Raw genomic sequence first — 53,529 nt, 5'->3', positions numbered from 1 at the left:
TCACGGCTTCCGCTCTACGGCGTCGACGCTACTGAACGAGCACGGCTGGCGTGGAGATCTCATCGAGAAGCAGCTGGCGCACGTGCCGGGTGACAAGGTGCGAGCTGCGTATAACCACGCCGACTATTTGAAAGAGCGGCGCGAAATGCTCCAGTGGTATAGCGACTATATCGACGCGATCATGCAAGGTGCAGCCGCGCCGCCGGTGCCTGCTCGAATGCTCGCATGATCCAGGCGTCGACCTCGGTGTCGAGCCATCGCACGCCGCCGGTCGACAGTTTGCGCCCCGCCGGGAATTCTCCCTCGCGAATCAGTGAGTACAGTTTGCTTTCGCTGTAGCCGACCTTTTGAGAAACGGCTTTCATCGGTAGTAGCTGTGCCATGATCAATCTCCCGTATATCGTTGGCCACCATGGCCATGCCCAGGCTTGCCGCGCCATTCCTGTTCCTGTTGTGCGATACCGTCGTCGATGCGCTTCTGGCGCTCACGCTCTGCCCATTCGCGTACGCCCGGATAGTCGGCGATCGCCCTCAGCTGCTCGAGCTCGGCGCGCTGGCGCCGGATGATGTCGGCGGCTATGTCAGACAAACTCCAAAGGTCACTGGCAGGCTCGCCGGTGGCCGTCACTTTTCCGAGCCCATAGCAGTGGCCGCAGGGCTTGTACTTGTTGCCCTTGATCGGGTCGGTGCCGGTGCCCATGCACAGCGGACAGTCGTCTTTCTCGAGTAGGCGCCACTGTTCGAGCCAGTCGCTCTGAGTGGTCGCCGACTGAATCCCTTTATCGAGATCCTCGTAGATCACCAGCCAGTGCCCCTCGAGCGCGCCGGCGCCCTGGTGCTGTGCGAGCTCGGCGTATTTGCCGGCGAGCGTGCGGTGAGTGTGGGTGGGCTGGGTCATGCCACCTCCTGTTTGCTATTGCGACTGGCAAGAAACCGCTCGGCCAGTGCCTGGATGCGGGTCTTATCAGAATGCCGGTTTGCGAGCTGGCGCCCGGGGTCAACGATCGCGCTGGATTGCGACGCCTTCACGCCCAACACCTCGACCATCGGCGGGTCTGAGCCCTCGTCGGTGTTCAGGTAGATCGCCGTTACCTGCTCTTGCTGGCCTTCACGATCCAGGCGCCCGATGATTTGCTCGTGCACCTTGGGCGACCAGTCGAGCTCGCCAAAGATGACGGTCGAGCAACGGTGCTGCAGGCCGTCGAGGCCGGCGCCGCTGCGTAGTGACATGATGAACAGGTTGGTCTCGCCTTCGACCAGCCTTCGCACGGATTCCCGCTTCTGCTTGTCGGTCTCGCTGCCGGTGTACATTGCTGGGGCGTACTCGGCGAGATCGTCCAGCCATATGTCGTACACGTCTCGGTGCCAGCCCATTAGCAGTACGGGCATGTCGGCCTCGAGCAGGATGCGGGCGTAGCGCGCCACGTTCTTGGCCTTGGCCACACCGGTGGCGTGCCGTACCAGCAAGTCGAGCTCGCGCCCGGCGCGCCCGCGCTCCATGAATGTGCCGGTGGTAGTCTTGAGGGCGAGCTGGCGCGCGAGGTCATCGATAGAGGCCAGTGCCTCGTCGTCACTGTCGATGTGCTCGACGATGGTGTTTATCGGCGGCATTTGCTGGCCTACGTCTCGCTTGGTACGGCGAAGCATGATGTTCTGGTCGCGCAGGTAAGAGCCCAGCGCTTCGGGGTCGTTGACCTGCCGGTGATCCTTGAGCCACTCGCGCTGGAAGTCACCCCAGTTGCCCAGCACCATATCGTCGAGAAACTGCATCACGTTCCAGATCTCGGCGCCGTAGTTGTAGATCGGCGTGGCCGACAGGCCGAGCTTGAATTGCGCCGCATCGGCGAGCTTCTTGGCGGCTTCGCCCTTGCCACTTTCTGTGCCACGGCGCAGCTCCTGAATTTCGTCGAACGCGACCGCTTTGAAAAAGCCATCGTCGAACGTGTCTATCCAGCCCAGCAGTTGGCTGTAGCGGAACAGGTAGACGTCCGCTGGCGGCAGGTCGTAGGGCTTGGTGCCCTTGATCTTATGCGTCGTCAGCGTAGTGAACGCCTCGATCTTTTCGCGCCACTGGTCTTGCAGGTGGGTTTGCATGACCACGGCCGCGGGTAGCGTGGCTGAGTCCAGCAACATCGCGGCGGTGGTGTAGGTTTTGCCCAGACCGACGTCATCGCCCAACAGTAGCGAGCCCCGCGAAAGGCACAGGTCGACCGCCTGCCCCTGATAGGGCCGCAACACTTGGCCCTCGCGTAGCCCGCTGCGCTCACCGGGCCGGTAGTCTGGTCGCAGGATGGCTTCCATATCGGCCTGGTTCTGCTCGAACTGATCGCGCCCACCCTCGAGCGAAAGCTGGTCGTCGAGCGTCATGGCCATCGGGTAGCGCTGCAGGAACCAGGCGAGATCCGCGCAGTGTGGTTTGTCGTCCGGAAACAGGAACGTGTCGGTCTGCGCTTTCGGTACGCGGGGAAACAGCTGCTTGAGACGGATGGCCACGTGTGGCGGAATGCCTGTTAGGTGCCAGGCACCGTTGCGTAGGGTCAGGGAGCCGTAGGTTTTCATAGCCACCCCGCGCCCATTGATGCCACCCGCGCCGGCTTGCCGCTGATCTCGCTGGGCAGCTGCATGGCGGTACCGGTTAGCAATACGACGGCGTCCACCTGGTTGTGCTGGGCGTAGCGTTCGAGCTGTCGATAGATGCGCTTGCGTTGGGCGCGCGTTTTGAGCTCGATCACGATGACGGTCTCGTTCACACGGACTACAAAATCCGGAATATCGCGATCGCTTAACCGCCACTCGCGTTGGAATATCCAGCCGGTTTCGGCGAGGGCCTGTTCGAGGTCGGCCTGCGCCTGTTTCTCGGTGGCACTGTTGAGGCGAACGCCGGCGAGAAAGTCGAGCAGGGCGCCCAAGTCGGGCGCAATGGCTTCGTTTTTGAGCGTCATTATCTCGGCGCGGCTGCGCTCGCTCGAGACGCTGGTTTTTTCTGCGTAGCGGGTCATGCGGCCACCTCCCCAAGCGGCATAAACCGCCGTTCGTGTGTGAAATTCGCTTCGACGATGGCGCGGGCCAGCGGCGGGCAAACGCTGTTGCCGATCAATCGAACCTGTTTGCTCTTCGCCAGCGGCTGACCGTCGATCTCGGCGAAGCGGTAGGTGTCCGGAAAGCCTTGAGCGGCAGCGAGCTCGTGGGGCTGGAGCATGCGCATGCCGATGTCGACGATGATGTACTGCTCCCCGTCGATCATGACCATGGGCAACTGGTGGCCACCGGCATACGGTGCTAGAAAAGCGGCGGTCAGGTAGGCGTGCGTGGTGCTGGCGCAGATGGTGTTGAGCGGCTGGCGCGCATCGATCGCGCTGCGCTGGCTGCCCTTCATGTTGATCATAAAGGCGCTCACCACGGCGTTGTGGTCGGTGGTCGTGACCGTCGGCAGGGGCTGGCGCAGATCGACGCCGACCACGCCGGTGTAGTGCTTGGCCAGAAACGCCGCCACCAGCGCATGCTTGGAGCCACCAGCCACGACCGTGCCCAGCGGCTTTTGCAGGTCGAGGCAGCGGGGCGCTTGACCGTCGCGCTCGCCGTAGCCGGTTTGAACGAGGGTAGGGGCGACGATGGCATACCCGGGGGCCGTGGTGATCGTCTGTAGCGGCTGTTCGAGCGACTGCCCTCGGAAGGGTGTGTAGTTCGCCGCAGTGTGGTTGAGCTTGACCAAATAGGGCGTCACGATGCCGTGCGCATCATGCGCCGCGGTGATCGTCTTCATCGGCTCCTGCATGCCTTGGCCGCGAAAGCCAGCGCCGCCGTGGTTGCAGGTCACGATGAACGGCTGCTGGTGCTCGAGCACGTAGCGCTGAACGCCCTTCCGGATCCTGTTGAGCGTTGCCTCGGCCAGCGGCTTCTTGCGCCCGAAAATTGAGGGGCAGGGCAGCGACCAGTCGATGCACTCCGCCGCGGTGCGCCAGGGCTTGAGCTTGCGGCGCTGGACGGCCGGTACGCGCGGGTCGGCGTGCGTGGGCTTCGGCCATACGATCGGCAGGCCGTCGCGCCGGGCAATCAGGAACAGGCGCCGGCGGATGGTGGGCGTGCCGTAGTCGCAGGCGCGCAGGGTCTGCCAATCGACCTGGTAGCCGTGACGTTTCAGGCAGCTGACAAAGCCTCGGAAGGTCTGGCCTTTACGTGCCGGATCCGGACGCACTTTCCCATCGGCACCTTTGATCAACGGGCCCCAATCCAGAAACTCCTCGACGTTCTCCAGGATGATCACGCGCGGCTTGACCTTCGCGGCCCAGCGCGCGGCGACCCAGGCCAGCCCACGCACGGCTTTCGACACCGGGCGACCGCCTTTCGCTTTCGAGTGGTGCCGGCAGTCCGGCGAGAACCACGCCAGCCCGACCGGGCGACCGTTCACGGCCTGCTCGGGGTCGATGTCCCACACGTCGGCAACGGCGTGCCCGCTGCCCGGGTGGTTCGCGGTGTGCACGGCGATGGCTGTGGCGTCGTGATTGATAGCGAGGTCGACCGGCCGGCCCAGCGCCTGCTCGATGCCTTCGCTGGCGCCACCGCCCCCGGCGAAGTTATCCACTACCAGCTCGGGTCCGAAAAGGTTCAGGTTGCTCATTGAAAGCTCTCCCCACGGCTCACGACATCACCCAGCCGCTTCAACGGGCACGCCAGCCCCCTGGTATTTACCCAAAACGCTCGATCAATGCGCGCTTCACGCGCGCTGAGCTGCTGGCGCTGTTGCTCGGCTTCGAGGCGGCGGTCATAGCGCTCGATCAGCGCCGCGCCTTGCTTGCCATCGTGATACCGCTTGTTCACCAGGCTGGTGCTGAGGCCATGGCGTTTGGCCAGTGCACTCAGCGAGGTTTTCTCGCCGTTCGTGGGGTCGATGACGTAGATCGCGTGTTTGCGGAATGCAGGTTTAGGCATGGCAACCGGCCTCCTGGGTGAGTGTTGCCAGTAAGGAGTCGAACTGGACTACCTCGATGCCGACGCGGTGCGCGACGTGCAGCTCAAGCTGCGCGCCCTTTGAGCTTTCCCAGCCCGGGAGCAGGGCGACGGTGTCGCACTTCAGCATGTCGATTAGATCCAGGCGCAGGTACTCTTCCCAGCTCAAGAGCTCGCCAGCATCTTCGTTTTCTGCTGGATTGGAGACCTGGTGACCCAGCGTGCGGAGTGTTTTGGCGGCGCGGTTGAAGCTCTCGAAGTTGAGGCCGGGCAGGCCGGTCATGGGGCCGCTGATGTAGATTCTCTTCACTGGCTGACCCCCGCTTTACTGTTCTCCCGCACGGCCTCGCCCCCCATCCATTCGAGGATTCGCTCGATGCTGGCGCGCAAACACCCGGCCATCAGCACGAAGTCGGTTTCCAGCCGTACCAGGGCGTCGTCGCCGTCATCGGCGTGGTCGGCCTCTTCGATCAGCGCGTCGCCGAAGCGCAGCGACTTGATGGCCAGATCGTCGTGCAGTACGAACGAGAGCTGACCCTCGATGCCCAGGGCGAGCTGGCTGGCCTGTCGGCCACTTTCCAGTAGCTGCTGGATCTCGTCACTGTCGAGGTCGAGCTGGCGCGCACGCACCACGCCGTCGTCGCCCTTGGCCTTGAGCACGACCTGGTCACCGAGCTGCATGTCGGCGGGGCGGGTCGCGGGGTTGCCGAGCCAGCCGGTCATGGCGCGCACCGGTAGCGTTTGCGTCGCCAGCGGCGTCACTTTCAGCGAGCCGAGCGTCTCGCGCAGCAGGTCGAGCACTTCCTCGGCGCGGGTGCGGCTGGACGTGTTGACGCCGATCAGCTGGCGCTCGGTGTCCCACCAGAGGTCAATCTTCTGGCTACGCACGAACGCGCGGGGCAAGAGTTCCTCGGTGATCTGTTCCTTGAGCGCGGTCTTTTCCTTGCGAGTGACCTTGCACGCCTCGGCGGCCTCGATGTCGGCGACGCGCTCGGTGAGCTCTTCGGCGATGACGCTGGTGGGGAGCAGGCGCTCTTGCCGTAGTGCGCTCAGCAGGCGGTGGCCGTCGTTCGCCACGGCGTGCAGCAGCTGGCTGCTACCGAGTCGGCCAGCGGGGGCGGTCCAGCCGAGACGCCGGGCGTCGGCGCTGCCCAGCGGCTTGATGGCGTGCTCTTCCAATAACTCGCTCATTTGAGCGGGGCTGAGCAATTCAGTGCCATGCAGGCGGTAAAGGTGAAGGTGTTTGAACCACATGTTATTGGTCCTCTTCTTCCGGATCCCAGCCTTTAACTTCAAGCGCGAAGGCTGACCACTTGGCGCGCTGCTCTTCGTCCATTTCGCCCCAACCAGGAGAGGTTTCGGAGTCGAAAACCTCACCCGCTTTCAGCTTAAATTTGCCGCAGTTGCTGCCGATGTCTTCGTCAGCAAAAATCACTTCTATTACGTCATCCGGAAAGCGCTTGGATACTTCTATCAGCACTCCATTCGGGCAAGCCCAAGCCGTATCAAATCGCGCTAAGCCTTCTTTCGGGCTCGATTGGCTTTCACAGGCGTTCCATTTGGTGCCCCATATCTCTCTTGCAAAGCACATGCTGTGCAGATAACCACAGGCGCGATAGTTCTCAACCATGCCTACAAACTGTTTAAAAGATTCTTCGGATAGCGTTCTTATGTCGAACCTGCTGCGGTTACCTTCCTGCAGGGCTCGAAGCCCCGGGTGATTGCTCAGCGGAGTGGCACAAACGATTTCAGCGGCTTGTTCTGCATCGCCAATAATTCCGTTCCACTCGTTGTTGGGTCCTGGAAATGGCGCAGCCAGTCTGAAATCGATACGGCCTTCGCTATTGGTCATGGCTTCAATAACGTGCTTTGGAGCGTTTACTTGATTTGTTACCCAGTTAGGCATGATGTTCTCCGTTCGCTCGATGATTCGGTAGATTGGTTTTGTCAGTGTCTTTAACTGGCGCGGGCTGTTTGAAGATGCGGTCGAAGTCGTCCTGGTTGAACACGGTGCCTCCTAAACGATGCGGCCGATGGCGGCGTAGATAAGTCGGTCGCACAGCTCGAGTGCTCGGGCGTCGTTACCGTTACGGCGGGCTTCGTAGAGCGCATCGGCGAGCTGGGCGGTACTCCTTCCTTCAACCGGGTCATATCCGTCAGGTAGCCCTATTGTCTCGAGCTTTGCCCCGCGCTCCTTGAGCTCCTCGAGCAAGTCGTCGGTATCAAAATCTTCCAGCGAAACATTAACTTCTACCGTGGCTTCAATGAGCGGCATGACAGCCTCCTAAAACTGAACCATTTGAACAGGGCGGCCGGCGGTCTCCGGCACCGTAAACCGGGCGGGCGCTTGCCGATCGGCAGCGAGCGCGGGGCCGGCCGGGCGCATGCCCGGGCAGCTCTCGGCGGCGATGCCGCGATAGTCCGGCGCGCCGGTGCGCTGGTTGAGCGGCACGCCGCGCGCCTCTTCGGCCTGCCACACGGCGGCGTCGGTGCAGTAGCTGGTTAGCCAGTCCTGCCGGCGTTCGGCGTCGTCCTGGCTGAGCTGGCCCAGCACGAGGGCGGCGACGATGGCGCCACCGGCGAGCACGGCGTGTCGAATGCGAGTGGTCATTGGGCGGCGCCTCCGGTATTGGCGCTATCGAGCAGTAAGGCGCGCAGGTGATCGCGAACCAAGCGAATGTCGGCGAGGTCGGTGCCGGTCATGAACCACCGAAAGGCGGGGTTGTTTTTGGGCGCAGTACCTTCTGGCCACGAGGAGCACTCAACGCCCAGCGGGCCGGTCGTAAGTGCAACGCGGTATTTCTTCTGCAGCGTGACGGCCAGCGCCAGCTCCTGGCATTCGAGAAGCACGCACACTTGGCCGGACATGAGGCCGTGAGCGGCGAACACTTCGGTGACGGTTTTGGGGGCGTCGAGGCTCATGGCTATACGCCCTCCGAGCCGCGTTGACTGGCAATCAGTCGGCTGGCGCTGTAGGGCGTACGGGTGCGCGTCGGCTGGCGGTGGCGCAGGGCCGGCGCGTCCGGTGTGATACTGCTGATCATCAGCGCCAGCAGCAGCGGGGCGATCCAGCCGCGCCGCATCGCTTCGGCCACGGCGGCCGCCGCACGGTGCGCGTTCAGGTAGTAGAGCAGCGCGGACGCGGTGGCGCTGACGGTGCGGGGCGAGCAGCCGCGCAGCTTGGCGATCTCTTTATGCGTGAGACCGGCGGCGATGCAGGCGATCACCTGCGCTTGTACGCGGCTGGGCCATTCGCTGTTGCGCGGGCCGAATCGGCAGGTGAAGCCCTGGCATTCGAATTCTTGGGGTTCGATGGTGTGCACGGTTTAGCTCCTGAGTCACGTTGTCTAAACTCAGAGTATAAATAACTAAACCTATCGTCAAGCCTAAAATTCAGGCGGCTAAACTTTTCTCATAAAAAAAGACCCGCTACGTGCGGGCCCTGTGTTGGCGGATGATGGTTCAGCGGTTGCGCATTCTCATATCGGCTATGACGACGCCGATAATATGGCAGCTCCCATTGATTTGAAGGTATGGGTTTTGCCAAGCGGGGTTGAGGGCTTTGAGCATGCGAGGGCTGCCGGGCTCCTCGATCAATCGCTTGAACGTGGCCTCGTTGGTTTCAGTCATCACGGCAATCACGTCATCGCCGCTATCAGCAGCTTTTTCAGGGTCAACGAAAATGAATCGCCCTGGCGGATAGTCGGGCAGCATGCTTTCACCAACTACGCGGAGCACGAACGTCTGATCGCTTGCGCCGGGCGGCTTTGGAAACCAGTTTGTGGTTTCAGGGTCGTGGTTGATGTCGCACACTTCTGACCACTGCCCCGCTTGAACCCAGCTTATTTCAGGGCAGCACCCCTGTAGGCGTGGAGCAAAGCCAATAGACTGCTCGTTGACGGTTAGTAATTCGCTGTCACTTTCTCGCTTTGGATAAGAGCTCGTGCTCTCCTTTCCCGTCATAAGCCATGATTGCGAGCACTTAAGCGCACTCTCCAGCTTGATTAGCGAGTCCCGATCCGGCTTGACCTGACCGCTCTCCCACTGGCTAACCGCGCCTTTGGTTCTACCGACGAGCTTGCCAAGCTCTGGCTGGTTATAGCCAAGCTCTTTGCGCCTTTCCCTGATTCGGTCACCGATATGTTTTTCCATATTTAGAAATCTAAACCTTATAGAGTAAAGGTGCTTGAACTATTTGGGTGCAGGCGTCTAAACTGTCGCAATACACAGGAGGCCTCTGCCATGAATAAGCAGGATGTTCTGAATTTCTATGGCGGCACCGTTCGTGCGGCCAAAGCGCTAAATCGAACCAAGGGCGCGGTTAGCCAGTGGAGCGACGATCTTCCTCTCAACCTGCAGTACGAAATCGAGGGACGTACCCGCGGCAAGCTCAAGGCTGATGTAGCAAAGCATACTGCCCCGGGCGAGGCCCAAGCATCGGTACCGCAACCGTGATTTTGCATACAGGTATTTTTGAGGTGTGCGTATGAGCATAACCGCCGCCATGCTCCCCGCGCTACTGGGCCGGCCGGTGGCCTATCAGGCCGTGTTCACGCGCCTGCCGGGTGTCACTGTGCAGGGCGCCATCTTCCTGAGCCAGGCGCTTTTCCTGACGAACACGCCCACCGCCGCTACGCGTGATGGCTGGTTCTGGAAAGAGCAGCAGGGCGACCACGATAGCTGGGAATCTGAAACCGGCATGAGCGCCAAGCAGCAGGTCACCGCCCGTAAGCAGTTGGGCCAGATCGGCGTGCTCGAGGAAGTGCGCAAGGGCGTACCGGCCAAGACCTGGTACCGGGTCAATACCGAGGCACTGGCCCAGCAACTGGCGCTGGCGCTGACCCCGGAAGCGGAGGAAAAAACGCCGGAAGCCCCCGCCGCTGCCCAGACTCTCCCAACCGGAGAATCTGAAAACGCCCAACCGGAGAATCAAGACTCGCCAGAAGGGAGTGCACAGAATCTCCCAAACGGCGTTTTCTTACAGAGACTACAACAGAGAGTAACCCCTCTCTCTCTGAGCGCGCTTGAGCCGAGCGTGTTCGAACGTGCCGCCCAGCAGGCCGACGACGGCGAGCCCGCCGCCGACCCGGTAACTGACCGCAAAACCGCGATGACCCTCGACTGGGAACCCGAGCCCGAAACCTACCAAGTGGCGTGCCTGCAACGCGGGCTGGCGCCGGACGCCAACGTGTTCGACGCGCTGATGGATTTCCGCGAGCACTTCGTCGCCCAGGCCCACCGCACTATGACCCACGCCGAATGGACCCGCCGCTTTGCCAAGTGGATCCACGAGAACACCAAACGCCAGCAAGCCCAACAGAACCAGCCCGCCACCACCGGAGGCAATGCCCATGCAAACCGCCGCGACCGTACTCCCAAACGCCGTCTCACAGCTCAGGAAGCCCGTGCAGCCGCCGAAGGCCGAGCGCCCGACTCCGGCACAGGGCAAACCCTCGACGGGGAATGCCGCGCCCACGGTGGCGGCTGGTGACATCGACGAGCTGTTCAACGTGATGGGCGAGCTGTTTGGTGCCCGGTTCACTAGTGACTGGGGCGCGTATGACCAGACCGGCGCGTGGTGGGCCGAGCTCAATACGCTGGCGCCGGCACAGCTGGCCGTGGGCCTGCGCCGGGTACGCCAACGCGTACAGGACGCCGCCCGCGCCAGCGACACCGCCTGGCCACCGATGCCCGCCGAGTTCGCCGCGCTGTGCCAGCCCCGCCCGGAGGACATGGGCCTGCCGACCGAGGCCGACGCCTGGCGCGAGGTGTGCGCCCACGCCCACCAGCCCGGCCAGCACCAGTGGAGCCATGAAGCGGTGCGCATGGCCGGCGCGGCAGTGGGCTGGTGGGAGCTGACCCACGGCGGCGGCGAGACACGCGCCGGACGCCTCGAGCGCCAGTTTCGCCGCGAGTACGCCGCGCTGATCAATCGCGTCATGGCCGGCGAGCAGCTGAGCGCCCGGGGCTTGATCGGCCACGACAGCACCATGACCCGCGCCGAGCGAGCCGAGCGCGCCAGCCGGGAAGCCGCGCAGGCACAAAGCGCCGCCGCGGGCATGCCCGATCGGATGAATTCAGAACAGGGGCTGCGCTCACTGCGTGCCGCCCTGGGGAGCCGATAACGATGATGACCAACCCTGTAATGCAACCCACCGGGCGGGAGGTTTCCGCCGAAGCGTTTCGCGAGATTCGCAAAAGCGGACGCGCCAACGCCTACCAGCGCCGCATCCTCGAGGAGCTCGCTGCAGGGCCGATGACGCGCAACCAGCTCGCCGCCCGCATCCAGCGCCCGCTATCGAGCATTTGCGGCCGCTGCTCCGAGCTGCTCGATGCTGATCTGGTGACCGTGAGCGGCACGACCAACGACAAACCGCCGCGGCAACTGCTGGCGTTGACCGATAAGGGTCGCGTGCTGGCGCATAGCGAGGAGGTGGATGATGCAAAAGCCGATTGAGCCTGGGTGTTTAGTAGTCGTGCTGCGCGGAGAGGTCGCCAACCAGGTGGGGGTGGCTGTTGAGTTTATCCCTGCTGGTCAGTCGTTCACGATTCACCCCGATGGAGCGCTGGATAGCGAGCAGTTAGCCAGATTCAAGGGGGGCGGTTGGGAAGTTGATTTTGCATCTGACGCCGAGCTCGCGTGGACGATTCCTGCAAAAGACTTGATGTGCATCGACGGCGGCGACGCCACCACCCACGAAACCGAGCAGGAGGAGCGCTACGATGCCCCGGCCCATGCTTAAACCCGTCGATCACCAAAACATCGTGCTGCGCCTGCTGTTGCTCACCGGCCCGGCGGCGCCGGAGTACCTGAGGCAGCTGGCGCACGACCACGGCCTACCTGTCTCGCTGCATCAGATCCGGGTGGCGTGTGACGCACTGGTCGCCGAGGAGTACGCCGCTCACGAGGGTGTGGGCTACCGGTTAACCCAGTGTGGTGTGCGCGAGACGCTGGCCGTACCGCTGCTGGGGAGCTATCACCTCGAGGCGAACGCTGGGGGTGAGCATGTCGAATAGCGTACAGGGGCGCCGGGTGTGCCCCGAATGCCACTACCCCAGGGGCGTGGGCGAGTTCAAGGAGCCGGGCACGTGGCTGGCGCTGCCGGCGTGTAAATCGTGTCTGCGCAAGATCCAACGCGGGAGGGCCCGGGCATGACCGAGTTCATGTTTGGCGCGTTCACCATGTTCTGCGCCATCGCGCTCGCCGCGGTGTTTGCCGCGCTATTTTACCTATGCCGCTGCCCGGAGAGCGGTATCGAGGATGCCAATGACTGACAAGCCAAAGGGCGGCCAGCAGGCCCGTCGTGCCGCCGTGCTGTGCGAAAACCCGCGTTTCGGGCTCTACCTGGACTACCGCCGCCGCCAGAAAGGCAATCTGAACATCGAGCACCTGCCGGACGGTACCCACTCGCCCGAGGACTGTGCCGACTGGTTGCGCGGTGTGTGCGGCGTAGCGAGCCGTGCGGAGATTGATCATAACGACGATGCGCGGGGAATGCTCGATCGAATCGTCGCGGACTACAGCAACTGGGAGCGCGGTCAGCGCCAGCGGGGTGGGGCATGACGACTAAAGGCGAGCGGCGTTGGAGCCGCTCCGTAACGATGGCGGGTACAGCAGCAATCTGGCTATATCCGGTCACCCAGGGTGGTCTAGGGAACATCGTTTCGTTCGTGGCATGGCCGTATGCGTTCATGCTCCTTATGGGTGCGTTCTTGTGCCACTCCCAAGGATTCGGTGACGTGAGCAGGCTATGGCCACGGCCCATAAGCATGCTGTTTCGGGTCGCACGCTGGGCTGGCGTCTTCTGGCTGATTTATCACGGCGCTCTGGTAATGCCGGTGATACTGGTCGCTGCCAGCGTCGTTTACTGGTCGGCGGAGAAGACGCATAAGCGCCAGCGGGGTGAGGCATGACGACAACACGCAAACCCCGCCGCATACTCGGCCCCGCTGGCGCCAGCACTGCGCCACGCAAACGGCCGGTCGACTGGGAGGGGCAGGAGCAGGCGGTGCTGATCCGCTGGCTACTCGGCGAGTGCCAGCGCGGCACCCGGGTAGGCGCGCTCTACGATGTCACATATCACGTGCCCAACGGTGGCCAGCGCTCGAAAGCTACCGGCGCCGCGATGAAGCGGCAGGGTGTGAAAAGTGGCGTGAGCGATCTGGTGGTGATGGACGCCCGGGGTGGTTGGCATGGCCTCTATCTGGAATTCAAAGCCAGCGCCCCGCACACCGCCGCGCTGGCGCCGAGCCAGCGGGAGTGGCTGGCGCTGGCTGACGAACGTGGTTATTGCGCTGTGTTGGCAGTAGGCCTGGAAGAAGCCAAGGCCGTGCTGAGGGAATACGCCGAGCTGGGGCGGACTACGCACCAAGACACAGCGGGCGTGCATTTGAATAGCGGTACCGAATGGAGAAAGGGCGAATGAGCGCGGCACTACAACTGAACACAGGGGGCGCAATGCGCGATTATCGGAACATGGGCATTCAGCGACTGCGGGAGCTGGCGCGCGCGGCACACCCCGACCACGACCTGGAGGCGACCCGCGCGTTCGTCGACAGGGTGCTCGACATGGAGGCCGAGCGTGTGACGTGGCACATGCACCAGAACGAGGGATTCCAGCCGTTCAGCCCGGCGGCGACGCTGGGGCAGCAGCCCGGCGGCGGTACCGCGGCGGCTGAGCCGTTGGCGATCGCGTATGAGCGGGGTAGCCGGGTAAGCGCGGCGCATGAGTTCGCCCGGGCGTGGCTCGAGTCGGCCCGCCTGCGTCCGCGCGCACGGCTGGCCGTGCTGATCCGCGCGGCGAAGCTGCACCCAATGCCGACCCAGCAAGCGGCGCCGTGGGCTGAGTCCTACGATTTCATCGCCAAGCACCTGCCGATGTACTCGCGCATGCTGCAGATGGGGTCGCTGTCAGTGATGGGAGATATTGTGCCGACGGTGGTGGAGACCGATAAGCAGGGAGTGAGGCATCTGGTGCCGAATAAGAATCGGGGGGAAGCGATCTTTAAGAACGGAATGGCGGTGAAGGATGCTGCCCGGTTTGCCCGCGCCGAGCTGTTGGCACTGGCGCAGGTTTAGGTGTCACTGGAAGCCCTGTCCGCCGCAGGGCTTTCGCTCGCTAATTGCTCAAGCATGATTTGCATTCCATAGCTCATCGTTTTGTCGGCGCGCAGGATGGCGTTAATGTACTGGCGAGTCATGCCAAGGCGCCGCGCCAGCTCAGGCTTTGTCTTGCAAACTTCTAGGGCTTTATTGATCAGCTCTGCCGCTTGCTCGGGTCTGTGATACTTTTCGGCGTCGATCATGCTTTCACCAGCTCTGATTCGCGACCCATCATACTGACCATGAAGGCTGCACCCTGCTCGTCTTCAACTTCGACCGCGCGGAATCCAAGGATTTGGGCGGCTCGAGCGGTGAATATCTGAACATCCCAGCTGGCATCGGCCATATCTTCGGGCTCGATGTCGAGATCCAGATCGAAAATGCTTTTGCTTTCGTCGATCAGCGCCTCGGCGTCGTCTTCATCAATGCTGAGCTTTGCTGCTAGCTCGGCAACCAAGTCAGAGAGCTTTTCCGCATCGGCGTGGTAGAACAACTGGCTAGCTTCGATGATGTCATCTTCGTTAATCTCGATGCTGTATGTCAGATGGTCGCCAGCTGTCATCGTATAGGCTTCATCGGCAAAGAACAGGAACTCTCCAAAGCGTCCGAAAGAGTTTATTTCGGTGATTTCGCTAGGGCTGGTGTGAAGTAGTTTCATGGCTGTTCTCCTTGGGTGATGTATTTATTATATGGAAACATAGTTTCCATTGCAAGGTTTTTAGATGTCATGCTTGCTCGCGCATGTTGTATCTACTCCACGACCAGTCTATGATGTTTCTAGGCTGGCGCTAACTGACGCTGGCCGCCACACATCAAAGAGCCCTGCCGGTCACCCGGCGGGGCTTTTTGCTTTCCGCTGTTCCCATTGCGTGCCACTGGTACGCCTTGCCCTGGTCGTGCAGGGCCTTTCTATTCGAGGCATCCATGCGCTACATCACCATCCACTGTGCGGCCACCACGGCCAGCATGGACATCGGCGTGTCTGAAATTCGTGAGTGGCACCTGGCGCGTGGGTGGCGTGATGTGGGCTATCACTATGTGATCCGCCGTGATGGCACGCTCGAGTGCGGGCGGCCCGAGAATCAGACCGGCGCCCACGTTGGCGGCTACAACACCGGCAATATTGGCGTGTGTATGGCCGGCGGCGTAAAGGATGACGGCAAGACGCCGGAAGACAACTTCACGGCTGAGCAGTGGGCGGCGCTGGATGCGGTACTGACCGATCTACATGAGCGCTACCCCGAGGCGCTGATCATGGGGCACAACGGATTTCCCGGGCATGAATCGCGCGGCTGCCCCTGCTTTGATTGGCGCACCTATCGCGATGGCTTGCACGACATGTGGGCCGATACCCCTGAAGAGTGGCACGGCCAATGGATTGAAGAAGTCGACGCCGTTAGCCAGCTCGAGATCGCAGGAGGTGGATGATGATTCACTGGGTATCTGATCTGCTGGCCATAGCTCACGTGCCGATCGGTATCTATATCGTTTACCGCTGCATCTCAGCGCTGCGCACCACGCGCAATAGTCAATCCCGGTTCGCGATCGAGTGTGTGCTGGGCATTGCCGCGGCGGTGATCGCGCTGCGCTTGACGGACTACACGATGCCGCTCGAGGTCGAGACGCGCTATGTGACATGGCGCGTACTGGTCTCATTGGCCATGTTGTCGTTTATTCCCCTCATCAACGCTCTGGCGAGGTCAGACCGGCGACAGAACAACTGAGGTGAGCCATGCCAGAGATGTTGCTTATGGCTTGGCTGGCATTTCGGGCGTTCATCGCTGAGCCGCCGGTTAGCGCTGCAATCGCCGCAATGATCATGGCGGGTCTCAAGATACTGGGCTCGCTGCCACCGCGTCCGCCGCGCAAGTGGCTGGAGGTGCCGATGGTAGGGCTGGCCTCTTACGGCATGGTGCCTATCTCTATCACCCTGGGCGCCGACCCATCGTGGGCGGCCGGTATCGGTGCCGGCATTGGTTACGTGGGCATGGTGAAACTCGAAAGCAGGCTCGACCGGTGGTTGGGCGTGAAGGGTGACAAGTGATGACAGCGAGCGATTACAAGGCGGCGATGGCGAGCGCGCGGAAATACCGGCGGCTCTATCGCGGCTTCCTCTGGTCGTTCGTGCTCGCGTCGGTGTTCGCCGTGGTTCAGACGTTCGACAAGGCGGCGATCCGCGAGGACTTCGCCAGCACTGTGACCGCGTACCGCGCGGCGGTCTATGGGCTGACCTATGCGCTAAGTGAAGAGCAGGCCAAGGCGGGCAGCTTTGAGGCGCAGGCCAGCGATAACGAACAGCAGTTGGGTGACGAGCAGGGCTACACGAGCAACCTGCGCCGTCGCATTTCGACGCTGGAGCGCGAAGTGCAACAGTGCCGCGCGACTCAGCAGATGATGTCGGATCCAGGCTGGACGGGCAGCGCCGCGATCATACCGGAGAGTAACCAATGAAGAAGCCTCAACTGGCAGATGATGCCCATGTGTGGCACCGGCTGTGGTCCAACCACGCCGCCATACTGAGCGCGGTCACGACGGCGCAAGCGCTGCTCCCTTTCTGGGATGGCATCATTGCCGACCGCTATTTCGTGCTGGCGGGCGCCATGCTATCCAGCGCCGCGGTCATCCTTCGAAGCCTCAAGCAATCTGTCACCGATAGGCCGCGCCATGCTGGCAAAGCTACAGAGTAAAGCGCTGGCCTTAGCGATCGCTGCGCTCATGCTGTTGGCTGCTTGGTGGTACTGGCAGCACGTGACGGGGCAGCGCGACGCCTACCAGGCCGAAGCCGAGCGCCAGCGAACGCGGGCCGATGTGCTGCAGGAGCACCAGCAATGGCAGCGCCAGCAGATCGAAACGCTGAATGAAGCAATGGCAGCACGAGACCGTGCGCTGGATCGTATAGCTCTGGACATGAGCGCCAGCCGTACCGCGCTCGAGCAACTGGGAGAGACCGATGCGCAAGCACGTGACTGGATGGATGGCGATGTGCCTGGCGGTATTGCTGACTGGGTGCGCCAACTCCAGACCGGCGACGCCCGCGACGATGGATCAGTGCCCGATCGTGCCCGCCCACCTGACCAGCGAGCTGCCGGCACCCCAGTTGATACTGCAAGGTAACAAGGGGCTGCTCGAGCTGCTCGCTCAATACGAAGCGCTGCGCCGGCGGGTAAATGCTGATCGGGCGGCGACGGTCGAGATATTGGCAAACGATGCGAGTGATGATTAATGCCTAGTTCTCCGCCGCGTCCATGTCGTGCCCCCATGTGCAGCGGCAAGACGACCAATACACACGGCTACTGCGGTAAGCACGCCGACCAGGCAAGAGACTGGAAGAAGTCACCGAACCGAAAGCAGGATCGCGGTGGTAGGCCATGGCGCCGCAAGCGTCAGCGCATACTCCGGCGAGATAAATGCCTATGCCAGCCCTGCCTAAAGCGGGGCTTTTTCACGCCCGCTGTTGAGGTCGACCACATCGTCAATATCGCCTCAGGCGGCACTGACAGCGACGACAACCTGCAGGCGATATGCGGGCCGTGCCACAAGGCGAAGACGCAGAGCGAGGCCCGGCGAGGCCGTGGCGACGACGCCTGATGGGGAGGGGGGATCCAATCCCTACAGGCTGGCGCAAGCGGACACCGCAGCCTCCATTAAATTTTTATAACCGCGAAATTGAAAAATCAGGTCGGCGCGAGGAATTGCCAAATGACACGAGGTCGCAAACCCAAGCCGAGCCACCTGAAAGCGGTGCAGGGCAACGCTGGCAAGCGGGCAGTGAACCACGATGAGCCCCAGGGCGAAGAGCTGCTTGAAGTGCCGCTGCCGCCCGAGTGGCTCTCGCCGATCGGTATCGAAATGTGGGAGCGGGTCGCGCCCTGGTTGATTGGTAGCAAAATTCTGACTGGCTCTGATCTGCATAACCTCGAGGCGTTCTGTGCGGCGTACTCGCGCTGGCGACTTGCTGAACAGGATATAGCCAAGAACGGCATCGTGGTGGCCGGAATGAACTCGGACATCAAGAACCCGGCATGTACAGAGGCCAATGCCGCGCTCAAGCAAATGTCGCTGTACGGCAGTGCCCTGGGGCTCGATCCGGCCAGCCGTTCGCGGTTGGCGGTGCCGGGCGCCAAGGAAGCCGGCAACCCATTCAAAGACCTTCTAGGTAAAAAGCGATGAAGCACTATGGCCACGTACCCGCACGTCAACGCAGCGAACAAGTACGCTCGGGACGTGGTGGCCAAGAGGATTCCCGCGTGCAAGGAGGTCCGGCAGGCTTGCCAGCGCCATCTGGACGATCTCAAGGCGTCGAAGTCCCGGTCCTTTCCTTACCGGTTCGATAAAGAAGAAGCCGAGCGCGTCTGCGCGTTCATCCAACTGCTACCGCACACGAAAGGGAAGTGGGCGCGCGAGCGGCGGTTGATCACGCTAGAGCCATGGCAACTGTTCATCGTCGCCAGCATTTTTGGCTGGTTGAAGAAGAAAACCGGGCTACGTCGCTTCAGCGAGGCCTACATCGAGGTCGAGCGGAAAAACGGCAAGTCGGTACTGGCGGCAGCGATCGCCAATATCATGCTCTGCGCGGATGGCGAGTACGGCGCTGAGGTTTACTGCGGCGCGACGACCGAAAAACAAGCGTGGGAGGTATTTCGCCCGGCCCGCTTGATGCTCATGAAGTCGCCGGCGTTGGTCAGCGCCGCGGGCATCGAGATCATGGCGAAGAACATCTCGATTCCTGAAGACGGCAGCCGCTTGGAGCCGCTGATCGGTAACCCGGGCGACGGTAGTTCGCCTTCCTGCGCGCTGGTCGACGAGTTCCACGAACACCAGACGCCGAACCTCTATGAAACCATGCTGACCGGCATGGGCGCCCGCGACCAGCCGCTGATGTTCATCATCACCACCGCGGGCTTCAACCTGGCCGGCCCTTGCTACGACAAGCGGCGTCAGGCTCAACAGATGCTCGACGGGGCGCTGCCCAACGATGAGCTCTTCGCCATCATCTACACCATCGACGATGGTGACGATTGGAAAGATCCGGCGGTACTACGCAAGGCCAACCCGAACTTTGGCGTCTCGGTCAGCGAAGAGTTTTTGCTCAAGGCGCAGCGTGACGCCATTCGGTACCCAAGCCGCCAGAACTCGTTTCTGACGAAGCACCTGAACGTCTGGGTAAGCGCGCGCACGGCCTGGCTCAACATGGCAAGTTGGCACGCCTTGGGTGATCCCTCGCTCAAGCTCGAGGACTTCATCGGCCAGCCGTGCTGGATGGGTGTCGACCTTGCCAGCAAGACCGACATCGCGAGCATCGCACTACTGTTCCGCGATGAAGTGCCTGACAAGAAGGGCCGGTTGAAAACGCGCTGGACGGTGTTCGTTCGCAACTACCTGCCTGAAGGGGCGGTCGAGCGGGCGAGCACGAACAAGGCCGCCTATGAGGCCTGGCAGAACAACGGCGATCTGGTAATCACCGATGGCGAGGAACTCGACTTCGATCTGATCCGCGAAGAGATCAAGGATCTGGCCGGTATGTTCGAGATCACCGAAATCGCCTACGACCCGTGGCGTGCCACACAGCTCGCCCACCAGTTGATGGCCGATGGCGCTAGCATCGTCGAGTACCGCAACACGGTTCAGAACATGAGCCCGGCAATGCGGGAGCTTGAGGCGGCGATCACAGGCGGGCGCTTCCGGCACGCCAAGTGCCCGGTGCTTACTTGGATGGCCAGCAACGTGGTGGCCAAGGCCGATGCCAAGGACAACATCTACCCGCGCAAGGAAAAGCCTGAGAACAAGATCGACGGCATCATCGCCATCTTGATGGCGTTGGGGCGGGCCGTGCTCACCGAAAACGACGAGCCGGAAGAATCCATTTACGACACCTCGGACGTGACATGCTGATTAACCTCATCACTCTTACTGTAGGCCTGCTGGGTGTCGGGCTGGTGGCCTTTGGCGCATGGCTGATACTCCCCGCCGCTGGCTACATGGTCGCCGGCGGTTTCTGCCTACTCTGGTCCTGGCTCGCCTCACGGGCGGCCGCTCGGAACGCGCTACCGGCAGCAGTGGCCGACGATGAAGAGGATTGCTGATGTTCGTGCCAAGCCTCTTCAGATCATCCGCATCATCTTCTAGCCGAAAGCGAAGCGTGCAGGACTGGTCTGGCAACTGGGTAAGCTCTCGTTCAGGCCGTCAGAGTGCCGCTGGCACCATGGTGAACACCGAGAACGCTTTGGGCGTCAGCGCGTTGCGCGCCTGCGTTACGTTGCTGGCCGAGTCGGTAGCGCAGCTGCCCTGCGAGCTCTACCGCCGCGACAGCGACGGTGGCCGCGAGCGCGCCACTGACCATCCGCTTTATGACGTGATCCACAACCAGCCCAACAAGAAAGACACCAGCTTCGAATACTACGAGCAGGGCATGGGCAGCCTGACGCTCGAAGGCAACGAGTTCTCGCTGATCGAACGCGATGGCGCGGGCTACCCGACCGAGTTGATCCCGGTACACCCCAAAAAGATGCGTGTGCTGAAAGGCCCGGACGGGCTTCCGTATTACCAGCTCGTCGATTATGCCGATCAGATCCTGCCGATGCGCTCAGTGCATCACGTCAAAGGGTTTTCGCTCGACGGCTACTTGGGCATTTCGCCGATCGCCACCAACGCCGACACCATCGGCTTGGCCATGGCGACCGAGCAGCACGCCTCGGCGGTGTTCCAGCGCGGTGCCACGATGGCCGGCGTGATCGAGCGGCCGCGGGAAGCCACCGCCATCGCAGACCAGGCAAACGTTGACCGTTTACTCGACAAGTTTACCGAGCGTCACGGTGGCGGTTTGCGCAATGCCTTCTCGGTGGCGCTGCTTCAGGAGGGCATGCAGTACAAGCAGTTGGCGATGGATAACGAAAAGGCGCAGCTGCTCGAGTCGCGAAACTTTGGCGTGGTCGAGGTCTGCCGCCTGTATCGCGTCGCGCCCAACATGATTCAGCATTTGGACAAGGCCACGTTCAACAACATCGAGCACCTGGGGCTTCAGTTCGTCATCTACACCCTGATGCCGTGGATCAAGCGCAAAGAGGCCGCCATGATGCGCGACCTGCTGCTTCCCGAAGAGCGCAAGAACCTCTACATCGAGTTCAACGTCTCCGGGCTGCTGCGCGGCGATCAGAAATCGCGCTTCGAGGCCTACGCCATTGCTCGCCAATGGGGCTGGCTCAGCGTCAACGACATCCGTCGGCTCGAGAACATGCCGCCGATCGCTGGCGGCGACCGCTACCTGACGCCCATGAACATGGTCGACTCGCAGAAGATGGGGCAGTCGCTCAATGCCACACCCCAACAAATGAAAGAGATCGAGGGAATACTTGCATGCACGCAATGATCAACTACCCGCACATCGCGTCGATGGTGTTCAACACACCGTTGTTCGCCACCCCCACGCTGGTGCAGGCCGTACGTAGCGTGCTCGAACCCCGCTTGCTCGGCCGGGCCCACGATATGCCTCAGACTCTCGGTATGGATGCCGGTCACGATGGCGACCGCGAACTGCAGCGCCTCAATGTCACCGGACGTATTGCCATTATCCCGGTGCAGGGCGTATTGGTCGCGCGCCGCGGGCAGATCAACGCCGCCTGCGAAGAGCTGGTTTCTTACGAGAAGCTGCGCAGCCAGATCAACGCCGCGCTCAAGCACGAGTTGGTCGAAGAGATCTTCCTCGATTTCCACACCGGCGGCGGCCAGGCCATGGGCTGTAAGGAACTGGCCGATTTCATCCGGGCTAGCACCGCCATCAAGCCGATCACCGCGCTGGTCAATTTCGCTGCGTATTCCGCTGGTTACTACCTGGCCGCCGCGTGCACTCGCATCATCGCCAGCCCCACGGCGGGCGTCGGCTCCATCGGCGTGATCATCGAAACCTACGAGGTCAGCCGCATGGAGTCCGAGATGGGGATCACGTTTAACACCTACTACCGCGGCGACCATAAGAACAACATGTCGCCGCACGAGCCGATCACCGATCAGGCCGTGCAGGAGATCAACGCCATGCTCGATGGCAGCTACGCCGAGTTCACCGAATCGGTGGCGAGCTATCGCGGACTCGAGGTGGGTGCCGTGATCGACACACAAGCGCGGCTTTATCGGCCACGCGACGCGCTGGCGGCCAACCTGATCGACGAAGTGGCCACGGCACAGGATGCGATCAACGCCGCCGCCGAGCGTTATACAAGCAACACCGGCTCCACCCCCCGAAACACTCGCAGCATTCGCGCCCAGGCGCGGGCGCTGGATACCAGCAGTCAGCTCTAGCCACGCGGCGGAGCCTCACCATGGCGGCCACGAGCCGCCTTTTTTGTACCTAAACGAAGAGGAATACCCCATGGGCATTGAAGAACTCCGCCGCAAGCGTGCCGAGATCAACGCGCAGGTGCAGGCCCTGGCCGAGATCGAAGCCGAAGCCGGTGAACTCAACGAAGAGCAACTGGCTGAATTCGATAAGCTTGCCGCCGAATTCGATCAAGTCAGCACCAAGCTGGCCCGCGCCGAAAGCGTCGAGCGCATGAACGCCGCAGCCTCAACCGCGGTACCGAGCTTTGGCAGTGGTCAAGCGCCTGCGGTGCACACCAAGCCCGAACTCAAGCAGTACACCGGCGCAAAGGTGGCGCGCATGGCGATGGCCGTCGCTGCGGGCAAGGGTGACCTGCAGTTGGCCTCCAAGTTCGCCAGCGGCGAGATCGGTGATGCCGATGTCGCCATGGCGATCGATACCAGTGCCAATTCCGGCGGTTCACTGGTACCCGAGAACCTGCACGACGAGGTAATCGAACTACTGCGCCCGAAGACCATCGTGCGCAGCTTGGGCGCGCGCTCCATGCCGCTGCCCAACGGCAACCTCAGTATCCCGCGCATGGCATCTGGCGCTACGTCCGGCTACGTGGGCGAGGGCGCTGACGTGCTCGCATCCGAGGCCAGCACTGACGACGTGAAGCTGACCGCCAAGACCATGATTACGCTGGTGCCGATGAGCAACCAGTTGATCGGGCGCGCGGGGTTTCAGGTCGAGCAGATTTTTCTGAATGACATGCTTGCCAGCATGGCGGTACGCGAGGACAAGGGCTTTCTGCGTGACGATGGTACTAACGACACGCCGACCGGTTTCCGTGCAGTGTGTCAGCGCGAGGGCCGCGTTGTGCCGTGGGAAGGCACCGCTGATCTGCAGACCATCGATGCCTACCTCGACGGACTGATGCTCAAGCTGATGGAAAGCGACAGCCTGCTGATCACCCCGGGGTGGGGCCTGTCACCGCGAACCTACATGAAGCTCTTCGGCCTGCGCGACGGCAACGGCAACAAGGTCTATCCGGAAATGGCCCAGGGCCAGCTCAAGGGGTACCCGATTCGCCACACCACAACGATCCCGGTGAATCTGGATACCTCCGAGCTGGGTAACAACAACGAGTCGGAGATCTACTTTGCCGACTTCAACGATGTGGTGATCGGCGACAGCGACACCATGACCATCGATTTCAGCCGCGAAGCTACCTACAAGGATGCCCAGGGTAATCTGGTATCCGCGTTCGCCCGCAACCAGTCGCTGCTGCGCGTGGTCAGCGAGCATGACATTGCTTTCCGCCATCCTGAAGGTCTGGTGCTGGGTACCGGCGTCACTTGGTAACCGGCTTGCCCATGTCTTGCCATGCTGCCCGCGCCATGCGGGCGGTCGTTCTTACCCCATAATCTTGAGGTGCCTCCCATGGCCATCGTTTCCAAGTCAGCGCCTCAGCTGACCACCGTGCTGTTTCTCAAACCCTACGGCCGTTACGCCAAGGGCGACCGCGCCGGCTTCCCGGCGGACAAGGTCGCGCAGATGAAAGAGCGCAAGATTGCCGTGCCGGTACAAGAAGCCGCGGCGGCGGCCAAGGCCGAAGCCAACAAGACGCCCGCCGCCAAGCCGGTGAAGGGCACAGAGGGCGCGGACAAGGTTTAAGCCGCTCCCTTCACTGCCTCAACGCTGCCGCCTTTGGGCGGCAGCCCCGTTACGTCTGCTCGAGAGTCCCTGAATGCTCACGCTCACCCGCGCCAAACTACACCTCCGGCTGGCCACGACCGAAGAAGAGGCCGAGGCGTACACCGATGAAGACGTGATCATTCAAGGCCTCATCGACGCTGCCTATCAGTATGCCGAACACCACACCCAAGCGGGACTGGTCACGCGAACCAAAACCCTGGTGCTCGACGGCTTCCCGGCCGGCGCCGGCAAGATCGAGCTACCCTGGGCGCCGGTCACGGCCATCGAGTCGCTTGATTACATAACCCCGGGCGGCAATGAGCACTCGCTCGAAGCCGAAGCGTTGCGCCTGGACACGCGCGGCATTTACCCCACTCTGGCGCCGCAGTGGGGTAGCCAGTGGCCGCGTACCACCGATGAACCAGAGTGCATCGCCATTACGGCCACGGCCGGGATGGAAGAAACGCCAGCCGATGTGCAGGTCGCGCTCCTGCTGCTGATCGGCCACTGGTACGAAAACCGCGAGAGCGTCGCCGATGCACCGCTTCAAAAAGTACCCATGAGCGTCGACATGCTGCTGGGGCCGTACCGAATCCACGCCGTGGGGTAACCATGCGAATTGGCAAAAAGCGCGATCAGGTCACGCTGGAGTGGTGGCAGAAGGGCGAGCGCACCGCTTCCGGCGCCACGCCGGAAGGGTGGCAGCCGGGAGGCAAGGTGTGGGCCGAGGTCGAGCAGCTGCGCGGCCGCACGCTGTTCGCCGCCCAGGAAGCCAACGCCGAGACAACGGCGCGGATACGCATGCGCTGGCGCGCCGACATCGCCGCTGCCACCGGCAAAACACTACGCGTCCGGTACGGCCAGGTGGTGTACCGCGTGGAAGGGCGCCCGATTGATCTTGGCGGCCAGCGCACGGAACTGGAGCTGATGTGTCATGAGTGGGTTTGAATTTCAGTTGAGTGGGCAGCTCCTGCACGACGTGCAGCAGGAGCTAAAGGCGCTCGAAAGCAATCTGCGCGAACGCGCCATAAGCGCCGGGCTCGTGACCGTGGCGTCGCCGATCAAGAAAACAGCCAAACAACTGGCGCCGGCGGATAGCGGCGACATGGCCCAAGCGATCGGGCATCGCAACATCAACCGCCGCCAGCGCAGCCGCTTGGGCTTTAAGCCCGATGAAGTCGGCATACTCATCGGTGCCAACCGCCGCATCAATGGCCGCTGGCAAGGGCGAAAAGGCTTGTGGCATGAACACGGCACCGAGCACATGACGCCCAACCCGTTCCTCGCGCCCGCGCTGGCGCAGAACCAGAGCGGCACGCCGCAGCGCTTCTACGAAGGGCTGTCCAAATACCTCGACCGTCAACGCAAGCGGGGCACGATTCAATGATCGAGCGCATCATCGACGCCCTGAGCGCCGCCGGACTCACCGCGGTACCGAGCAGCGAGGCCGACCCCAGCCGCGCCGACACCGTGCCCGGGCTGGTGCAGCTCGTTGACCCGGTCGTCGAGCAAGCGCTTTGGCCGCTGAACCTGCCCCCTGAGGCACCGGCGATCAACGGCGTGTACAGCCTGGCCGGGCAAACCAGCATCGAGGTCGACGACTACCGGCTGGGCCGGGTCGATACCTATGTGCTCAGCCTGCGCGCGCCGGAGTTCGACCCGCTGCGCAAGATGAGCACCGAGCTGATCGAGCGCGTGGCCGCCCAGTCCGGCACCGAGAGCTGGGAGATTACCGACGCTGCCACCGATTTTGAGTTCGACCAGCGCCAATACCGCGCGCATTTCGAGCTACAGGCGACCAGCCTGGCGATGTCATCGCCGGCGCTACCCGCGGCGTTCGTGCACCCCGTGCAGACCGCCGCCGCGCCCAACGCGCTAGGCACCATGCAGGTTCGCCAAACGGTGAGCGAGCAAATCGCCATCGTACTGATCGCCGACCAGCACGAGATCGACGAGCAGCGCAGGGCCACCAGCAGCGCGCTGCTGGGGCTCGATAGCGCGCCGGACGGCGTCGCGCCGCTTGAGTACGCCGGCGGCCAGCGCGTCGCTGTCAGTGGCAATCACGTTTACTGGCGCGAGCTTTATCAGTACGACCGGCTGATTCGCAGCTGACCCCAACCACCCACCTAAAACCCCGCCGCGTGCGGGTTTTTTTACGCCTGGAGAAAGCCCATGCCCAGCATCGGCGGTCGCTACCGCATCAAAAACGGCAAGCCGCAGCTTGTCCACGAAACCAAACCCGCCCCGGCGACCGCCGAGGGTGACAAGAAAGCCCAGGCCGCGCAGCCCGCCGGCAAGTCCGCCAAGCCGGCGGCCAAGAAAGAGGACTCAGGCAATGAGTGAACCGCTACTCTGGCGAATCATGACCGTCGGCGCGGTCATCGAGGACCAATACGGCGTTACGCCGGACGACCTCAGTGGCATGGTGTTTTTCGACGTCATGACCAAGGAATCTCCCGGCGTTTACCAGGGCGACACCGCCGAGCGTGAGCGCATGAAGCCAGGCTTCGGTGCGAACGAGCAGGTCAATGTCGCCCCGTATTCCACGCGCACCATTCGCGTGCCCTACGCGGGCTCCGGCACGCCTGGCGTACCGCCGTCCTTCTGGTTGCTCATGCTCGCTGCTGGCCACAGTGAAACGATCGACGCGAGCGACAACAATGCCCATGTGGCGTACGCCCCCGTGTCGCGCAACTTTCACTCGATCTCGCTGTTCTGGTGGTCCGACAACGACGAGCTGCAGGTGCTACCCGGAGCGCGTGGCACGGTCACACGTACCACTGACGCCAAGGCGATGCCGTACTTTGAATTCAGCCTTACCGGCCTGTATCAACGCCCCTATAAATCGGCGCCGCCCGCTGGCGGTACCCGCGCGCCGCAGGCCAAGGAAGTGCCGGTGAACAAGCAAAATAGCGTGTTCGAGCTGTTCGGCCAGAAGGTGCCGATGCAGTCCTGGTCATTTGACATGGCGGCTCAGGTCGAGCACCGCAACCTGGTGAACTACGAAGGCGTTCATATTACCGATCGCCAAGCCAGTGGACAGCTCAACATCCAGAAGCCGCGGATTGAAGACCTCAACATCTTCGAGCTGATCGAGTCGCACAACGGCACGACCGAAGGCGAAGTGGTGTTCACTCACAACGACGTGCCGGGGAACATCGTTGAGTTCGAAGCCGCCCGCGTCCAGCTTTCCAACTACCAGGAAGCGGACAACCAAGGCATCACCCACTGCACGATGGACACTCGCCTGCTCTCCGCGCCCGAAGGCGACGGCGACTACCGCTACGTGTTCCGTTAAACCCAGCCACCCACACACCGCGCCGCCCATTGAGGCGGCGCCATTGTTTGTCTCGATCATAAGGAAAGCACCATGTCCCTCGTACTCAAGAAAATCCCGACCATCACCGTCGATGTTCCCGTTCAAGTGCCCGAGGCGGAGAAGCCGTCGACGATTCAGGCCACCTGGACGCTCCACAGCTGGGACGACTACCGCAAGATCGTCAATGAACAGCAGGCGGGCAAGAAGGAGGACGAAGAACTGCTCGAGGACCTGAAAAACGTTACCGGCATCAAGGGCGAAGACGGCAAGGAAATGCCGTTCGACAAGGCGCTGATCGAGGTTCTGATGCAGACCACCTACATTCGGCGTCCGCTGATCCTCAGTTGGTTCGCCGCGCAGGAAGGGCGCAACCAGGCCGCGGCAAAAAACTAAGAGGCGCTGGCCAGTGGTGGGCGCAGGGCCCGGCGCCAAAGGACCAGCGAAAGCAGGACGCCGACCGCTGGGGCCTGAAAGACGCCGACGCCCCGCCCGAAGCGCCGACGCACTTCGAGGTGTGGGAGGAGCACTGGCCAGCGCTCGAGCTGTTTCTTGCGATGCGCACCCAATGGCGTGTGGTCGCCAGCATGACCGGCGAGCACCGCCAGGGTATCGACTATACAGCGCTCTATGGCCACCCCAAGTTCGCCCGGCTCTCGTTTGATGAGCAGGACGAGCGCTTAACGCAGATCCAGCACATTGAGGCCGGCGCCCTGGCGGTGATCAACAGCCAGACCCACATCGCCGAGCAGGAAGAAGAAGAGCGCTGGCAGCGGCATAAACAAATCATGGAGCACCACCTGGCAAATCAGGAGCGTCTACTGGATGAGATGCGCGCAAGGATGGGGCTGGATTCGAGAGGGCGGTTTGTTCCCTAGAGTAAGCGGCAAATATTTTTGAGTCTGGCGCAGGGATGCGCTATTTTGCAGTTCACTTAAAGTGGATTCATACGGTAGAAGTCACACGCAATGAAGCACCTCACGCTTAAGCTACATGGGACCGATCCCGACACGCTGCCCTTGGCAAGCCTGTCGAAGTATCTCGGTTGCCTGGACAAGCTCTATGGCGGTAAGGAAGTCAAAACCCTTACCGAGGTAGAGCCTGGCTGTGCGTGTTTGAAAATTGCCGTTGACGATGCCGATTACGATGAAGCTTTACAGCATGTTAAGCAGGCGTCTGAGGGCAAGGCCGCCAGAAAATACATGGACCCCTACAATCAGCTTCTAGGCCAAATTGAAAAAGATGGCTACGAGGGTGAGTTCTACGCCGGGAAGGTTCAGATAGTTCGCTTGCCCACCAGGAAGAGAAGCGCTCAAGTCAGTGCGCTGTCTCAAAAGATGGCTTGCTCTGTCAAAGGTCGCCTGTACTCAGTGGGCGGCAAGGACGACACCATTCCTGTCCGAATAGAGGATATGGAAGGCAAAGTCGTCTATGGGGATACGAATCAAACCCTTGCCACTGCACTTGGCAAAGATCTGTTCAAACATATCCACGCGCATGGAGAAGGTGAGTGGGAGCAGATGGAAATTGGTGGCGATTGGCAGCTCCGTAAAATAGTAATTCACAGCTATGAGGTCATCGAAAGCCTCGATCCCAAGTCAGCCTTCAACAAGCTCAGGGCGTTGGGCGGTATAAAGCTTCCAGGTGATAAGGGAGTTCACACCGACATACTGGATAACAGGAGCTAACGTGCGGCTAGTCGTTGATGCCAACATACTCATGCAGATTCTCAAGGTAGGTGGCCGCAACGACTTGGTTTGCCCACGCACAGACGAGGTCATTGATAATCCAGAAGGGCGGGCAGAAGCCTTGCTCGATCTAATGAACACCAAAGCTGATCGCATACTGATACCTACGCCGGCTTTGTCCGAAATTCTTGTCAGGGTAGAAGATCACACGTTGCATCGTGAGTACTTATCGGTAATCAATAGCGTTGCATGCTTCGACCTGATCAATTTTGATGCGATCAGCGCGATCAACTGCGCGCAGCTCGTCAACAATTCAGAACTCAAGCAGTTGAAAGGCGTTGATGATCCCAAGAAGAAGATCAGCTTCGATAGGCAGATAATTGCGATGACTCAAGCCTATGGCGGTGATGAGCTATGGACGCATGATAAAAAAATGCTTGCGAAGGCTGAGGCGGTCGGCATCGTGGTGAAATCGCTGGCCGATGTAGCGTCCAATATGAGCCAGTTGGAGCTTACGGAAGAAGCGACCCCGGGCGAAGTAGTCAGTATGGCAAGTCGACGTAATTAAGCATTGCATGAACCTCGAAGCCCCGCCCCGGCGGGGTTTTTTTATGCCTAATGACGGCGAAGCCCGCTGACGGCGAACTCAACAGGATTCTGATCAACTCCTCATGGTAAGAGCATGGCGGCGAGGAATTGTTAATTTATAATATCTATATGAAAAAACGATCTAAAAAGCGACGTAAATGAACTTCTGCGTTCAGTAATTAGCTAGAAATAGAGCTAATGAGTGCGTAGACATGTCTAATTTAAAGAACATTATAAAAGTGGAAGGTCGTATGTCTGAACAAGGCGCGGATCGTGCGGGGCTGCTTTTGTCGATCGCGGCGCTGATCGCGGCCACGTTGCTGGGTATGGCGGCATTGATTGGCGCGATAGGGTGGGTACTGTAAATCCAAACAGGCCCATCAACAGGCTTGGGAAGCGCTCAGCGCGCCCTCATAATAGCGGGACCGCTTGACGCCTGCGCCGAGTTGGGCCAACATTCTCGAGCCGCTGCAAAATCAGTGGCTCGGGTGTGGTAGCCCGATTCGGACGTATGGCGCACAGCGCCCATAGGCGCTTTTTTTGTGCCCGTTATGGCGGGCCGTGCGCGGGACACCTCCGGGTGTGCCGGTTTGCCTACGTTCACCGGTCTACCACCCCGCGTACGGTTCGCCCCCATCATGTGGTAGTGGAAAGGGCGAACTCCATTAAGAACGAGGAGTTCATCATGACAGCACTTACCGCTTCACCGGTTTCAATCGATTTTCATGGCATTCGTATCCCGACATTCAACGTGAGCGGGATCATTCGCGTAGCCATGAAACCAATCTGTGACGGCATCGGGCTTGAGTGGCATGGCCAGCGTCAGCGAATCAAGCGTAATGCGGTTCTTTCCAAAGGTGCGGTTATCATAACCGCACCTTCAAAAGGTGGCCTTCAGAAGGTTTTGACTCTGCCACTGACAAAGCTGAATGGTTGGCTGTTTGGCGTCGATGCCGCCCGTGTAAAGCCCGAGGTGCGCGATCGCTTGATTGAGTATCAGGAAGAGTGCTTCGAGGTACTCAACGACTACTGGCAGCACGGCGGCGCCGAGAACCCGCGCTTCACCACTATCGATGACCGCAAGCCACTGAACCGCGCCGTACGCACCCTGGCCAATCTGCGCAGCGCCCAGGGCGAGAGCGCCGACTACGCCGGCATGTGGAAACTGGTCAACGGCTACCTCGGGCTGGCGCATATCGAGGACGCCACCCCGGCGCAGGTCGACCGCGCCATGGTGTTCGTGCAAGAGAGCATCGAGCGCGAAACCCAGAAGATCATCGAGGGCGACTACCTCGCCCGGCAGTCGCTGCCCGTCGAGCCGCCGCCCCCGGCGCAGCCCGCCATTCACTACCCGATGGCGATGTGGCCGGAGATCAACCCGCAGCTTAAACAGGACTGGGCCAACGACCTGCCCACGGCGTACCCGAACCGTCACTGGGTCAAGGCCCGGCACCTGCACGGCGAAAGCGCCCCATCGCCCACGCTGCGCCTGCTCGGCCAGCTCAAACAAGCGGGGTTCAATGTAGCCTGCTGCGAAGCCGAGGTGCTCGCGATGCGGCACCACATTGGCGAAGCGGACTCGACGCGGAGGGAAGTGGAGCGGCTAATGGGGCGAACACATAGCCTGCCCGTCACGGCCTAACGCCTAGCCAGACTTAGCCAAGTGCGATACGTTCCCTGTTGAGTTTACTCAACGGGGAATTGGTCGTGACCGAATTTCGTCACTGCTTTCCCTGAACCTTAAGGAGAGGAGTTGTGGCAGAGCGATTTGTGGTAATCGATGTAGAAACCGCGAACCCCGATATGAGCTCTATCTGCCAAGTGGGCTTGGCAGTCTATGAGAACGGCCAACGAGTAGCGACGCATTCAATGCTCATTGATCCAGAAGATGACTTCGATGAGTTCAATATTGCCATTCACGGTATCACGCCCGATCAGGTGAAGGGACAGCCGAGCTTTGCCGCGGTGGTACCCGCTATTAACCAGCTATTCGGTGACAGCGTAGTTGCTTCTTATGGCCATTTTGATAGAGCGGCGGTTGCGCAAGCGTCGAGCCGTTATGGTGTTGAGCTTTCAACATACGCATGGCTCAACCTGCATCCGGTAGTCAGAAGGGCATGGCCTGAAGAGTCAGCGACCCATGGCGTGGCTTTAGCAAAGACGGCCAAGCGGCTGAACGTGGACCTGGTTAATCATCACGATGCAGAGGCAGATGCTGTCGCCGCTGGTGAGATATTCTTGCTAGCGATGCAGGCCAGCGGCTTGGGTGTGACTGATTGGGTCAAGCGGGTCACGGCGCCAATACACCCGGGGGAAGGCTACGAACGGCACGTATCCACCTATGAAGTAGACGCAGAAGGCGCGCTGTACGGTGAGGGCATTGTGTTCACCGGGGCGCTCAGCATGACAAGGGAGCAAGCAAGAGAGGCCGCCGCCAAATTGGGATGTACGCCACTAAATGGGGTTAGCAAAAAAACTACGATACTGGTAGTTGGTGACCAGGATCTCAAGCGTTTAGCTGGTTCCGATATAAGTAGCAAACATCGTAAAGCGGAGGAGCTGATAGCAAAAGGTCAAGTCATCCGCATCATTGGTGAGAGTGATTTTATGTCAATGCTCCAGCCACTCAATGGCGGGGTTTGCCAATGAATCGAAGACTTTCTGCGTCCTTTGCCTGCCTTCTTATAACTGCCGCGCAAGCAGATGTTCATATAGTGGATGCCAATCTATTGCCTGATGCTTCCAGCTTTGAAGTGTTAATTGAAAACTCGGGCGATAGGTCAGTTGCCCGGGGTTATATAGCTACTCGATTTATTACGCCAGGCCGGAGCGTTCCTTGGGTCGATTCCTGGGAGCAAAGCTATGCAGTGCCGGGGGGAGTGGAGCCGGGCGAAACTCATATGCTCAAAATGGATGCGCCGGTTGAAGTCGAAAGCATCGATGGATATGAAATCGTACCCGACATCCTGTTTTTTTCGGCTTTCGATGTTAGCGGCGCCCCATTGAACGATGATGCCGAAGCCGTCATGCGGTCGCTTGAAGCTGATCGGCGAGAGACCGAGGAATTGCTAAAGCAGCTCAACGAATTAGAAAGCGATTGAATATCGTCAATATAGAGTGATTTGAACTACCTCCCCATGTATGCCCGCCATTGAGCGGGCTTTTTTGTGCCCGCAACTCGAGGTTTTACGATGGCTCAGAACTACAAGGCCGGCCTGATAATCACCGGCGATGCATCGGGCGGTATCCGTGCCATCAAGGCCACGGAAGACGAGCTGGGCAAGCTGAATCAAGGCTTTGATCGCGGTGCCCGTCAGTCCAAGCGCTTTGGCAGCGATGCCGCGCGCGCCGGCCGCCAGGTCGCCGAGATCGACAAGGGAGCCAGCGTGGCGAGCCGTGGGCTCGACGTGCTCCACGGCCGCGTCACTGGCGTGGCCGCTGCGATTGCGACCGCCTTCGGTGCGGGCAGCGTTGTATCGCAGGCCCGCCTGATCGCGGACACCGACTCGCTGGCGCGTAGTATTGGTATCGCCACCGGCGAACTCCAAGCGTGGGATTACGCCGCCCAGCAAGCGGGCCTTGCCGGTGGCAAGATGGGCGACATCCTCAAGGACATTACCGAGCGCATCGGTGAGTTCACCGCCGAAGGCACCGGCGAAGCGGCGGCGCTGTTTGAGAACCTGAACCTCAATATTGACGAAATGAAGCGGCTGGCGCCGGACCAGCAGCTGCTCAAGATCGCCGAGGCGATCAGCACGCTCGAAACTCGCGGCGAGCAAATCAGCTATCTCGAGCGGCTGGGTAGCGACGCCACGCTGCTGCTCCCGCTGCTCGACAACAACGCCGCGAAGCTGCGCGAGCTCACCAGCGAAGCCAAGGCCATGGGCGTGTCGATGTCTCAAATCGACATCAATAACGCCCTGGAAGCGAACCGGGCGATCTCGGAGCTTAGCGGCACGGTTGAGGGCCTTAAAAATCAGGTCGTCGCGGACCTTGGGCCCGGCCTGGCCACCACCGTCGACCACCTGTCATCGTTCATTCAAGAAGCCGGCGGCGCCTCGCGCATTCTGAATGAGGTGAAGGATGTGGCCACCGTCACCGCCGCCATCATGGCAGGCCGCTACGCGGCCGCATTTGTCGCGAGCGCCCAGGAAGTTAAAGCCAATACCGCAGCGACGATCGCAAATACCCAAGCAGATATTGCGGCCACCACCGCAGCACGCGCCAAGGCTGCCGAGACCCTGCGCGTTGCGGTGGCTGAACAGGACGCTGCCCGCCGCGCCTTGGCGAATGGCCACGCCATTGCGACGGCGACGGGAAACACCACGCTACGCACCAAAGCCATCACGCAGATGGCCGCCGCCAACCAGCGTGCGATCGCCGCCGAGGCAGCGCACACCGCGGCGGTAAGTGCGAGCACGGCAGCCGTTAATGCGAACGCGGCGGCTATGGGGCGTGGGACGGTGGCGGCTCAAGCAATGGCAGGTGCCACGCGAGTGGGGGCTGGCGCGCTGGCGCTTATTGGGGGGCCGATGGGCGCCGCCATGCTGGCGGGTGGTGCAATCTACTACTTCCGTGAAGAGCTCGGCCTGGTAGCACCTAAAGTGCAAACAGCCACTGAGCGTGTCGATGACATGACCAGCGCGCTGGATGCGAACTCCGAAGCTGCTTTGAAGAACGCCCGGGCGATGCTCGAAGCTGAGCAGATGTTTCAGCGCTTCAGGCAGACTTCCTTAGCGATGGAGGTGGAACGCCAGCAGCAGATCGTTTTTGACGAGCAAGAGCAATGGGACAGCGTTGGTGGCCAGCAGGCCTTCGGCATGGGGCAGCGCAGCGAATCCCAGCAGAAGCTTCACGACTTGCGCGTAGAGCTACTGGATACGCGCAAAGCCATTGAAGCAGCTGGTGGCTCGGTTACCGAAATCGATGAAAAGCTCGAGCAGCTCGAGCGCACCACCCGACAGGTTATAACGCCAACAGTTGATCTGGGCGGTGCGACGGAAGCGGCCGGAAAAAAAACGCAGGAAGCCGCCCGCGAAACCACCACGCTCGCTAGCTCGTACGAAGACCTGCTCGACCGCCTGAACCCCAACCGCAGCGTGGCCCGCCAGTTCGCCAAGGACCAGGGCACGCTCAACCTCGCGCTGGCCACCGGCCGCATGAACACCGTGCAGTACATGCAGGCGATGGGGCGGCTCCATGAGCAGTTCCAGGAAGGGCAGCGCGAGTCCGAGGCATTGGCGATCGCCTCGGAAGATGCCGGCCAGCGCATCGCCAACAGTTTCATGAGCTGGGAAACGGTCGCCGACAACACGCTACGCAGCCTCGACGACGCCGGGCGCGATACCTGGCTCGGCTTCGCGGACGGCTCCACCGACGCGCTCGAAACCGTCGAACGGGGCTTCGAGCAGACGTTCGCTAATATCGCCCACATGCTGACGACCCAGAAGCTCACGTTTTACGCGTCGGGCATGTTGGGGCTCGATACCTCGGGCATGCCCGGCGGAGCGGCCCAGGGCGGTGGTTTCAACCTCGGGCAAATGGGGTCGCTGAAAACCGGCTGGCAGGCCGTGCAGAACGGCTTCGGCGGCATTCAGTGGGGCGGTGTGAATACCGCCGCGCAGGCCGGCGGGGTGTACGGCAACATCGCGACCAATACCGCCGCCAATAGCGGCGGACTCTACGCCAACGCCGCCACTGGCCAGGCTATCGGCACCGCTGGCAGTGGTGGGCTGTGGGGCGGCAGCATGCAGAATTTCAGCGGCATGCAGGGCCTTGGCAGCATGGGTGCGGGCTACGCCGGCGGCCGTGTGGGTACCGAGCTGGGCGGCGCGATTTTCGGCAAGGAAGCGGGCAGCGCTTATGCCGCCACTGCAGGCGCCGCGATTGGCACGTATTTCGGCGGCCCCCTCGGCGCGTTCGCGGGCGGCACGATCGGCGGCGCGCTGGATTCGCTGTTTGGCTCGAGCAAAAAAACCTTCGATTTCAATTTTGAACAGGGCAAGCACTCGTACGTTTTCGGCGACGGTACCAGTGCCTTTGGCGACTACGGCCTGACCGCGCTTTCCGACTACAAACTCGGTGAGCAGCAGGACGAGCTCAAGGAAATGCTGGCCGCACTGGGCGAGTTCGACAACCAGCTGGCCGCCGCCGCGATTCCTGCGCGTTTTGACGCGATGCGCGAGGCGATCGACGGTTTTACGCACAGCGGCCCGGAGGACCTGTTCGAGACTCGTTTGCGGCAGATGATCACCGGCGGCGAGGTGTGGGCCGCCGAGGCAGTGGCGAGCATTGCCAACCCGGAAAAGCTCGGCCAGGCCATGCTCGGCGCCCTGCAGCTCGAGCGGCTGGGCGGTGAGCTGGGCGTGGAGCTAAGCGCGCAGATCAAAGCCGCCGTGGGCGCGGCCCGGGGCGACTATGCCGCCGATGTCGTGCAACAGGCGCTCGCTAGCGCTCAGGCCGCCGGCGTGCTGATCGATGCGTCGGGTCGTTTGAATCTGCAGTTTGATCAGACTGCCGCCGGCGCGCTGACCGCGGCGGGGAATCTCGCGCAGTATGTCGGCGGCGTCGACAGTCTCACTGCGGCACATACTGCTTACTATCAGGCGGCGTTTACCGATCATGAGCGCCTGCAGCACTCCTACGACGACGTGCGCGCGGCGCTCATTGGCGTCACTGACGATACGCCGCGCACCGTCGCCGAGCTGCGCGCGCTGGTCGAAGCGCAGAGCCTTAACGGCGACGCTTCACAGCGCCTCGCCGCGGACTTGATGGCGCTGGCGCCGGCGCTCAAGGAAACCACCGCCGCGGTGCGGCAGGCGATCGAGCAGCAGTACCAGAGCGCGCTGGGCCGTGCCCCGGCGGGCGATGGGCTGGACTACTGGTTCAACCTGGTCGCCGGTGGTTCGCTGACGCTCGAGGGCGCGCTGTGGAATATCGCGAACAGTGCCGAGGCCACGGCAGCGGCGGCTAACGGTGCGGCGAGTGGCGTGGACGGCATGGCGGACGCGCTGCGCGCGCGTGAACAGCTCGAGCGACAGTTACTGCAGGCGCAGGGTAAAACCGATGTGCTTCGTCAGATTGAAATCGACCGGCTGAGCGCGCTGGAGGTCGGCGAAGTCGACAACCTCGCGGCGATGCAGCAGCGGCTTTATGCGCTTGAAGACGAAAAGGAGGCTCAACAGGCGGCAGAGCGCGCGCAACAAGAGCGCATCCGCGCGATCGAGCAGGAGAGCCAGGCATGGAGCCGCGCCCGCGATCAGCTCGCGAGTTTCGGCAACAACATCAACGATTGGGGCGCGCAGTTCGACGCCACCCAGCAAAGCGGCGCGACGCCCCGGGAGCGACTGGACGCATCGGATGCGGATTTTTGGGCGCAGTATGAAAAAGCGCTCGCTGGTGACCGCAATGCCCGGGGCTCTATCACGCAGTACGCCGACCGCGCTATCGACAACCTGGAGCAGTTTTACGCCAGTAGCGCGCCCGGGCAGGCGGGCATCTCGGAAATCCGCGACGCGATGGAGCGCTTGCCGGACATGCTCAGCCCTGAGCAGTTCTTAGCCGATGAGTTCAAAGGCATTATCGGCGAGCAAACCGTCTCGCTGGTCGATGTCATGGACCTAAACGGCAGCGGCACCGTGTCCGCGATCGAGCAGGCCATCGCGGCGGATTGGAGCGCCGCGCAGCTGCTCAGCGGTGTTTTGAATACCGAAATGGAGCGGCTGGGCACGCAGGTGCTGACCGAGGCGCAGGTGCGCGCCGCGTTGGCGCCGCACGCAACCGACGCCGAAATCACCCGGTTGATGCGCACGGTAGACACCAACGGCGACGGCATTATCAGCCGGCAGGAACTGACCAACGCGCGTATCGGGGGGTTATCAAGCGGCATTGCGGGATCGCTGCGTGGGCATTTCGATATGCTCGATGCGAACCTCGACGGCAAGCTGACGTTCGGCGAGCTGCAGCGGGGGCTTGCGGGTATCGCCACTGACGACGAGCTGCGCGCAATTATGCGCGCGGTGGATCTCAACGGCAGCGGGGTCATTTCGGAGCTCGAAGCACAGGTACTGGCCGGCTACGAACAAGCCGACTTGCTCAAGGCCGTGCTGACGTCCGAAATGCGCGCCTTGGGCACCGACCAGCTGACGGCCACGCAAGTGCGCGCCGCGCTGGCGCCGCATGCCACTGACGCGGAAATCGAGCGGCTGATCAGGCGCGTGGATGTAAACGGTAACGGCATCATCGACCAGCAGGAGCTGACCAACGCCCGTATCAGCGGGTTATCGCTCGGAATTGCCAGCGCCGTGGCCGGCCAGTTCGACAGCCTGGACATCACCAGCGATGGGCTCATCGATTACAGCGAGTTTCGAAACGCGTTTGATGGCATGGCCACCGACAGCGAGCTACGCCGTATTTTCGACAAGCTCGATGTCACCGGGACGGGAACGATCAGCCGGCTGGATGCACAGACCAACGAGCTGATTACCGCCGCCAAGGCCCGCGATCTGACCGACACCCAGCGCGAGATTATCGGCGCGCTGAACGCTCAGCAAAACGAGAGCGTCGTGCGCTGGTGGGGGCACCATATCTCGAATGAGTTCGAGCGGAAGTTTTCGGGCCACCGGGGGCTGGGGGTCACGCTGGCATCCAAGCAGGACGAGTCTGGCGTGAATTTCATGGGCGGCGTGTTCGCGGAACGCATGCTGTCACGCGATAACACGGCGTGGCTGGGCCACCAGATCGCGAATGAGTTCAAGCGCGCCGGTGTCGCGAACGGTGGCGCCGCTTACGCCAAGGGTGGCGTTTTTACTAACTCCGTGGTCAGCACCCCGACGTTTTTCAACGAGTCCCTGATGGGTGAAGCCGGACCGGAGGCCATCATGCCGCTGTCGCGCGGTGCCGGTGGCCGGCTGGGGATCGATGCCAGTGGTTTGATGACGATCCCCGAAGGTCCGCTCGAGCTGCCCATGCCCAACGTCTACATGCCCCAGTTTCCGGCGCTCGACAACCGCGACGTGGTGCAGGTGCTCGAGGACGTGCGCCGCGAGCTGAAAGAAACCCGCGCGGAAAACAAGCGGCTACTCGAGCTGATCGGCAACAACACCCGCGACACGGCCGACGCGATCGACGACTACGGGCAGCGCGCCGAGGCCCAGCGCAATGACCAGCTCGACGAGCTGGAGGCGATCAGTCGAGCCAAAAAAACCCGGAGTAACACGCTATGAGTATCAGTGACGGCCAGTATCTGGCCTGGCTGGCGCGGCTCAATGCCGACCGGCTCTTGCTCGCCGAGCTGCACCACGCCGGGGGCATCGAGTACGTGGCTACCGGGCCGTACATGTCGCGGCCCAATGATGCCGACCCCAACCGCCCGTATGCCACCGCGCTAAAAAAGGCCGTCGATATAACTACCCGGATCGACGGCCTTCTGACGTTTGGCGAGGTGACGCTAATGGGCGACCGGCTCGTTACCGAGCTGGTGGGCCATGCCTGGCAGGGGCACCCGGTGCGGCTGTTTTTGGGCGCCCCCACCTGGGCGCGTGACGATTTTCGGCTCGTCGCCCAGGGGCGTAATGGCGGCATACGGCAAGCAAAGCGCGGCGAAATCACGTTCCAGGTCGACGAAGAAAGCAGCGTGCTGGACGAGCCCATCGACACGGGGCAGCTGCCCGATGGCGCCGGGCCGGTGCCGCTGGCGCTGGGCAGCGTCTACAACGCGCCGCTTTACCGAGTGGATACGCAGACGCTGACCTACCGGGGGTCGTACCTGCCGGTCACGAGCATACGGGCCAAGGCCAACGGCGCGCCGGTCGAGCACACGACCGACAAAGCTGCTGGCACGGTGACACTGGATGGCCAGTTTGGCGATATGACCGGCGACATCGAGGAGCCCCACAACACCCCGCGCAAAATCGTGGAGTGGGTCGCCCAGCGCTATGGCATCGCCGTGGGGGGCATCGACCTGCCCGATTACCGGGTGGGTGTGTACTACAACAGCGCCGTAACGGGTCGGCAGATCCTCGACGAGCTCAAGGAAGGGCTGGGGGCGTACTGGTATCTCAACGAGGTTAACGCGCTGGTCATGCGGCAGCACCAGGCGCCGGCGTCGGCGGATGTGACCATCGTTCGGGACGATATTTTTTACGACAAGCTGACCCTGAGCAGCACAGAACAGCCCTGGCGGGCGCTCACGCTGCGCTGGGGCCGCAACTATGCGCCGCTGTCGACCGTGGCCGCCATCGTCGATGAGCAGCACCCGGACGAAGCGACGCGGTTACGCACCGAGTGGCGCGAATCGCGGGGCGAGCAGGATGTGAGCGATTACCCCATGGCGGAGCGCGTCACGCGCAATAGCGTTATTCAGGATGCGAATGACGCCGCGACCGAGTGCCAGCGTTTGCTGGCGCTGCGCAGCACCCGCCGGGACGTATGGAATATCGAAGCTCGCTTGCCGCCGGTCTACGTGGGACAGGCGGTGGCCGTCGAGCATGGGCGCCTCGAGGGCCGCTTGGGGCGATTGATCAACGTTGGCCGCTCGCCCACGCGCGGCCGTACCACGCTGGGAGTGTGGGTGTGAATCCTATCAGTATCCTGTTCGAGAACCTGCACGACGCCGCCACGTTGACCACCAGCAGCAGCCAGAGCCCCGTTGAATACACGCAGATAAGCGGGGGGAGCTATCTGTTTCGCACCCGGGGTGTCACGCGTGAGGTGCTGACCGGGCAGCTCGATAACGCCGCCTTCGTGGGGCTGGTCGTGATTTACGGGCACAACCTGAGCCCCGCCGGCACCGTCAATATCGAGCTGTTATTGAACGGCGAGGTGGTCCAGGAAACCGGCTATCAGGGTGTCGCCGAGCTGATACCGCTGGGGCGCTTTCGTGCCGGTATCGACCCCTGGGGCGGGCATGACTTGAGTGGGCTATCGACAGTGAGTTTCGAGGCTCGTTTCCAGCCAGTGGTGGCCAACGCCTACCGCATCACGATTGATGACCCGACGAATGAACACGGCTATCTGGAGGTGGGGCGGATCTTCGCCGGGGCGCCCTGGTCACCGCCGGCGCGTATGAATATCGGTTTTGGCGTGAACATGAAGAACAAGACCCAGACCCGCAAGGAGCGCACCGAGGGCGGTTCGCTGATTGCGATTGGCAAGGGCGGCTGGCGCGAGGTGTCGTTCGAGTTTGAGCACCTGGAGGATGACGAGTTCGAAACCCTCATCAAGGAAATGAACAAAACCGACGACACCACCGAGGTGTATATCAGCGTTTACCCCGACAAGGGCGGCGTGATCGAAGCCATTCACAGCTTTGCCGCGATGCGCCAGGACGGCTACGCACACACCCACGACCGCGCTCGAAACCGGCGCCTTCCCCTGACTTACGTGGAGGTTTGATCCATGGCGGTACAAGCACCGATTGTCGAAGATCCACGCAAGTGGGACTTCGCGTATAACGATCGCGAAGAGATGATCGTGAAGCAAAAGGCGCTGAACCAGTGGCGTTACGATTTCTCGCAGCAGCTCACAGCGATGGTCGAGGCGCTCAACGGGGAGTTTCAGTACGTCGCCGAGACGCGTATCGATATTACGAAAAAGGCCGGGCAGGTGGCTGCCGATCGGCAGCACGTCGACGCGCAAAAAAAGGCGGTGGACACGGCCAAAAGCCACGTCGACGCGCAAAAGAAGGCGATCGACACGACGGCCGGCGAGGTGGATGCTAACGCCCGGCAGGTGGCCGCTGACAAGGGCGAGGTGGCGAAGGATAAGCAGGCCGCCGCGCAGTCGGCCAGCGCGGCCAGTGGCTCGGCGAAAGCGGCGCAGACAGCCCGAAACCAGGCCGAAGGGCTTTACGGGGATCTGTCAGCAGTCAACGCGGCCAAAACCGCGACGCAGCAAGCCGCGCAAACCGCAGGGCAGCAGGCGCAGGCGGCAGGCCACTCGGCCGAGCAGGCGAACACAGCGCGAAGCGGGGCCGAAGCCGCGCTGGCCAAGGCCTTGGAGGCCGCAGCGGACGCGAACGTCGATATTGACGCCGCGATCGCGGCGCTGGTGGATTCATCGCCCGATGCCTTAAACACGCTCAATGAGCTGGCGGCCGCACTAGGCGACGACCCTAATTTCGCCTCTACGGTAAATAGCGAACTGGCAAAGAAGCTGGATAAAGGTCACGCAACGGCCGCTAACCCACATCCTCAGTACCTCTTGATGGACGGCGCGCTTACGTGGAACGGCCAGAAATTCGGCACCGTACTCGTCCACGATGCACGTGACCTGAACCCCGATGGGCGCGACTCTAGCTACCTGCCGACCCCTGACGAAATGCCTGATCGGGCGTTAACGGCGCTGTTTTCTACTGGGTTGCCCGGCAATAGCTGGCGCTCGGCGCTGGTCATGAGTGGCTGGAATGACGGATACACCTCGTGGATGCTCACCGGGCCATCGGGCACCGGCGTAGAAGAGGATTATTACCTCACCTCGGGCCGCAGTGGGGAGTGGGGCGCAGATCGCAAAATCTGGCATGACGGGAATTTTAACCCGACTGACTATGCCCGACCAGACAGCGCGCAACGCTGGGCAGGTGGTACGCAAACGTTTAGGTCGCCAATAGCTTATGAAGGGCCAAACGGGGCCTATGCGCGTTCAGATGCGCGTGATACTGGTAATAGCACTCGCGTTCATTCTTATAACGTCATACCTGGTGGCGGAGGTGCTAACGCGTACCTGCAGGCTTGGTATGGCGGCAGCACTTATACAAACGTCACCACCACTAACGACGGTGTGGAGTTTGATAAATCGTTGACCACTCCTGAGCTGAGATTGCCCAGCGGCGTGAGTATCACCGGTGTTACAAACGGGCTCGAAATCTCCCGGGCTGCTGGATCGGTAGAAATTGGAAACCGCAATTCCGGCTATACGCATTACAGCAGCTCGGCGGGTAATCACTATTTTTACGGCAAGTTGCACAGCCAATCAGGGTTTTACGGAGACGGCAGCGGGCTGACCAACCTGGACGCGGGAAACATCGACCGGGGCACAATTAATTTCGCACGTGTTCCATCAACCTCAAGCCGATTCAGTACCAGCACATCTCATGCGCTCAACGCTGATGCAATGAACGCTCACCGCACGAGTGGCGATCACGACAGCCGCTATTACACGAAATCTCAGGTAGATGCACTGGCCAAGCCGCAGGAGGATTTCAGAAACGTAGGGGCGTATGTGACGGCGCGAAGCAGGACCGGTAGCTACAGCAACTCGTACATCAAGGCGGGGGATATGTGTAAAGGTTCCGATCTTGTGGGTTATACGATCGATGGACGGGACTGGTTTCACAGCTTTACAGGCACATGGGTAGCTATGACAGACGCTGATTTTTACGAAACAGGCTTATTCTTGAGGATTGCAGAATGATTTTGAGAAACGCGCGGTACAACAGCAACGGCGGCATCGACTGCGAGGTCAACCACCCTGACTATGGCTGGATTCCTTACACGATCCCCGACGATGGGCGGTTTCAAAACATCGCGATGTTTGAGCTAGCGGCGCAGACGGCCGAGCCGTACGTGCCCGATGAAGCGGAGGAACTGAAATCCGCGATCGCGGACAAGATCGAGGAAATCAATGCTGCTTACACTGCGGCCGTCACGCCGATGATTCGCGATTACCCGGAGATCGAGCAAAGCACCTGGTGGGCGCAGGAGGGAGAGGCCCGGGCGTATCTGGCATGGTTCGATGAACAGCAAGGCGAGCCCCCCGCCACGCCGGTGCTCGATAACATTCTGGCCGGCCGCAACGGCGATGACGGCTCAGAAACCCTGTGGGAACTGTGCCTGGCAGTGATGGAAAACGCCGCGATGTTTACCCAGGCGCAGCAAATGACCGGCAAGCGGCAACGGCTGGCGAAGCAGGCGCGAAGTGTTGAAACGCGCGATGCGCTGGATGCGATCGACTGGTGACGTAGCCCCGCCGCATGACCCTAACCGCCGCCTTGAGCGGTTTTTTTTGTGCCCTCAAATCGGCGCCGGCCGCCGCGTTTGACCCCGCTCCCCGGCGGGCCGCCGTGCCCGCCGCCACACTCCAACGCTATTCAGGTCACGGCGCTGTAGGATGTTGGCTTGAGAGCCGGTATCGGCAACATTCCCCAGCGGGTGGTGCGCTGCACAGCGCCCGCTGTAGAGCCAGCCGCCGCGGATAATGTGGTACTCGATCACACAGCGTGGCAAGTCGCCGGCGAATTTTCGCCAGCCCTTCTTTTCGAGCGTTTTACGCCACTGGATTGCTTCGTAACTCATTTGCTCAGCGTAGCGCAATGCTTACGCGTGGTCGCAGTTTGGTCGCAGACTGAGTGCGACCAGTGTAAGCAATGTAGGCAGTGGAGAGGGTAAGGGTATGATTTTATAAGCGAGACCCGGTGCAAGCGCGGCCCATTAAATTGTGACAGCGGATTCAAAATCCGCGGCGTTTGTGTACCCCTTTCAATGCGCACCTGTATGATCGTCATTACACTCTCGAAGGCTTAGGAGCTTGTTATGGGCAAAGCGTGGATGGACGAAGTAGAAGGAAGGGGAGAAGTGAACTTTAAGTTCCGAAGTAAGCTGAAAGTTTACGAGGGATGGTTCGAGCCCGATGACCCAGAGAAAGCTTTTGAGCTGTTCAATAGGGATGGTGCTACCTACTTCAAAGGAATGGTGTTTGATGAAGATAAAGACCGGTTCTGCAGGATAAAAGTCGGAATCACTGATAGGCCCAGTAGAGAGCGGCTGTTTTTTAATGTGCTGGAGGACCCAAGTCTTTCAGAACATAGCGACGATTAGCCTTAGGCGATACAATCCAGACATCTCAAAATTCAACCAGTAGCGATTCTGGGTAACAGGCTGGGTAACGGTGATGGTTTCGAAAGTCAATGCTAAGGATTATCAGTCGTTTAGCGACGCTAGAGTATTGATGATCGATAACTACGATAGCTTCACGTTCAACATCGTTCAGTATCTGTGCGAGCTGGGCGCCGAGGTGTTGACCTATCGCCACGACGCGATAACGCTTGAAGAGATCCAGGCGCTGGCGCCGACGCACTTGGTGATCTCCCCCGGGCCCTGTACGCCCAACGAAGCAGGCGTGTCGCTGGCGGCCATCGAACATTTCGCCGGCACGCTGCCCATTTTAGGCGTGTGTTTGGGCCATCAGGCGATCGGCCAAGCCTTCGGGGCGAGGGTCGTGCGCGCCCCGAAGGTGATGCACGGCAAGACCTCGCGTATCGAGCACACGGGCCTGGGCGTGTTTCGCGGCTTGGAAACGCCGCTCGAGGTGACCCGCTACCATTCGCTGGTCGTCGAACGCGAAAGCCTGCCCCAGTGCTTCGAGGTTACCGCCTGGACGACGGCTGGGGATGAAACGCCGGGGCTGATCATGGGGATGCGCCACCGAACGCTTGATATCGAAGGGGTGCAGTTTCATCCTGAGTCGATTCTGACCTGCCACGGCCACGCGCTGCTGGCCAACTTTTTACAGCGCGGCTGACTAAGCGCGGCTAATGTGGCGCCGCCAACCGCTCACTTTTTCACGTTAAGAGGCCTAGTCTTTCCATGCAAATGCGAGACGCCATCAACGCGGTGATGCGCCGTGAAGATCTATCTTTCGACGTCATGCGCACGCTGATGCATCAGATCATGACCGGCGAAGCCTCCGACGCCCAGATCGGCGGTTTACTGGTCGGGCTCTCCATGAAAGGGGAGAGCGCCGTCGAGGTCAGCGCCGCCGCCCAGGTGATGCGCGATCTGATGCGCCCGGTGCGGCTTTTCACCGACAACGTGGTGGACATCGTCGGCACCGGTGGCGACGGCGCGAACTTGTTCAACGTCTCCACCGCGTCGAGCTTCGTCGCAGCCGCCGCCGGGGCCCACGTGGCCAAGCACGGCAATCGCAGCGTGTCGTCCTCGTCGGGCAGCGCGGATCTTTTCGATATCGCCGGTATCTATCTGGACCTTTCGCCGGAGCAGGTAGCGCGCTGTATCGAGCAGGTCGGCGTCGGCTTCATGTTTGCCCCCAACCACCACCCGGCAATGCGCTACGCCATCGGCCCGCGCCGCGAAATGGGCGTGCGCACGCTGTTCAACATTCTGGGGCCGCTGACCAACCCGGCCAGCGCCCCGAACCAGGTGCTCGGCGTTTACGCCCCGCACCTGGTGCCGTTGATGGCCGAGGCGCTCAGAAAGCTTGGCAGCCGCCATGCAATGGTCGTGCACTCCGAAGATGGCCTGGACGAAATTTCGCTGGCCGCGCCCACTCAGGTGGCAGAGCTCAAGGATGGCGAGATCATCGAGTACACCATCACGCCGGAAGAGCTTGGCATCGAGCGCCAAAGCCTTGCCACGCTCAAGGCGGCCACCGCCGAGGATAGCCTTCGCCTGGTCAAGGCCGCGCTGGTCGGCGACGGTCCGGAGGCGGATATCGTCACGCTCAACGCCGGCGCGGCGCTCTACTGCGCGGGTATTGCGGACTCTCTGAAAGAGGGGGTGGCCGTCGCCCAGGATGCCCAGGCCTCCAAACTGCCGCTCGAAAAGCTCAAGGAGCTTTCGCACTTCACCAGCGTGTTCAAAGAGTAAACTTCATGTCCAGTTCCTCAACGCCCACCATCCTGACGCGTATTCTCGCGCGCAAGGACGAAGAAGTCGCCACCCGCCGTCAGGCGGTTTCCGAAGACGATCTGCTCGCGCTTGCCCAAAAGCAGAGCGCGCCGCGCGGCTTCATCGACGCGCTGAATCGTCGCATCGCCGCGGGGGATCCGGCGATCATCGCCGAGGTGAAAAAGGCCTCCCCCTCGCGCGGGGTGATCCGCGAGGCGTTCGACCCGGCGGCCATCGCCGAAAGCTACGAGGCCGGCGGGGCGGCGTGTCTGTCGGTGCTCACCGATGCGGACTTCTTTCAGGGCCACGAAGACGACCTGATCGCCGCGAGAAACGCCTGCCAGCTTCCGGTGATTCGCAAGGACTTCATCACCCACGGCTACCAGGTCACCGAGGCCCGGGCGATCGGCGCTGATTGCATTCTGCTGATCGCTGCCGCTCTGGATGACGATACCCTGGCGGCCCTGCACCGCAAGGCGACCGATCTGGGTATGGACGTGCTGGTCGAGGTGCACGACGGCCAGGAACTCGAGCGGGCGCTGGCGCTGGATTTGAAGCTGGTCGGCATCAACAACCGTGATCTGCACACCTTCGATACCGATTTGGCTACCACGATTGGGCTTTTGCCGCGCATTCCGCCAGACGTCACGGTGATCACCGAGTCCGGTATTTTGACCCGCGACGATGTGACCCGCATGCGCGAGCACCGGGTGAACGGTTTTCTGGTGGGCGAGGCGTTCATGCGCCAGGACGACCCGGGCCAGGCGCTCGAGGCGCTTTTCTTCTAGCGCCTCGAGCGCCTGGCTGGATTAGCCAGCGTATGAATACAAAGCCCCGGGCGCCGTCGCCCGGGGCTTTTCGTTGCGTGAGGTTTACGCGGGGGCCGCGCTTTTCAGGCAATGCAGTAGCGCCTGTAGCGGATGCGCGAGCGCACGTTCAGAGTAGCGCTTGACCTGGCTGCGACACGAATAGCCGGTGGCCAGCAGCCTATCGGCGTTCTCCGCGGCCTCGACCTGGGGCTGCCAGGACTGAGCGTAGATGACCTTCGAGGTAGCGACGTTGCGGGTTTCGTGGCCATAGGTGCCGGACATGCCGCAGCAGCCTGTGGCCACCAGCTCGAGCTCGAGGCCAAAAGTGGCGAACACCTGCTGCCAGGCTTTCGGGCTGCCCGGCGCGTTGGTTTTTTCGGTGCAGTGGGACAGCAGACGGTAGCCCGGGTCCATAAGCCGCCCCTTGAGCGAGGCCAGCGCGTGGGTTTGGGTCACCAGCCACTCCTGCAGCATCAGCACGTCGGGCACGGCCTCACGGCCGAGTACCTTCACGTACTCCTGACGGTAGGTCAGCGTCATTGCCGGGTCGATGCCGACGAAGGGAATCGAGAATTCGGCCAGAGCGCGCAGGCGTTTGGCCTGCTTTTCGGCGGTGCGCTCGAAGGCGCCGAGAAAGCCTTGTACCTGCAGCGGCTTGCCGTTGGCTGCAAACGGCAGCACGAACACCCGCATGTCCAGTCGGTGCAGAAGCTCCACCACGTCCAGCACCAGATCCGCCTCCATGTGGGTAGTGAAGGCGTCCTGCACCAGAATCACGCTTTTCGCCCGCTGGCGCTCGGTCAAAAGTGCCAGCGAGGTCGGGGTGGCCTCGGCCACGCCCCAGGCACGCAGCTGCTTTGTCACGCTGGCGCGCGAAAGCGTCGGCGAGTCGCTCATGCCGATACCGCGGCGCATCAGGCGCTCCACCCAGCGCGTTTGGATCGCGGCGTTGTAGAGCGGCGCCACTTTGGCAAGCCAGGGCAGCGTCCATTCGGTGGCACCGATCACGTAGTCGCGCACCGGGCGCAGGTAGCGCCCGTGATAGACCTCCAAAAACTGCGAACGAAACTGCGGTACGTTCACCTTCACCGGGCACTGGCCGGCGCAGGACTTGCACGACAAGCACCCGGCCATGGCATCGTACACCTGATGGGAAAAGTCGTGGTGCTGCTCGCGGCTAACCGTGTTTTTGAGCCGTTTGGGCAGGCTTTTGACAAAGCCTAGACCCGTTTCGGCTTTTTTCCTGCGCGACTCCTCGACCACGTCGATACCGGCGTTGGACTGCAGGCGCAGCCACTCGCGCATCAGGCTCGCCCGGCCTTTGGGCGAGTGAATACGATCGCGCGTCGCTTTCCAGGAGGGGCACATCGGGTCGTCGACGTCGTAGTTGTAGCAGGCGCCGTTGCCGTTGCAGTAGACCGCAGCGTCATACGCCTGCCAGGCGCGCTCGTAGATGGTGCAGTCGAGCTCGCCGCGAAGAGTGACGCCGTCGATGGTCAACAGATCCGGGTCGCGATCGACCGCGATCAACGTCGGGGGCGCGTCCTCACTGCTTGCAGGCGTGGCGATCTTGCCCGGGTTCAGCTGGTTATGCGGGTCGAAGGCCGCCTTGACGCGCTGCAGGCTCGGGTAGAGCTCGCCAAAGAATTTGGGCGAGTACTCCGAGCGGATGCCCTTGCCGTGCTCGCCCCAAAAGAGCCCGCCATACTTTTGCGTGAGCGCGGCGAGCTCGTCGGAAATCTCGCGAATAAGCGCCTGCTGAGCCGGGTCCTTCATGTCGAGGGCCGGGCGCACGTGCAGCACGCCGGCATCCACGTGGCCGAACATGCCGTAGTCGAGCCCTCGGGCATCGAGCAGCGCGCGGAACTCACTGATGTAATCCGCCAGGTGCTCCGGCGGCACCGCGGTGTCCTCCACGAACGGCAATGGGCGCTTCTCGCCCTGCACGTTGCCAAGAAGGCCCACCGAGCGCTTGCGCATGCCGTAGACCGTGCCAATCTGCTCGCGCCCGCGCGCCTCGGTATAGCCCAGCCGCGTCACGGTCGCGTCGCGGCCGAGGTGGTCGGTGAACGCCGCTACCCGCTCGGCGAGTGCCACCTCGTCGTCGCCGCTGAACTCGACCAGGTTGATGCCGCCGGTGGGCGGGTCGCTTTCCGGGAAAAACGCGGCCACGCCGTCCCAGACGAAATCCTCCATCGCGAGCTTGAGTACCGTGTCGTCGATGGTTTCGATCGAGGTGGGCTGGGCGCTGGCCATCAGCGCCTTGGCGTCGCGCAGCGCCTCCATGAAGCCCGGGTAGCGCACGTTGATCAGCGTCGAGTGTTTGGGAATCGGCAGCACGTTGAGCACCGCCTCGCTCACCAGGCCAAGCGAGCCTTCGCCGCCGCACAGCAGGCTGTTGAGATTCAGTCGGCCCCCATCATCGCGCAGGTGCGCCAAATCGTAGCCGGTCAAGCAGCGGTTGAGCGGCGGAAAGGTCGCCTCGATCAGCTCGCGCTGCTCGTCGATGATGCTGGCGGCAACGCGGTGAACGTGCCCAAGCGCGCCGGGCTCTTCGAGCGCCTTCGCCTCTTCGTCGGCATCGAGGGCTCGGCTATGCAGGTGAGCGCCGCCGAGCAGCACGGTATCGAGTTCGAGCACGTGATCGCGGGTCTTGCCATAGACACAGCTGCCCTGGCCGCTGGCGTCGGTGGCGATCATGCCGCCGATGGTGGCGCGATTCGAGGTCGAAAGCTCCGGGGCGAAGAAGAGCCCGTGGGGCTTGAGCGCGGCGTTGAGCTGATCCTTCACCACGCCGGCTTGAACGCGCACGCGGCGGTTTTCCACGTCGATGTCGAGAATCCGGTTCATGTGCCGGGAAATGTCCACCACCAGACCGTCGGTCAGCGACTGCCCGTTGGTGCCGGTGCCGCCGCCGCGCGGGGTGAGCACGATGTCGCGGTAGGGCAGTTCGATGGCAAGCCTTGCAAGGCGCTCCAGATCCTCGGCGTGACGCGGAAACACCGCGGCCTGAGGCTGGCGCTGGTAGATGGAGTTGTCGGTGGCGAGCACCGTGCGGCTGGCGTAGTCCGGGGCGATTTCACCCTCGAAACCACGTGCCTTGAGCGCCTGCAAAAAGCGCACGTAGCGCTCGTTCAGGCCGGAAAACGGGATCTTGCGCGAATCAAGCGAAGCTATCATGGTCGGTCGAGCCGTCATTGCATCGAATAGAAGAGGCGCCCTACTTTACCGGAGCCCGGCTGCGGGTGCATCTTCGACGCGTTACTGCGTCGTCAGTGCTTCCTCGACGATCGCGGCGCTGGCCGGCGTCATGGGCAGCGCCAGCGCAAGCGCGTGGGCCTGCTCGGACATCTTGCGCCAGGTCTTTTGCACGATGCGCACCAGATGGTCGTGCTCGATTTTGGTCGCGAACGCCGCGAAGTGATTCTCCAGAAACACCAGGCACGCGCAGTCCTCCAGTGTCTGCACGTTGGCGTCGCGCCCCAGCCCCTTCTTGGCGATCATGGCCGCGACCCGCTGGCTCTCTTCGCCCTTGTAGCCCGCTTTTTGCATTAGCTCGGCGACCGTCTCACCGGCGCGCAGGCCCTGGTCGCGCCGCCAGGTCAAATAGCCCACGCGCCCCTCGGGGTAGTCGCTGCGCGGCACTTTCCAGCGCTGCAGGTGCTGGGCGCGCACCGCCAGCTGTAGATATTCATCCGGCGCGCTTTCGAGCGCGAACAGCCAGTGGGTCATGCGCTGGGCGTAGGCGAGTTCCTGGTGCATCGTTTCACCGCCGGGAATGTCATCGTGGCGAGGGTCTTCGCCGTGAAGCGCATCGATGGCCTGCAGGGTCTGATCAAAAGCGGTCGACATGGGCGCGGTGCCTTTAAGGGAAATCGATGCCTCAGATTGCCGATAAATGCGTTTGATCTCAATGATGGCCTTCGCAAGGCGGGCTTGGCGTAGCCCCTTGCCGCGCTTTTGCCTACAATAGGGCGCTTTATCATCGGCGGCGTGCGCCGTGTTCAACCGATTTAGGCCAAGGAGTCTTCATGCTCGATCCGAAACTGCTGCGTACAGACCTGGATGCGCTGGCATCAAAGCTTGCCAAGCGCGGCTATGCACTGGACACGTCGGGTCTCGAGGCGCTCGAGTCGCGCCGCCGCGAGCTGCAGACCCGGACCGAGCAGCTGCAAAACGAGCGCAACACGCGCTCCAAGGCGATCGGCAAGGCCAAGGCCCAGGGTGAGGATATTCAGCCGCTTTTGAGCGAAGTCAACGATCTGGGCGATCGCCTCGACGCCGCGAAGGAGGAGCTTGCCGCGGTACAGCTCGAGTGGGACGACGCGATCAGCGGCATTCCCAACGTGCCTCACGAGAGCGTGCCGGAGGGCAAAAGCGAGGATGACAACGTCGAGCTGCACCGTTGGGGCACGCCGCGAACCTTCGATTTCGAGGTGCTCGACCACGTCGATCTGGGCAAGAAGTCCGGCTATCTCGATTTCGAGCTCGCTTCCAAACTTACCGGCGCTCGCTTCGCCGTGATGCGCGGCCCCATCGCGCGGCTTCACCGTGCGCTGGCGCAGTTCATGCTCGACACCCAGACCGAGCAGCACGGCTATGAAGAGTGCTATGTGCCCTACATGGTCAACCGTGACTCCTTGATGGGGACCGGGCAGCTGCCGAAGTTCGGCGAGGATCTGTTCAAGCTCGACGACGAGCGCGAGTACCACCTGATTCCCACCTCGGAAGTGCCGCTGACCAACTTCGTGCGTGACGAGATCGTCGAGCAGGCCCAGCTTCCCATGAAGCTGACCGCGCACACGCCGTGCTTTCGTAGCGAGGCGGGTGCCTACGGGCGCGATACTCGCGGCATGATTCGCCAGCATCAGTTCGACAAGGTCGAGATGGTGCAGATCGTCGAGCCGGAGAAGAGCTACGAGACGCTCGAGGAGATGCGCGGCCATGCCGAGGCGATCCTGCAGGCGCTGGAGCTACCGTATCGCGTGGTGACGCTGTGCACCGGTGACATGGGCTTTGGCGCGACGAAAACCTATGACCTGGAAGTGTGGCTGCCAAGCCAGGAAACTTTCCGCGAGATCTCGTCAGTGTCGAACTGCGAGGATTTCCAGGCACGACGCATGCAGGCGCGCTACCGCAAGGCGGACGCGAAAAAGCCCCAGCTGCTTCACACCCTGAACGGCTCGGGGCTGGCAGTGGGGCGCTGCCTACTGGCGGTCATGGAGAATCACCAGCAGGCGGATGGCTCGATCGTTATTCCTGAGCCGCTGCGGCCGTATCTGGGCGGTCTTGAGCGTCTTGCTCTCTAGCGCCACGCTCATCGTCACCGCGCTCACTGTCGTTCTGGCCGGCTAGCGCCCACTCGACGTTGACACCGGCATCGATGCGAATGATGCCGGGGCGGTACTCGGCGTTGGCGTCATCGCTGACGCCCTGGGCGCTTTCGGCGCGCATCGCCATCATGCGCGGTTGAAACACCGGGGCCTGGGTTTCGGTGATGTGCTGCACGTCGCCGAGCTCGGCGCCCAGGGTTTGGGCCATAAGCTCGGCCTTGCGCTGCGCTTTCTCGAGCGCCATCACCAGCGCTTCGTCGGCCGCCTCTTCACGGTCCTGAAGATCGAACTGGACGCCGTCGAGGGAATTGACGCCGGCTTCGACCAGCGCGTCGAGCACATCGTTGAGCCGGTCGATGTCCGAAAGCTCTATATCGAAGGGGCGCTCGACCCGCGTGCGCACCATCATTTCCTGTTCGCCGTTTTGGCCCTGGGGCTGGTTCATCTGCTCCTGATAGACGTTGAGCGAGCCTGCGCTAATGGCGCGCTCACTAAGCCCCGCCTCTTCCATCGCCTCGATCAGCTGGCGCGAGCGCTCTTCCAGGCGCTCACGGGCCTCGCGAAGCGCGCCCTGTTCGCTGTCATCGAGTGATGACACCGCAGGGGTGTTTTCCCAAAGCCTGGCGGAGAGACTCGCCTTGTCCGGTTCGACTTCGACGAACGACTGGGCCTGAACGCTGAGCCCGGGGGGTTGGGTCGGCATCGAGGTAGCGGCCTGGGCGGCGCCGGTGCAGAGCAGGGCGGCCAGGGCCGTACCGGCCACGTGGGTGCGAAGTTTCATCATCGAGCGAGCGTAGGGGTTTAAAGTCATAAAACGATTCCTTGTAAAAGCGCTGGACGAAAGGTTTGTCGAAGTGATCCGTGAAGGGCTTGTGGCGAACATGGTTTGGAAGAGCCCGACGCGGATAAGTTCACTTATCAAGAGTAGTCGTAAAACAGTTGCTTATTATCTGCACCGTTTGTTAATTGAACGGCGACCAGCCATTATGTAAGGATCAATCTCAAGGAACGAGCCATGCAGAAGTTGTCGGATAAGGATTATCGCAGCATCCCCTTGAACGCGACGCTGGCGATCGCGGCGCTCGTGGTCATCGTCACGGGGATGAAGCTTGGCTCGGATCTACTGGTGCCG

The 53,529-nt window shown here is 61.8% G+C and carries 71 protein-coding genes (2 of these 71 running past the window's edge); 51 read left to right on the top strand and 20 right to left on the bottom strand.

Features of this window, described 5'->3' with window-relative positions:
• A protein-coding gene (locus MQW23_RS15420) for a tyrosine-type recombinase/integrase (RefSeq protein WP_252109098.1) crosses the window boundary here: on the top strand, nt 1–229 show its final stretch. It extends 986 nt beyond the left edge of the window; the window shows 229 of its 1,215 coding nt (coding positions 987–1,215); its start codon lies off the left edge, out of view; the stop codon is at nt 227–229.
• Here MQW23_RS15420 and MQW23_RS15415 read toward each other — a convergent pair.
• The 14 genes from MQW23_RS15415 to MQW23_RS15350 all read right to left on the bottom strand — a co-directional run bounded on the left by MQW23_RS15415 (nt 180) and on the right by MQW23_RS15350 (nt 9,099).
• Nucleotides 180–383 carry a helix-turn-helix transcriptional regulator gene (locus MQW23_RS15415; RefSeq protein ID WP_252109097.1) on the bottom strand — a complete coding sequence of 68 codons (204 nt, stop codon included), beginning with the start codon at nt 381–383 and terminating at the stop codon, nt 180–182. The genes MQW23_RS15420 and MQW23_RS15415 overlap by 50 nt on opposite strands.
• Nucleotides 384–385: 2 nt before the next feature.
• Entirely contained in the window at nt 386–898 is a 513-nt protein-coding gene (locus MQW23_RS15410) for a hypothetical protein (RefSeq protein ID WP_252109096.1), read from the bottom strand.
• Entirely contained in the window at nt 895–2,559 is a 1,665-nt protein-coding gene (locus MQW23_RS15405; RefSeq protein WP_252109095.1) for an SNF2-related protein, read from the bottom strand. Before MQW23_RS15405 ends, MQW23_RS15410 begins: the two co-directional genes overlap by 4 nt.
• Complete coding sequence (locus tag MQW23_RS15400; protein WP_252109094.1) at nt 2,556–2,999, bottom strand: hypothetical protein; 444 nt, start codon at nt 2,997–2,999, stop codon at nt 2,556–2,558. Before MQW23_RS15400 ends, MQW23_RS15405 begins: the two co-directional genes overlap by 4 nt.
• The gene (locus MQW23_RS15395; protein WP_252109093.1) at nt 2,996–4,618 is read right to left on the bottom strand and encodes a DNA cytosine methyltransferase; all 1,623 of its coding nucleotides are present in this window, start codon (nt 4,616–4,618) and stop codon (nt 2,996–2,998) included. Before MQW23_RS15395 ends, MQW23_RS15400 begins: the two co-directional genes overlap by 4 nt.
• Complete coding sequence (locus tag MQW23_RS15390) at nt 4,615–4,929, bottom strand: hypothetical protein (protein WP_252109092.1); 315 nt, start codon at nt 4,927–4,929, stop codon at nt 4,615–4,617. Before MQW23_RS15390 ends, MQW23_RS15395 begins: the two co-directional genes overlap by 4 nt.
• On the bottom strand, nt 4,922–5,257 hold the full coding sequence (locus tag MQW23_RS15385; RefSeq protein ID WP_252109091.1) for a DUF4406 domain-containing protein: 336 nt from the start codon (nt 5,255–5,257) through the stop codon (nt 4,922–4,924). The genes MQW23_RS15390 and MQW23_RS15385 overlap by 8 nt, the downstream gene beginning before the upstream one ends.
• The gene (locus tag MQW23_RS15380; protein ID WP_252109090.1) at nt 5,254–6,201 is read right to left on the bottom strand and encodes a recombination-associated protein RdgC; all 948 of its coding nucleotides are present in this window, start codon (nt 6,199–6,201) and stop codon (nt 5,254–5,256) included. Before MQW23_RS15380 ends, MQW23_RS15385 begins: the two co-directional genes overlap by 4 nt.
• Nucleotide 6,202: 1 nt before the next feature.
• Entirely contained in the window at nt 6,203–6,853 is a 651-nt protein-coding gene (locus MQW23_RS15375; protein WP_252109089.1) for a DUF1281 family ferredoxin-like fold protein, read from the bottom strand.
• 111 nt (nt 6,854–6,964) lie between these two features.
• Nucleotides 6,965–7,222: a hypothetical protein gene (locus MQW23_RS15370; protein ID WP_252109088.1), complete on the bottom strand. Its 258-nt coding sequence runs from the start codon at nt 7,220–7,222 to the stop codon at nt 6,965–6,967.
• A 9-nt stretch (nt 7,223–7,231) separates the two neighbouring features.
• Nucleotides 7,232–7,558 carry a hypothetical protein gene (locus MQW23_RS15365; RefSeq protein WP_252109087.1) on the bottom strand — a complete coding sequence of 109 codons (327 nt, stop codon included), beginning with the start codon at nt 7,556–7,558 and terminating at the stop codon, nt 7,232–7,234.
• Nucleotides 7,555–7,869 (bottom strand): hypothetical protein, encoded by a 315-nt coding sequence (locus MQW23_RS15360; protein ID WP_252109086.1) that lies wholly within the window; start codon nt 7,867–7,869, stop codon nt 7,555–7,557. The genes MQW23_RS15365 and MQW23_RS15360 overlap by 4 nt, the downstream gene beginning before the upstream one ends.
• A gap of 2 nt (nt 7,870–7,871) precedes the next feature.
• Nucleotides 7,872–8,270, bottom strand: a complete 399-nt coding sequence (locus MQW23_RS15355; protein WP_252109085.1) for a LuxR C-terminal-related transcriptional regulator — start codon at nt 8,268–8,270, stop codon at nt 7,872–7,874.
• A 139-nt stretch (nt 8,271–8,409) separates the two neighbouring features.
• On the bottom strand, nt 8,410–9,099 hold the full coding sequence (locus MQW23_RS15350) for a LexA family protein (protein WP_252109084.1): 690 nt from the start codon (nt 9,097–9,099) through the stop codon (nt 8,410–8,412).
• A 90-nt stretch (nt 9,100–9,189) separates the two neighbouring features.
• Here MQW23_RS15350 and MQW23_RS15345 point away from each other — a divergent pair, with 90 nt between their 5' ends.
• The 12 genes from MQW23_RS15345 (at nt 9,190) to MQW23_RS15295 (ending at nt 14,026) form a co-directional block, all read left to right on the top strand.
• Nucleotides 9,190–9,402 (top strand): Cro/CI family transcriptional regulator, encoded by a 213-nt coding sequence (locus MQW23_RS15345; protein WP_252109083.1) that lies wholly within the window; start codon nt 9,190–9,192, stop codon nt 9,400–9,402.
• 31 nt (nt 9,403–9,433) lie between these two features.
• On the top strand, nt 9,434–10,438 hold the full coding sequence (locus MQW23_RS15340; protein WP_252109082.1) for a DnaT-like ssDNA-binding domain-containing protein: 1,005 nt from the start codon (nt 9,434–9,436) through the stop codon (nt 10,436–10,438).
• Nucleotides 10,353–11,072, top strand: coding sequence for a replication protein P (locus MQW23_RS15335; RefSeq protein ID WP_252109081.1), 720 nt, complete (start codon nt 10,353–10,355; stop codon nt 11,070–11,072). The genes MQW23_RS15340 and MQW23_RS15335 overlap by 86 nt, the downstream gene beginning before the upstream one ends.
• Nucleotides 11,073–11,074: 2 nt before the next feature.
• Nucleotides 11,075–11,404: a helix-turn-helix domain-containing protein gene (locus tag MQW23_RS15330; protein WP_252109080.1), complete on the top strand. Its 330-nt coding sequence runs from the start codon at nt 11,075–11,077 to the stop codon at nt 11,402–11,404.
• Nucleotides 11,388–11,690, top strand: a complete 303-nt coding sequence (locus MQW23_RS15325) for a hypothetical protein (protein WP_252109079.1) — start codon at nt 11,388–11,390, stop codon at nt 11,688–11,690. The genes MQW23_RS15330 and MQW23_RS15325 overlap by 17 nt, the downstream gene beginning before the upstream one ends.
• Nucleotides 11,671–11,964, top strand: coding sequence for a hypothetical protein (locus MQW23_RS15320; RefSeq protein ID WP_252109078.1), 294 nt, complete (start codon nt 11,671–11,673; stop codon nt 11,962–11,964). Before MQW23_RS15325 ends, MQW23_RS15320 begins: the two co-directional genes overlap by 20 nt.
• Complete coding sequence (locus MQW23_RS15315; protein ID WP_252109077.1) at nt 11,954–12,103, top strand: hypothetical protein; 150 nt, start codon at nt 11,954–11,956, stop codon at nt 12,101–12,103. The genes MQW23_RS15320 and MQW23_RS15315 overlap by 11 nt, the downstream gene beginning before the upstream one ends.
• Complete coding sequence (locus MQW23_RS19490; RefSeq protein ID WP_264297497.1) at nt 12,100–12,222, top strand: hypothetical protein; 123 nt, start codon at nt 12,100–12,102, stop codon at nt 12,220–12,222. Before MQW23_RS15315 ends, MQW23_RS19490 begins: the two co-directional genes overlap by 4 nt.
• Nucleotides 12,215–12,511 carry a hypothetical protein gene (locus MQW23_RS15310; RefSeq protein ID WP_252109076.1) on the top strand — a complete coding sequence of 99 codons (297 nt, stop codon included), beginning with the start codon at nt 12,215–12,217 and terminating at the stop codon, nt 12,509–12,511. The genes MQW23_RS19490 and MQW23_RS15310 overlap by 8 nt, the downstream gene beginning before the upstream one ends.
• A gap of 176 nt (nt 12,512–12,687) precedes the next feature.
• Complete coding sequence (locus MQW23_RS15305; protein ID WP_252109075.1) at nt 12,688–12,861, top strand: hypothetical protein; 174 nt, start codon at nt 12,688–12,690, stop codon at nt 12,859–12,861.
• Entirely contained in the window at nt 12,858–13,373 is a 516-nt protein-coding gene (locus MQW23_RS15300; RefSeq protein ID WP_252109074.1) for a VRR-NUC domain-containing protein, read from the top strand. Before MQW23_RS15305 ends, MQW23_RS15300 begins: the two co-directional genes overlap by 4 nt.
• A complete protein-coding gene (locus MQW23_RS15295; protein WP_252109073.1) occupies nt 13,370–14,026 on the top strand; it encodes a hypothetical protein in 657 nt (218 codons plus the stop codon). Before MQW23_RS15300 ends, MQW23_RS15295 begins: the two co-directional genes overlap by 4 nt.
• On the opposite strand, the gene MQW23_RS15290 is transcribed toward MQW23_RS15295, so the two are convergent.
• Nucleotides 14,023–14,253 carry a hypothetical protein gene (locus MQW23_RS15290; protein ID WP_252109072.1) on the bottom strand — a complete coding sequence of 77 codons (231 nt, stop codon included), beginning with the start codon at nt 14,251–14,253 and terminating at the stop codon, nt 14,023–14,025. The genes MQW23_RS15295 and MQW23_RS15290 overlap by 4 nt on opposite strands.
• The gene (locus MQW23_RS15285) at nt 14,250–14,708 is read right to left on the bottom strand and encodes an AcrIF11 family anti-CRISPR ADP-ribosyltransferase (RefSeq protein ID WP_252109071.1); all 459 of its coding nucleotides are present in this window, start codon (nt 14,706–14,708) and stop codon (nt 14,250–14,252) included. The genes MQW23_RS15290 and MQW23_RS15285 overlap by 4 nt, the downstream gene beginning before the upstream one ends.
• A gap of 266 nt (nt 14,709–14,974) precedes the next feature.
• Between MQW23_RS15285 and MQW23_RS15280 the strand changes: the two genes are divergently transcribed.
• The 32 genes from MQW23_RS15280 (at nt 14,975) to MQW23_RS15125 (ending at nt 43,588) form a co-directional block, all read left to right on the top strand.
• Nucleotides 14,975–15,478, top strand: coding sequence for an N-acetylmuramoyl-L-alanine amidase (locus MQW23_RS15280; RefSeq protein WP_252109070.1), 504 nt, complete (start codon nt 14,975–14,977; stop codon nt 15,476–15,478).
• Entirely contained in the window at nt 15,478–15,774 is a 297-nt protein-coding gene (locus MQW23_RS15275) for a hypothetical protein (protein WP_252109069.1), read from the top strand. Before MQW23_RS15280 ends, MQW23_RS15275 begins: the two co-directional genes overlap by 1 nt.
• 8 nt (nt 15,775–15,782) lie before the next feature.
• Nucleotides 15,783–16,094 carry a phage holin family protein gene (locus MQW23_RS15270; RefSeq protein WP_252109068.1) on the top strand — a complete coding sequence of 104 codons (312 nt, stop codon included), beginning with the start codon at nt 15,783–15,785 and terminating at the stop codon, nt 16,092–16,094.
• A complete protein-coding gene (locus MQW23_RS15265) occupies nt 16,094–16,501 on the top strand; it encodes a hypothetical protein (RefSeq protein WP_252109067.1) in 408 nt (135 codons plus the stop codon). The genes MQW23_RS15270 and MQW23_RS15265 overlap by 1 nt, the downstream gene beginning before the upstream one ends.
• A complete protein-coding gene (locus MQW23_RS15260) occupies nt 16,498–16,737 on the top strand; it encodes a DUF7940 domain-containing protein (protein ID WP_252109066.1) in 240 nt (79 codons plus the stop codon). The genes MQW23_RS15265 and MQW23_RS15260 overlap by 4 nt, the downstream gene beginning before the upstream one ends.
• Entirely contained in the window at nt 16,715–17,164 is a 450-nt protein-coding gene (locus MQW23_RS15255; RefSeq protein ID WP_252109065.1) for a hypothetical protein, read from the top strand. Before MQW23_RS15260 ends, MQW23_RS15255 begins: the two co-directional genes overlap by 23 nt.
• A gap of 108 nt (nt 17,165–17,272) precedes the next feature.
• On the top strand, nt 17,273–17,638 hold the full coding sequence (locus tag MQW23_RS15250; protein ID WP_353653850.1) for an HNH endonuclease: 366 nt from the start codon (nt 17,273–17,275) through the stop codon (nt 17,636–17,638).
• A gap of 111 nt (nt 17,639–17,749) precedes the next feature.
• Nucleotides 17,750–18,220 (top strand): phage terminase small subunit P27 family, encoded by a 471-nt coding sequence (locus MQW23_RS15245; RefSeq protein WP_252109064.1) that lies wholly within the window; start codon nt 17,750–17,752, stop codon nt 18,218–18,220.
• A 6-nt stretch (nt 18,221–18,226) separates the two neighbouring features.
• On the top strand, nt 18,227–19,942 hold the full coding sequence (locus MQW23_RS15240) for a terminase large subunit (RefSeq protein ID WP_252109063.1): 1,716 nt from the start codon (nt 18,227–18,229) through the stop codon (nt 19,940–19,942).
• On the top strand, nt 19,936–20,133 hold the full coding sequence (locus MQW23_RS15235; protein WP_252109062.1) for a hypothetical protein: 198 nt from the start codon (nt 19,936–19,938) through the stop codon (nt 20,131–20,133). The genes MQW23_RS15240 and MQW23_RS15235 overlap by 7 nt, the downstream gene beginning before the upstream one ends.
• Before the next feature lie 56 nt (nt 20,134–20,189).
• Nucleotides 20,190–21,416 carry a phage portal protein gene (locus MQW23_RS15230; protein ID WP_252109061.1) on the top strand — a complete coding sequence of 409 codons (1,227 nt, stop codon included), beginning with the start codon at nt 20,190–20,192 and terminating at the stop codon, nt 21,414–21,416.
• Entirely contained in the window at nt 21,404–22,342 is a 939-nt protein-coding gene (locus MQW23_RS15225) for a S49 family peptidase (protein WP_252109060.1), read from the top strand. Before MQW23_RS15230 ends, MQW23_RS15225 begins: the two co-directional genes overlap by 13 nt.
• 70 nt (nt 22,343–22,412) lie before the next feature.
• Entirely contained in the window at nt 22,413–23,708 is a 1,296-nt protein-coding gene (locus tag MQW23_RS15220; protein ID WP_252109059.1) for a phage major capsid protein, read from the top strand.
• A gap of 78 nt (nt 23,709–23,786) precedes the next feature.
• The gene (locus MQW23_RS15215; RefSeq protein ID WP_252109058.1) at nt 23,787–24,020 is read left to right on the top strand and encodes a hypothetical protein; all 234 of its coding nucleotides are present in this window, start codon (nt 23,787–23,789) and stop codon (nt 24,018–24,020) included.
• A gap of 73 nt (nt 24,021–24,093) precedes the next feature.
• Nucleotides 24,094–24,651: a head-tail connector protein gene (locus MQW23_RS15210; RefSeq protein ID WP_252109057.1), complete on the top strand. Its 558-nt coding sequence runs from the start codon at nt 24,094–24,096 to the stop codon at nt 24,649–24,651.
• Nucleotides 24,652–24,653: 2 nt separating this feature from the next.
• A complete protein-coding gene (locus MQW23_RS15205) occupies nt 24,654–24,989 on the top strand; it encodes a phage head closure protein (protein WP_252109056.1) in 336 nt (111 codons plus the stop codon).
• Nucleotides 24,976–25,428, top strand: coding sequence for an HK97-gp10 family putative phage morphogenesis protein (locus tag MQW23_RS15200; protein ID WP_252109055.1), 453 nt, complete (start codon nt 24,976–24,978; stop codon nt 25,426–25,428). The genes MQW23_RS15205 and MQW23_RS15200 overlap by 14 nt, the downstream gene beginning before the upstream one ends.
• Nucleotides 25,425–26,153 (top strand): phage tail terminator protein, encoded by a 729-nt coding sequence (locus tag MQW23_RS15195; protein ID WP_252109054.1) that lies wholly within the window; start codon nt 25,425–25,427, stop codon nt 26,151–26,153. The genes MQW23_RS15200 and MQW23_RS15195 overlap by 4 nt, the downstream gene beginning before the upstream one ends.
• Nucleotides 26,154–26,213: 60 nt before the next feature.
• Complete coding sequence (locus tag MQW23_RS15190) at nt 26,214–26,384, top strand: hypothetical protein (RefSeq protein ID WP_252109053.1); 171 nt, start codon at nt 26,214–26,216, stop codon at nt 26,382–26,384.
• A complete protein-coding gene (locus MQW23_RS15185) occupies nt 26,377–27,339 on the top strand; it encodes a phage tail tube protein (RefSeq protein ID WP_252109052.1) in 963 nt (320 codons plus the stop codon). Before MQW23_RS15190 ends, MQW23_RS15185 begins: the two co-directional genes overlap by 8 nt.
• 72 nt (nt 27,340–27,411) lie before the next feature.
• The gene (locus MQW23_RS15180; protein ID WP_252109051.1) at nt 27,412–27,753 is read left to right on the top strand and encodes a hypothetical protein; all 342 of its coding nucleotides are present in this window, start codon (nt 27,412–27,414) and stop codon (nt 27,751–27,753) included.
• The gene (locus MQW23_RS15175) at nt 27,705–28,235 is read left to right on the top strand and encodes a DUF1799 domain-containing protein (protein ID WP_252109050.1); all 531 of its coding nucleotides are present in this window, start codon (nt 27,705–27,707) and stop codon (nt 28,233–28,235) included. The genes MQW23_RS15180 and MQW23_RS15175 overlap by 49 nt, the downstream gene beginning before the upstream one ends.
• 90 nt (nt 28,236–28,325) lie before the next feature.
• The gene (locus MQW23_RS15170; protein WP_252109049.1) at nt 28,326–29,045 is read left to right on the top strand and encodes a hypothetical protein; all 720 of its coding nucleotides are present in this window, start codon (nt 28,326–28,328) and stop codon (nt 29,043–29,045) included.
• 1 nt (nt 29,046) lies between these two features.
• Nucleotides 29,047–29,613, top strand: coding sequence for a hypothetical protein (locus tag MQW23_RS15165; protein ID WP_252109048.1), 567 nt, complete (start codon nt 29,047–29,049; stop codon nt 29,611–29,613).
• A gap of 705 nt (nt 29,614–30,318) precedes the next feature.
• The gene (locus tag MQW23_RS15160) at nt 30,319–31,275 is read left to right on the top strand and encodes a phage antirepressor N-terminal domain-containing protein (RefSeq protein WP_252109047.1); all 957 of its coding nucleotides are present in this window, start codon (nt 30,319–30,321) and stop codon (nt 31,273–31,275) included.
• A gap of 113 nt (nt 31,276–31,388) precedes the next feature.
• Nucleotides 31,389–32,282 carry an exonuclease domain-containing protein gene (locus MQW23_RS19550; protein WP_252109046.1) on the top strand — a complete coding sequence of 298 codons (894 nt, stop codon included), beginning with the start codon at nt 31,389–31,391 and terminating at the stop codon, nt 32,280–32,282.
• Nucleotides 32,279–32,734 (top strand): hypothetical protein, encoded by a 456-nt coding sequence (locus tag MQW23_RS15150; protein WP_252109045.1) that lies wholly within the window; start codon nt 32,279–32,281, stop codon nt 32,732–32,734. Before MQW23_RS19550 ends, MQW23_RS15150 begins: the two co-directional genes overlap by 4 nt.
• Nucleotides 32,735–32,824: 90 nt before the next feature.
• Nucleotides 32,825–38,857, top strand: coding sequence for an EF-hand domain-containing protein (locus MQW23_RS15145; protein ID WP_252109044.1), 6,033 nt, complete (start codon nt 32,825–32,827; stop codon nt 38,855–38,857).
• Nucleotides 38,854–40,209 carry a hypothetical protein gene (locus MQW23_RS15140; protein ID WP_252109043.1) on the top strand — a complete coding sequence of 452 codons (1,356 nt, stop codon included), beginning with the start codon at nt 38,854–38,856 and terminating at the stop codon, nt 40,207–40,209. The genes MQW23_RS15145 and MQW23_RS15140 overlap by 4 nt, the downstream gene beginning before the upstream one ends.
• Nucleotides 40,206–41,027, top strand: coding sequence for a hypothetical protein (locus MQW23_RS15135; protein ID WP_252109042.1), 822 nt, complete (start codon nt 40,206–40,208; stop codon nt 41,025–41,027). Before MQW23_RS15140 ends, MQW23_RS15135 begins: the two co-directional genes overlap by 4 nt.
• 3 nt (nt 41,028–41,030) lie before the next feature.
• Nucleotides 41,031–43,043, top strand: a complete 2,013-nt coding sequence (locus MQW23_RS15130) for a hypothetical protein (protein ID WP_252109041.1) — start codon at nt 41,031–41,033, stop codon at nt 43,041–43,043.
• Nucleotides 43,040–43,588: a hypothetical protein gene (locus MQW23_RS15125; protein ID WP_252109040.1), complete on the top strand. Its 549-nt coding sequence runs from the start codon at nt 43,040–43,042 to the stop codon at nt 43,586–43,588. Before MQW23_RS15130 ends, MQW23_RS15125 begins: the two co-directional genes overlap by 4 nt.
• A 54-nt stretch (nt 43,589–43,642) precedes the next feature.
• Here MQW23_RS15125 and MQW23_RS15120 read toward each other — a convergent pair whose 3' ends face one another.
• Nucleotides 43,643–43,924, bottom strand: coding sequence for a hypothetical protein (locus MQW23_RS15120; protein WP_252109039.1), 282 nt, complete (start codon nt 43,922–43,924; stop codon nt 43,643–43,645).
• A gap of 237 nt (nt 43,925–44,161) precedes the next feature.
• On the opposite strand from MQW23_RS15120, the gene MQW23_RS15115 reads away from it, so the two are divergent.
• From MQW23_RS15115 to trpC, 4 genes are all read left to right on the top strand, one after another.
• Nucleotides 44,162–44,446: a hypothetical protein gene (locus MQW23_RS15115; protein ID WP_252109038.1), complete on the top strand. Its 285-nt coding sequence runs from the start codon at nt 44,162–44,164 to the stop codon at nt 44,444–44,446.
• 130 nt (nt 44,447–44,576) lie between these two features.
• The gene (locus MQW23_RS15110) at nt 44,577–45,149 is read left to right on the top strand and encodes an anthranilate synthase component II (protein ID WP_252109037.1); all 573 of its coding nucleotides are present in this window, start codon (nt 44,577–44,579) and stop codon (nt 45,147–45,149) included.
• A 65-nt stretch (nt 45,150–45,214) separates the two neighbouring features.
• Nucleotides 45,215–46,234, top strand: a complete 1,020-nt coding sequence (trpD, locus tag MQW23_RS15105) for an anthranilate phosphoribosyltransferase (protein WP_252109036.1) — start codon at nt 45,215–45,217, stop codon at nt 46,232–46,234.
• Nucleotides 46,235–46,239: 5 nt separating this feature from the next.
• Entirely contained in the window at nt 46,240–47,043 is an 804-nt protein-coding gene (gene trpC, locus MQW23_RS15100) for an indole-3-glycerol phosphate synthase TrpC (protein ID WP_252109035.1), read from the top strand.
• A gap of 84 nt (nt 47,044–47,127) precedes the next feature.
• Here trpC and ydiJ read toward each other — a convergent pair whose 3' ends face one another.
• Together ydiJ and MQW23_RS15090 are read right to left on the bottom strand one after the other, a co-directional pair.
• The gene (ydiJ, locus tag MQW23_RS15095) at nt 47,128–50,244 is read right to left on the bottom strand and encodes a D-2-hydroxyglutarate dehydrogenase YdiJ (protein WP_252109034.1); all 3,117 of its coding nucleotides are present in this window, start codon (nt 50,242–50,244) and stop codon (nt 47,128–47,130) included.
• A gap of 81 nt (nt 50,245–50,325) precedes the next feature.
• Complete coding sequence (locus MQW23_RS15090; RefSeq protein ID WP_252109033.1) at nt 50,326–50,916, bottom strand: DUF4202 domain-containing protein; 591 nt, start codon at nt 50,914–50,916, stop codon at nt 50,326–50,328.
• A gap of 179 nt (nt 50,917–51,095) precedes the next feature.
• Between MQW23_RS15090 and serS the strand changes: the two genes are divergently transcribed.
• Complete coding sequence (gene serS, locus MQW23_RS15085) at nt 51,096–52,373, top strand: serine--tRNA ligase (RefSeq protein WP_252109032.1); 1,278 nt, start codon at nt 51,096–51,098, stop codon at nt 52,371–52,373.
• Here the strand turns inward: serS and MQW23_RS15080 are convergent.
• A complete protein-coding gene (locus tag MQW23_RS15080; RefSeq protein ID WP_252109031.1) occupies nt 52,318–53,208 on the bottom strand; it encodes an SIMPL domain-containing protein in 891 nt (296 codons plus the stop codon). The two genes, serS and MQW23_RS15080, sit on opposite strands and share 56 nt — an antisense overlap.
• 204 nt (nt 53,209–53,412) lie before the next feature.
• Between MQW23_RS15080 and MQW23_RS15075 the strand changes: the two genes are divergently transcribed.
• On the top strand, nt 53,413–53,529 hold the 5' portion of the coding sequence (locus MQW23_RS15075) for an AI-2E family transporter (RefSeq protein ID WP_252109030.1). 1,035 nt of this gene lie beyond the right edge of the window; 117 of the gene's 1,152 nt are visible here — the first part of the coding sequence; its start codon is at nt 53,413–53,415; the stop codon falls past the right edge of the window.

Origin of the sequence: Halomonas sp. S3-1-1, assembly GCF_023757625.1 — a bacterium.
Taxonomy (GTDB): domain Bacteria; phylum Pseudomonadota; class Gammaproteobacteria; order Pseudomonadales; family Halomonadaceae; genus Vreelandella.
Note: the sequence above shows the minus strand (reverse complement) of the source record. Positions and strands in the feature narration are given on the sequence as shown.

Coding starts and splice junctions, on each gene's coding strand:
- MQW23_RS15090 (WP_252109033.1), bottom strand. CDS start 50,916: ATGTCGACCGCTTTTGATCAGACCCTGCAGGCCATCGATGCGCTTCAC.
- MQW23_RS15250 (WP_353653850.1), top strand. CDS start 17,273: ATGCCTAGTTCTCCGCCGCGTCCATGTCGTGCCCCCATGTGCAGCGGC.
- MQW23_RS15115 (WP_252109038.1), top strand. CDS start 44,162: ATGGGCAAAGCGTGGATGGACGAAGTAGAAGGAAGGGGAGAAGTGAAC.
- MQW23_RS15405 (WP_252109095.1), bottom strand. CDS start 2,559: ATGAAAACCTACGGCTCCCTGACCCTACGCAACGGTGCCTGGCACCTA.
- MQW23_RS15145 (WP_252109044.1), top strand. CDS start 32,825: ATGGCTCAGAACTACAAGGCCGGCCTGATAATCACCGGCGATGCATCG.
- MQW23_RS15200 (WP_252109055.1), top strand. CDS start 24,976: ATGAGTGGGTTTGAATTTCAGTTGAGTGGGCAGCTCCTGCACGACGTG.
- MQW23_RS15220 (WP_252109059.1), top strand. CDS start 22,413: ATGGGCATTGAAGAACTCCGCCGCAAGCGTGCCGAGATCAACGCGCAG.
- MQW23_RS15340 (WP_252109082.1), top strand. CDS start 9,434: ATGAGCATAACCGCCGCCATGCTCCCCGCGCTACTGGGCCGGCCGGTG.
- MQW23_RS15125 (WP_252109040.1), top strand. CDS start 43,040: ATGATTTTGAGAAACGCGCGGTACAACAGCAACGGCGGCATCGACTGC.
- MQW23_RS15315 (WP_252109077.1), top strand. CDS start 11,954: ATGTCGAATAGCGTACAGGGGCGCCGGGTGTGCCCCGAATGCCACTAC.
- trpD (WP_252109036.1), top strand. CDS start 45,215: ATGCAAATGCGAGACGCCATCAACGCGGTGATGCGCCGTGAAGATCTA.
- MQW23_RS15415 (WP_252109097.1), bottom strand. CDS start 383: ATGGCACAGCTACTACCGATGAAAGCCGTTTCTCAAAAGGTCGGCTAC.
- MQW23_RS15120 (WP_252109039.1), bottom strand. CDS start 43,924: ATGAGTTACGAAGCAATCCAGTGGCGTAAAACGCTCGAAAAGAAGGGC.
- MQW23_RS15225 (WP_252109060.1), top strand. CDS start 21,404: ATGCACGCAATGATCAACTACCCGCACATCGCGTCGATGGTGTTCAAC.
- MQW23_RS15295 (WP_252109073.1), top strand. CDS start 13,370: ATGAGCGCGGCACTACAACTGAACACAGGGGGCGCAATGCGCGATTAT.
- serS (WP_252109032.1), top strand. CDS start 51,096: ATGCTCGATCCGAAACTGCTGCGTACAGACCTGGATGCGCTGGCATCA.
- MQW23_RS15080 (WP_252109031.1), bottom strand. CDS start 53,208: ATGACTTTAAACCCCTACGCTCGCTCGATGATGAAACTTCGCACCCAC.
- MQW23_RS15195 (WP_252109054.1), top strand. CDS start 25,425: ATGATCGAGCGCATCATCGACGCCCTGAGCGCCGCCGGACTCACCGCG.
- MQW23_RS15210 (WP_252109057.1), top strand. CDS start 24,094: ATGCTCACGCTCACCCGCGCCAAACTACACCTCCGGCTGGCCACGACC.
- MQW23_RS15140 (WP_252109043.1), top strand. CDS start 38,854: ATGAGTATCAGTGACGGCCAGTATCTGGCCTGGCTGGCGCGGCTCAAT.
- MQW23_RS15110 (WP_252109037.1), top strand. CDS start 44,577: ATGATCGATAACTACGATAGCTTCACGTTCAACATCGTTCAGTATCTG.
- MQW23_RS15365 (WP_252109087.1), bottom strand. CDS start 7,558: ATGACCACTCGCATTCGACACGCCGTGCTCGCCGGTGGCGCCATCGTC.
- MQW23_RS15330 (WP_252109080.1), top strand. CDS start 11,075: ATGATGACCAACCCTGTAATGCAACCCACCGGGCGGGAGGTTTCCGCC.
- MQW23_RS15325 (WP_252109079.1), top strand. CDS start 11,388: ATGCAAAAGCCGATTGAGCCTGGGTGTTTAGTAGTCGTGCTGCGCGGA.
- MQW23_RS15370 (WP_252109088.1), bottom strand. CDS start 7,222: ATGCCGCTCATTGAAGCCACGGTAGAAGTTAATGTTTCGCTGGAAGAT.
- MQW23_RS15310 (WP_252109076.1), top strand. CDS start 12,215: ATGACTGACAAGCCAAAGGGCGGCCAGCAGGCCCGTCGTGCCGCCGTG.
- MQW23_RS15180 (WP_252109051.1), top strand. CDS start 27,412: ATGTCCCTCGTACTCAAGAAAATCCCGACCATCACCGTCGATGTTCCC.
- MQW23_RS15285 (WP_252109071.1), bottom strand. CDS start 14,708: ATGAAACTACTTCACACCAGCCCTAGCGAAATCACCGAAATAAACTCT.
- MQW23_RS15270 (WP_252109068.1), top strand. CDS start 15,783: ATGCCAGAGATGTTGCTTATGGCTTGGCTGGCATTTCGGGCGTTCATC.
- MQW23_RS15300 (WP_252109074.1), top strand. CDS start 12,858: ATGACGACAACACGCAAACCCCGCCGCATACTCGGCCCCGCTGGCGCC.
- MQW23_RS15350 (WP_252109084.1), bottom strand. CDS start 9,099: ATGGAAAAACATATCGGTGACCGAATCAGGGAAAGGCGCAAAGAGCTT.
- MQW23_RS15290 (WP_252109072.1), bottom strand. CDS start 14,253: ATGATCGACGCCGAAAAGTATCACAGACCCGAGCAAGCGGCAGAGCTG.
- MQW23_RS15410 (WP_252109096.1), bottom strand. CDS start 898: ATGACCCAGCCCACCCACACTCACCGCACGCTCGCCGGCAAATACGCC.
- MQW23_RS15215 (WP_252109058.1), top strand. CDS start 23,787: ATGGCCATCGTTTCCAAGTCAGCGCCTCAGCTGACCACCGTGCTGTTT.
- MQW23_RS15260 (WP_252109066.1), top strand. CDS start 16,498: ATGAAGAAGCCTCAACTGGCAGATGATGCCCATGTGTGGCACCGGCTG.
- MQW23_RS15320 (WP_252109078.1), top strand. CDS start 11,671: ATGCCCCGGCCCATGCTTAAACCCGTCGATCACCAAAACATCGTGCTG.
- trpC (WP_252109035.1), top strand. CDS start 46,240: ATGTCCAGTTCCTCAACGCCCACCATCCTGACGCGTATTCTCGCGCGC.
- ydiJ (WP_252109034.1), bottom strand. CDS start 50,244: ATGATAGCTTCGCTTGATTCGCGCAAGATCCCGTTTTCCGGCCTGAAC.
- MQW23_RS15395 (WP_252109093.1), bottom strand. CDS start 4,618: ATGAGCAACCTGAACCTTTTCGGACCCGAGCTGGTAGTGGATAACTTC.
- MQW23_RS15185 (WP_252109052.1), top strand. CDS start 26,377: ATGAGTGAACCGCTACTCTGGCGAATCATGACCGTCGGCGCGGTCATC.
- MQW23_RS15265 (WP_252109067.1), top strand. CDS start 16,094: ATGACAGCGAGCGATTACAAGGCGGCGATGGCGAGCGCGCGGAAATAC.
- MQW23_RS15190 (WP_252109053.1), top strand. CDS start 26,214: ATGCCCAGCATCGGCGGTCGCTACCGCATCAAAAACGGCAAGCCGCAG.
- MQW23_RS15400 (WP_252109094.1), bottom strand. CDS start 2,999: ATGACCCGCTACGCAGAAAAAACCAGCGTCTCGAGCGAGCGCAGCCGC.
- MQW23_RS15390 (WP_252109092.1), bottom strand. CDS start 4,929: ATGCCTAAACCTGCATTCCGCAAACACGCGATCTACGTCATCGACCCC.
- MQW23_RS15240 (WP_252109063.1), top strand. CDS start 18,227: ATGGCCACGTACCCGCACGTCAACGCAGCGAACAAGTACGCTCGGGAC.
- MQW23_RS15245 (WP_252109064.1), top strand. CDS start 17,750: ATGACACGAGGTCGCAAACCCAAGCCGAGCCACCTGAAAGCGGTGCAG.
- MQW23_RS15160 (WP_252109047.1), top strand. CDS start 30,319: ATGACAGCACTTACCGCTTCACCGGTTTCAATCGATTTTCATGGCATT.
- MQW23_RS15170 (WP_252109049.1), top strand. CDS start 28,326: ATGAAGCACCTCACGCTTAAGCTACATGGGACCGATCCCGACACGCTG.
- MQW23_RS15205 (WP_252109056.1), top strand. CDS start 24,654: ATGCGAATTGGCAAAAAGCGCGATCAGGTCACGCTGGAGTGGTGGCAG.
- MQW23_RS15275 (WP_252109069.1), top strand. CDS start 15,478: ATGATTCACTGGGTATCTGATCTGCTGGCCATAGCTCACGTGCCGATC.
- MQW23_RS15380 (WP_252109090.1), bottom strand. CDS start 6,201: ATGTGGTTCAAACACCTTCACCTTTACCGCCTGCATGGCACTGAATTG.
- MQW23_RS15280 (WP_252109070.1), top strand. CDS start 14,975: ATGCGCTACATCACCATCCACTGTGCGGCCACCACGGCCAGCATGGAC.
- MQW23_RS19490 (WP_264297497.1), top strand. CDS start 12,100: ATGACCGAGTTCATGTTTGGCGCGTTCACCATGTTCTGCGCCATCGCG.
- MQW23_RS15235 (WP_252109062.1), top strand. CDS start 19,936: ATGCTGATTAACCTCATCACTCTTACTGTAGGCCTGCTGGGTGTCGGG.
- MQW23_RS15345 (WP_252109083.1), top strand. CDS start 9,190: ATGAATAAGCAGGATGTTCTGAATTTCTATGGCGGCACCGTTCGTGCG.
- MQW23_RS15375 (WP_252109089.1), bottom strand. CDS start 6,853: ATGCCTAACTGGGTAACAAATCAAGTAAACGCTCCAAAGCACGTTATT.
- MQW23_RS15360 (WP_252109086.1), bottom strand. CDS start 7,869: ATGAGCCTCGACGCCCCCAAAACCGTCACCGAAGTGTTCGCCGCTCAC.
- MQW23_RS15150 (WP_252109045.1), top strand. CDS start 32,279: ATGAATCGAAGACTTTCTGCGTCCTTTGCCTGCCTTCTTATAACTGCC.
- MQW23_RS15130 (WP_252109041.1), top strand. CDS start 41,031: ATGGCGGTACAAGCACCGATTGTCGAAGATCCACGCAAGTGGGACTTC.
- MQW23_RS15255 (WP_252109065.1), top strand. CDS start 16,715: ATGCTGGCAAAGCTACAGAGTAAAGCGCTGGCCTTAGCGATCGCTGCG.